At 70.8% G+C, this 55,589-nt stretch carries 55 protein-coding genes and 2 pseudogenes (1 of these 57 only partly in view); 32 read left to right on the forward strand and 25 right to left on the reverse strand.

The annotated features are described in order from the left end of the window. Window positions 1-134: 134 nt before the first annotated feature. Window positions 135-209: a 50S ribosomal protein bL37 gene (locus tag ACGFYU_RS31040; RefSeq protein ID WP_393830707.1), complete on the reverse strand. Its 75-nt coding sequence runs from the start codon at window positions 207-209 to the stop codon at window positions 135-137. A 17-nt stretch (window positions 210-226) separates the two neighbouring features. Continuing rightward, the gene (locus ACGFYU_RS31045; RefSeq protein WP_393830638.1) at window positions 227-1,033 is read right to left on the reverse strand and encodes an SDR family NAD(P)-dependent oxidoreductase; all 807 of its coding nucleotides are present in this window, start codon (window positions 1,031-1,033) and stop codon (window positions 227-229) included. 361 nt (window positions 1,034-1,394) lie between these two features. Here ACGFYU_RS31045 and ACGFYU_RS31050 point away from each other — a divergent pair. Further along, window positions 1,395-2,120 (forward strand): annotated as a pseudogene (locus tag ACGFYU_RS31050) (DNA-binding protein); the annotation flags it as partial. Window positions 2,121-2,132: 12 nt separating this feature from the next. Here ACGFYU_RS31050 and kdpB (ACGFYU_RS31055) read toward each other — a convergent pair. Both kdpB (ACGFYU_RS31055) and ACGFYU_RS31060 read right to left on the reverse strand, forming a co-directional pair. Continuing rightward, window positions 2,133-4,283 (reverse strand): potassium-transporting ATPase subunit KdpB, encoded by a 2,151-nt coding sequence (kdpB, locus tag ACGFYU_RS31055; protein WP_393830639.1) that lies wholly within the window; start codon window positions 4,281-4,283, stop codon window positions 2,133-2,135. Window positions 4,284-4,592: 309 nt separating this feature from the next. Then, a pseudogene (locus tag ACGFYU_RS31060) lies at window positions 4,593-5,945 on the reverse strand (amino acid permease). A gap of 248 nt (window positions 5,946-6,193) precedes the next feature. Between ACGFYU_RS31060 and kdpF (ACGFYU_RS31065) the strand changes: the two are divergent. The 8 genes from kdpF (ACGFYU_RS31065) to ACGFYU_RS31100 all read left to right on the forward strand — a co-directional run bounded on the left by kdpF (ACGFYU_RS31065) (window position 6,194) and on the right by ACGFYU_RS31100 (window position 15,302). Further along, window positions 6,194-6,283, forward strand: a complete 90-nt coding sequence (gene kdpF, locus ACGFYU_RS31065; RefSeq protein ID WP_393830640.1) for a K(+)-transporting ATPase subunit F — start codon at window positions 6,194-6,196, stop codon at window positions 6,281-6,283. Between the two features lie 82 nt (window positions 6,284-6,365). After that, window positions 6,366-7,127 carry a DUF4118 domain-containing protein gene (locus tag ACGFYU_RS31070; RefSeq protein WP_393830641.1) on the forward strand — a complete coding sequence of 254 codons (762 nt, stop codon included), beginning with the start codon at window positions 6,366-6,368 and terminating at the stop codon, window positions 7,125-7,127. A 237-nt stretch (window positions 7,128-7,364) separates the two neighbouring features. Next, entirely contained in the window at window positions 7,365-7,454 is a 90-nt protein-coding gene (gene kdpF / locus ACGFYU_RS31075) for a K(+)-transporting ATPase subunit F (RefSeq protein WP_393830642.1), read from the forward strand. Window positions 7,455-7,462: 8 nt separating this feature from the next. Beyond that, on the forward strand, window positions 7,463-9,127 hold the full coding sequence (gene kdpA / locus ACGFYU_RS31080) for a potassium-transporting ATPase subunit KdpA (RefSeq protein ID WP_393830643.1): 1,665 nt from the start codon (window positions 7,463-7,465) through the stop codon (window positions 9,125-9,127). Further along, entirely contained in the window at window positions 9,124-11,223 is a 2,100-nt protein-coding gene (kdpB, locus tag ACGFYU_RS31085; RefSeq protein ID WP_393830644.1) for a potassium-transporting ATPase subunit KdpB, read from the forward strand. The genes kdpA and kdpB (ACGFYU_RS31085) overlap by 4 nt, the downstream gene beginning before the upstream one ends. Before the next feature lie 8 nt (window positions 11,224-11,231). After that, a complete protein-coding gene (locus ACGFYU_RS31090; RefSeq protein WP_393830645.1) occupies window positions 11,232-11,909 on the forward strand; it encodes a potassium-transporting ATPase subunit C in 678 nt (225 codons plus the stop codon). Window positions 11,910-12,034: 125 nt separating this feature from the next. Continuing rightward, window positions 12,035-12,718, forward strand: coding sequence for a response regulator (locus ACGFYU_RS31095; RefSeq protein ID WP_393830646.1), 684 nt, complete (start codon window positions 12,035-12,037; stop codon window positions 12,716-12,718). Between the two features lie 40 nt (window positions 12,719-12,758). Beyond that, a complete protein-coding gene (locus ACGFYU_RS31100; RefSeq protein ID WP_393830647.1) occupies window positions 12,759-15,302 on the forward strand; it encodes an ATP-binding protein in 2,544 nt (847 codons plus the stop codon). A 645-nt stretch (window positions 15,303-15,947) separates the two neighbouring features. Here ACGFYU_RS31100 and ACGFYU_RS31105 read toward each other — a convergent pair. The 4 genes from ACGFYU_RS31105 to ACGFYU_RS31120 all read right to left on the reverse strand — a co-directional run bounded on the left by ACGFYU_RS31105 (window position 15,948) and on the right by ACGFYU_RS31120 (window position 19,771). Next, window positions 15,948-16,700 carry an ATP nucleotide 3'-pyrophosphokinase gene (locus ACGFYU_RS31105; RefSeq protein WP_393830708.1) on the reverse strand — a complete coding sequence of 251 codons (753 nt, stop codon included), beginning with the start codon at window positions 16,698-16,700 and terminating at the stop codon, window positions 15,948-15,950. 466 nt (window positions 16,701-17,166) lie between these two features. Continuing rightward, window positions 17,167-19,038 (reverse strand): DNA/RNA helicase domain-containing protein, encoded by a 1,872-nt coding sequence (locus ACGFYU_RS31110; RefSeq protein WP_393830648.1) that lies wholly within the window; start codon window positions 19,036-19,038, stop codon window positions 17,167-17,169. 128 nt (window positions 19,039-19,166) lie between these two features. Further along, on the reverse strand, window positions 19,167-19,454 hold the full coding sequence (locus tag ACGFYU_RS31115) for a hypothetical protein (RefSeq protein ID WP_393830649.1): 288 nt from the start codon (window positions 19,452-19,454) through the stop codon (window positions 19,167-19,169). Beyond that, a complete protein-coding gene (locus ACGFYU_RS31120; RefSeq protein ID WP_393830650.1) occupies window positions 19,451-19,771 on the reverse strand; it encodes a hypothetical protein in 321 nt (106 codons plus the stop codon). Before ACGFYU_RS31120 ends, ACGFYU_RS31115 begins: the two co-directional genes overlap by 4 nt. Before the next feature lie 201 nt (window positions 19,772-19,972). On the opposite strand from ACGFYU_RS31120, the gene ACGFYU_RS31125 reads away from it, so the two are divergent. The 6 genes from ACGFYU_RS31125 to ACGFYU_RS31150 all read left to right on the forward strand — a co-directional run bounded on the left by ACGFYU_RS31125 (window position 19,973) and on the right by ACGFYU_RS31150 (window position 29,698). Next, entirely contained in the window at window positions 19,973-20,815 is an 843-nt protein-coding gene (locus ACGFYU_RS31125) for a helix-turn-helix domain-containing protein (RefSeq protein WP_393830651.1), read from the forward strand. Beyond that, window positions 20,797-21,006, forward strand: coding sequence for a DUF397 domain-containing protein (locus ACGFYU_RS31130; RefSeq protein ID WP_393830652.1), 210 nt, complete (start codon window positions 20,797-20,799; stop codon window positions 21,004-21,006). Before ACGFYU_RS31125 ends, ACGFYU_RS31130 begins: the two co-directional genes overlap by 19 nt. A 409-nt stretch (window positions 21,007-21,415) precedes the next feature. Continuing rightward, complete coding sequence (locus tag ACGFYU_RS31135) at window positions 21,416-22,999, forward strand: TIGR02677 family protein (RefSeq protein ID WP_393830653.1); 1,584 nt, start codon at window positions 21,416-21,418, stop codon at window positions 22,997-22,999. Next, the gene (locus tag ACGFYU_RS31140) at window positions 22,996-24,240 is read left to right on the forward strand and encodes a TIGR02678 family protein (RefSeq protein ID WP_393830654.1); all 1,245 of its coding nucleotides are present in this window, start codon (window positions 22,996-22,998) and stop codon (window positions 24,238-24,240) included. Before ACGFYU_RS31135 ends, ACGFYU_RS31140 begins: the two co-directional genes overlap by 4 nt. After that, complete coding sequence (locus ACGFYU_RS31145; RefSeq protein WP_393830655.1) at window positions 24,237-28,397, forward strand: TIGR02680 family protein; 4,161 nt, start codon at window positions 24,237-24,239, stop codon at window positions 28,395-28,397. The genes ACGFYU_RS31140 and ACGFYU_RS31145 overlap by 4 nt, the downstream gene beginning before the upstream one ends. Beyond that, on the forward strand, window positions 28,394-29,698 hold the full coding sequence (locus ACGFYU_RS31150; RefSeq protein ID WP_393830656.1) for a TIGR02679 family protein: 1,305 nt from the start codon (window positions 28,394-28,396) through the stop codon (window positions 29,696-29,698). The genes ACGFYU_RS31145 and ACGFYU_RS31150 overlap by 4 nt, the downstream gene beginning before the upstream one ends. A gap of 229 nt (window positions 29,699-29,927) precedes the next feature. Here the strand turns inward: ACGFYU_RS31150 and ACGFYU_RS31155 are convergent, their stop codons facing one another. The 3 genes from ACGFYU_RS31155 to ACGFYU_RS31165 all read right to left on the reverse strand — a co-directional run bounded on the left by ACGFYU_RS31155 (window position 29,928) and on the right by ACGFYU_RS31165 (window position 33,608). After that, window positions 29,928-30,962, reverse strand: a complete 1,035-nt coding sequence (locus tag ACGFYU_RS31155; protein WP_393830657.1) for an ABC transporter ATP-binding protein — start codon at window positions 30,960-30,962, stop codon at window positions 29,928-29,930. Next, complete coding sequence (locus ACGFYU_RS31160; protein ID WP_393830658.1) at window positions 30,959-32,506, reverse strand: ABC transporter permease; 1,548 nt, start codon at window positions 32,504-32,506, stop codon at window positions 30,959-30,961. Before ACGFYU_RS31160 ends, ACGFYU_RS31155 begins: the two co-directional genes overlap by 4 nt. Before the next feature lie 82 nt (window positions 32,507-32,588). Then, window positions 32,589-33,608, reverse strand: a complete 1,020-nt coding sequence (locus ACGFYU_RS31165) for an iron ABC transporter substrate-binding protein (RefSeq protein WP_393830659.1) — start codon at window positions 33,606-33,608, stop codon at window positions 32,589-32,591. Between the two features lie 216 nt (window positions 33,609-33,824). Here ACGFYU_RS31165 and ACGFYU_RS31170 point away from each other — a divergent pair, with 216 nt between their 5' ends. The 4 genes from ACGFYU_RS31170 to ACGFYU_RS31185 all read left to right on the forward strand — a co-directional run bounded on the left by ACGFYU_RS31170 (window position 33,825) and on the right by ACGFYU_RS31185 (window position 39,751). Next, window positions 33,825-36,395: an AMP-binding protein gene (locus tag ACGFYU_RS31170; protein ID WP_393830660.1), complete on the forward strand. Its 2,571-nt coding sequence runs from the start codon at window positions 33,825-33,827 to the stop codon at window positions 36,393-36,395. Between the two features lie 17 nt (window positions 36,396-36,412). After that, complete coding sequence (locus ACGFYU_RS31175) at window positions 36,413-36,643, forward strand: hypothetical protein (protein WP_393830661.1); 231 nt, start codon at window positions 36,413-36,415, stop codon at window positions 36,641-36,643. A 487-nt stretch (window positions 36,644-37,130) separates the two neighbouring features. Then, complete coding sequence (locus tag ACGFYU_RS31180) at window positions 37,131-39,026, forward strand: potassium channel family protein (protein ID WP_393830709.1); 1,896 nt, start codon at window positions 37,131-37,133, stop codon at window positions 39,024-39,026. Between the two features lie 170 nt (window positions 39,027-39,196). After that, complete coding sequence (locus tag ACGFYU_RS31185) at window positions 39,197-39,751, forward strand: DM13 domain-containing protein (RefSeq protein WP_393830662.1); 555 nt, start codon at window positions 39,197-39,199, stop codon at window positions 39,749-39,751. A gap of 139 nt (window positions 39,752-39,890) precedes the next feature. Here the strand turns inward: ACGFYU_RS31185 and ACGFYU_RS31190 are convergent, their stop codons facing one another. Both ACGFYU_RS31190 and ACGFYU_RS31195 read right to left on the reverse strand, forming a co-directional pair. Next, window positions 39,891-40,742 (reverse strand): SLC13 family permease, encoded by an 852-nt coding sequence (locus tag ACGFYU_RS31190; RefSeq protein ID WP_393830663.1) that lies wholly within the window; start codon window positions 40,740-40,742, stop codon window positions 39,891-39,893. A 76-nt stretch (window positions 40,743-40,818) separates the two neighbouring features. After that, complete coding sequence (locus ACGFYU_RS31195; protein WP_393830664.1) at window positions 40,819-41,373, reverse strand: carboxymuconolactone decarboxylase family protein; 555 nt, start codon at window positions 41,371-41,373, stop codon at window positions 40,819-40,821. A gap of 106 nt (window positions 41,374-41,479) precedes the next feature. Between ACGFYU_RS31195 and ACGFYU_RS31200 the strand changes: the two genes are divergently transcribed. Beyond that, on the forward strand, window positions 41,480-42,067 hold the full coding sequence (locus ACGFYU_RS31200) for a TetR/AcrR family transcriptional regulator (protein WP_393830665.1): 588 nt from the start codon (window positions 41,480-41,482) through the stop codon (window positions 42,065-42,067). A 71-nt stretch (window positions 42,068-42,138) separates the two neighbouring features. Here ACGFYU_RS31200 and ACGFYU_RS31205 read toward each other — a convergent pair whose 3' ends face one another. Further along, window positions 42,139-42,639, reverse strand: a complete 501-nt coding sequence (locus ACGFYU_RS31205; RefSeq protein ID WP_393830666.1) for a hypothetical protein — start codon at window positions 42,637-42,639, stop codon at window positions 42,139-42,141. A gap of 173 nt (window positions 42,640-42,812) precedes the next feature. After that, window positions 42,813-43,079, reverse strand: coding sequence for a hypothetical protein (locus ACGFYU_RS31210; protein WP_393830667.1), 267 nt, complete (start codon window positions 43,077-43,079; stop codon window positions 42,813-42,815). Between ACGFYU_RS31210 and ACGFYU_RS31215 the strand changes: the two genes are divergently transcribed. After that, window positions 43,078-43,407, forward strand: a complete 330-nt coding sequence (locus ACGFYU_RS31215) for a TfoX/Sxy family protein (protein ID WP_393830668.1) — start codon at window positions 43,078-43,080, stop codon at window positions 43,405-43,407. The two genes, ACGFYU_RS31210 and ACGFYU_RS31215, sit on opposite strands and share 2 nt — an antisense overlap. A 44-nt stretch (window positions 43,408-43,451) precedes the next feature. On the opposite strand, the gene ACGFYU_RS31220 is transcribed toward ACGFYU_RS31215, so the two are convergent. Further along, complete coding sequence (locus tag ACGFYU_RS31220) at window positions 43,452-43,772, reverse strand: SRPBCC family protein (RefSeq protein WP_393830669.1); 321 nt, start codon at window positions 43,770-43,772, stop codon at window positions 43,452-43,454. Between the two features lie 11 nt (window positions 43,773-43,783). Here ACGFYU_RS31220 and ACGFYU_RS31225 point away from each other — a divergent pair, with 11 nt between their 5' ends. Then, the gene (locus ACGFYU_RS31225) at window positions 43,784-44,248 is read left to right on the forward strand and encodes an SRPBCC domain-containing protein (protein WP_393830670.1); all 465 of its coding nucleotides are present in this window, start codon (window positions 43,784-43,786) and stop codon (window positions 44,246-44,248) included. A 172-nt stretch (window positions 44,249-44,420) separates the two neighbouring features. On the opposite strand, the gene ACGFYU_RS31230 is transcribed toward ACGFYU_RS31225, so the two are convergent. The 8 genes from ACGFYU_RS31230 to rpmB all read right to left on the reverse strand — a co-directional run bounded on the left by ACGFYU_RS31230 (window position 44,421) and on the right by rpmB (window position 48,361). Continuing rightward, complete coding sequence (locus ACGFYU_RS31230) at window positions 44,421-44,819, reverse strand: PIN domain-containing protein (RefSeq protein WP_393830671.1); 399 nt, start codon at window positions 44,817-44,819, stop codon at window positions 44,421-44,423. Next, a complete protein-coding gene (locus ACGFYU_RS31235; RefSeq protein ID WP_393830672.1) occupies window positions 44,816-45,100 on the reverse strand; it encodes a hypothetical protein in 285 nt (94 codons plus the stop codon). Before ACGFYU_RS31235 ends, ACGFYU_RS31230 begins: the two co-directional genes overlap by 4 nt. A 276-nt stretch (window positions 45,101-45,376) precedes the next feature. Beyond that, the gene (locus ACGFYU_RS31240; protein ID WP_393830673.1) at window positions 45,377-45,505 is read right to left on the reverse strand and encodes a hypothetical protein; all 129 of its coding nucleotides are present in this window, start codon (window positions 45,503-45,505) and stop codon (window positions 45,377-45,379) included. A 246-nt stretch (window positions 45,506-45,751) separates the two neighbouring features. Further along, the gene (locus ACGFYU_RS31245) at window positions 45,752-45,997 is read right to left on the reverse strand and encodes a hypothetical protein (RefSeq protein ID WP_393830674.1); all 246 of its coding nucleotides are present in this window, start codon (window positions 45,995-45,997) and stop codon (window positions 45,752-45,754) included. 286 nt (window positions 45,998-46,283) lie between these two features. Beyond that, window positions 46,284-47,456, reverse strand: a complete 1,173-nt coding sequence (locus ACGFYU_RS31250; protein WP_393830675.1) for a GTP-binding protein — start codon at window positions 47,454-47,456, stop codon at window positions 46,284-46,286. Window positions 47,457-47,460: 4 nt separating this feature from the next. Continuing rightward, window positions 47,461-47,631, reverse strand: a complete 171-nt coding sequence (gene rpmF / locus ACGFYU_RS31255) for a 50S ribosomal protein L32 (protein ID WP_037929589.1) — start codon at window positions 47,629-47,631, stop codon at window positions 47,461-47,463. A gap of 188 nt (window positions 47,632-47,819) precedes the next feature. Further along, window positions 47,820-48,125: a 30S ribosomal protein S14 gene (rpsN, locus tag ACGFYU_RS31260; protein WP_393830676.1), complete on the reverse strand. Its 306-nt coding sequence runs from the start codon at window positions 48,123-48,125 to the stop codon at window positions 47,820-47,822. Next, window positions 48,125-48,361: a 50S ribosomal protein L28 gene (gene rpmB, locus ACGFYU_RS31265; RefSeq protein WP_249768188.1), complete on the reverse strand. Its 237-nt coding sequence runs from the start codon at window positions 48,359-48,361 to the stop codon at window positions 48,125-48,127. Before rpmB ends, rpsN begins: the two co-directional genes overlap by 1 nt. A gap of 66 nt (window positions 48,362-48,427) precedes the next feature. Between rpmB and rpmG the strand changes: the two genes are divergently transcribed. The 7 genes from rpmG (at window position 48,428) to ACGFYU_RS31300 (ending at window position 52,311) form a co-directional block, all read left to right on the forward strand. After that, a complete protein-coding gene (gene rpmG, locus ACGFYU_RS31270; protein ID WP_037929581.1) occupies window positions 48,428-48,592 on the forward strand; it encodes a 50S ribosomal protein L33 in 165 nt (54 codons plus the stop codon). A gap of 40 nt (window positions 48,593-48,632) precedes the next feature. Further along, a complete protein-coding gene (locus tag ACGFYU_RS31275; RefSeq protein ID WP_393830677.1) occupies window positions 48,633-48,878 on the forward strand; it encodes a type B 50S ribosomal protein L31 in 246 nt (81 codons plus the stop codon). Beyond that, window positions 48,878-50,029: a CobW family GTP-binding protein gene (locus ACGFYU_RS31280; RefSeq protein WP_393830678.1), complete on the forward strand. Its 1,152-nt coding sequence runs from the start codon at window positions 48,878-48,880 to the stop codon at window positions 50,027-50,029. The genes ACGFYU_RS31275 and ACGFYU_RS31280 overlap by 1 nt, the downstream gene beginning before the upstream one ends. Before the next feature lie 72 nt (window positions 50,030-50,101). Then, on the forward strand, window positions 50,102-50,338 hold the full coding sequence (gene rpsR / locus ACGFYU_RS31285; protein ID WP_393830679.1) for a 30S ribosomal protein S18: 237 nt from the start codon (window positions 50,102-50,104) through the stop codon (window positions 50,336-50,338). 68 nt (window positions 50,339-50,406) lie between these two features. Continuing rightward, complete coding sequence (locus ACGFYU_RS31290; RefSeq protein WP_393830680.1) at window positions 50,407-51,189, forward strand: metal ABC transporter solute-binding protein, Zn/Mn family; 783 nt, start codon at window positions 50,407-50,409, stop codon at window positions 51,187-51,189. After that, entirely contained in the window at window positions 51,189-52,073 is an 885-nt protein-coding gene (locus tag ACGFYU_RS31295; RefSeq protein ID WP_393830681.1) for a metal ABC transporter ATP-binding protein, read from the forward strand. The genes ACGFYU_RS31290 and ACGFYU_RS31295 overlap by 1 nt, the downstream gene beginning before the upstream one ends. Window positions 52,074-52,185: 112 nt before the next feature. Further along, complete coding sequence (locus ACGFYU_RS31300) at window positions 52,186-52,311, forward strand: hypothetical protein (RefSeq protein ID WP_393830682.1); 126 nt, start codon at window positions 52,186-52,188, stop codon at window positions 52,309-52,311. On the opposite strand, the gene ACGFYU_RS31305 is transcribed toward ACGFYU_RS31300, so the two are convergent. Next, window positions 52,304-52,933, reverse strand: a complete 630-nt coding sequence (locus ACGFYU_RS31305; RefSeq protein ID WP_393830683.1) for a GNAT family N-acetyltransferase — start codon at window positions 52,931-52,933, stop codon at window positions 52,304-52,306. The genes ACGFYU_RS31300 and ACGFYU_RS31305 overlap by 8 nt on opposite strands. Window positions 52,934-53,056: 123 nt before the next feature. Here ACGFYU_RS31305 and ACGFYU_RS31310 point away from each other — a divergent pair, with 123 nt between their 5' ends. The 3 genes in view from ACGFYU_RS31310 to ACGFYU_RS31320 are tightly spaced (at most 59 nt apart) and all read left to right on the forward strand, a layout consistent with a single transcriptional unit that may run on beyond the window. After that, window positions 53,057-54,331, forward strand: coding sequence for an ATP-grasp domain-containing protein (locus tag ACGFYU_RS31310; protein WP_393830684.1), 1,275 nt, complete (start codon window positions 53,057-53,059; stop codon window positions 54,329-54,331). A 59-nt stretch (window positions 54,332-54,390) separates the two neighbouring features. Continuing rightward, the gene (locus ACGFYU_RS31315; protein ID WP_393830710.1) at window positions 54,391-55,209 is read left to right on the forward strand and encodes a Rossmann-like domain-containing protein; all 819 of its coding nucleotides are present in this window, start codon (window positions 54,391-54,393) and stop codon (window positions 55,207-55,209) included. A gap of 14 nt (window positions 55,210-55,223) precedes the next feature. Further along, window positions 55,224-55,589: the beginning of a PLP-dependent cysteine synthase family protein gene (locus ACGFYU_RS31320; protein WP_393830685.1), read on the forward strand. Its footprint extends 747 nt past the window's final position; 366 of the gene's 1,113 nt are visible here — the first part of the coding sequence; the start codon lies at window positions 55,224-55,226; its stop codon lies off the right edge, out of view.

The raw sequence follows: 55,589 nt of genomic DNA on the forward strand, positions 1-55,589 counted from the left end.
GCCCGGGGGGGGAACCCGGGGGGGGGGGCCGGCCTGCCTCCGGCCGGCTCTGTTATTGCGGGGGGGGGGGGGGGCGGGTTGGGGGGGGGGGGGGGCCCGGGGCGGGGGGCCCCCCCCGCGGGGAGGGGAGTGGCTTACTGGCCGGGCTTGCGGCCGTGGTTGGCGCCCTTCTTGCGGCGGGCCCTCTTCTTGCGTGCGCGCTTGGACACGGAGGTACGGGGTCCCTTCAGACGGTGTGGCCGACGAGGAGGTCGGCGAGCTTGTTGAGGCGCTTGACGGTGCGGTCCTCGGTGGCGGCCGCGGCGGGGGCGACGCGCTCGGAGCGGTCGTAGTAGGCGCCGTTGACGATCTCGACCGCCGGGTCGCAGAGGCGTACGACGTGCGCCGCGCCCTCGGCGGCCGGCGCGCCCTCGTGCCCGTAGAGCGGGAGCAGGCCGGTCTCGCAGACGCCCGGGTGGACGGACACGGCTGTCACGCGCGGGTCGGCGGCGAAGACGGTGAGCGCCAGCTGCGATTGCGCGTACGCGGCGAGGCGGGCGTAACGCCGGATGCGCTGCGGGTCGTTCCACTGGATCGCGCCGGTGCGGTGCAGCGAGGAGGAGACGTTGACGACCCGGCCGCCGGGGTTGCTGGTCAGGGCCGGCTCCAGCAGGTTGGTGAGGAGGTAGTGGGCGAGGAAATTGACCTGGAAGGCGATTTCGTTGCCGTCGGCGGTGAGGGTGTGGCGCTCGGGGGCGGCCATGGCGGCGTTGTTGACCAACGCGTGCAGGTGCGGGTGGTTGCGTACGACCGCGTGGGCCATGTTCTCGACCTCCGTCAGGCGGGAGAAGTCGGCGGCGAGCGGGTACAGGAGGGCGCTGTCGATGCCCGCGGTGGCGATCAGCCGGTCGGCGGCGGCCTGGGCCTCCTCGGGCGTGCGGCCGTGGAGGAGGACGGTGGCGCCGCTCTCGGCGAGCATGCGGGCGGCCTCGAAACCGATGCCGGAGGTGGCTCCGGTGACGAGGACGGTACGGCCGGACAGGGTGGAAGGCATGTCGGATTCCTGGATGCAGGCATGACGGGTACGCCCAGCACCCGGCGCGGAGCGCGGGGCGTGAGCTCAGGTCATGCGGGAAAGGGTGGAAAGACTCCTACGTCGCTGCTGCCACGGGCTTCAGCGAGCCGGTGGCAGGTACGTGGAGCGGATGACGCGCGGCCGGTTTCAGATGGCCGGGCGGGCAGCGGGCACTGTCGGCCGCACCTGATGAGGTGGCCGGTCTTCGTAGCGCGGACCGCTGTTCATGGACCCATCCCAGCGCATCGGCACGGGTCCGGGCAAGATGCCGGGCCCGGCTTTGACGGGCTTCTGACGTGTGGGGATGGGGAGTCGTCAGGAGGGCATCAAGGCCGGCGGCCGCGTCATCAACGCCACCGGCGCGGTCGTCACCGGCCTGGTCCTGGTGATCGTGCTCGCCACGAAGTTCACCCAGGGTGCCTGGCTCGCGGTGCTCGCCGCGATCCTGCTGTGGCTGATGATGCGCGGGATCCGCCGCCACTACGACCACACCGCCGCCGAGCTCGCCGTCACCGACCCCCGGGCCGAACGGCAGCCGCCCTCGCGCGTACTGGCCATCGTCCTGGTCTCCACCGTGCACAAGCCGACGATGCGCGCCCTGGCCTATGCCCGTGCCTTCCGGCCCGCCCACTTGGAGGCGCTCACGGTCGCCGTCGACAAGGAGGGGCTGGCCCACCTCCAGAAGCAGTGGGAGGACTTCGGGATCGACGTACCGCTGAAGGTCCTCGACTCCCCGTACCGCGAGATCACCAAGCCCGTCGTCGAGTACGTACGCTCCATCCGGCGCGCGGGACCACGGGACGTCGTCGCCGTGTTCATCCCCGAGTACGTAGTCGGCCACTGGTGGGAGAACCTCCTCCACAACCAGTCCGCGCTGTGGCTCAAGAGCCGGCTGCTGTTCACCCCCGGCGTCATGGTGACGAGTGTGCCCTGGCAGCTGACCTCCGCCGCCGTCGCCGACCACCCGGCCGCTCGTGCCCCCGGCGCCGTCCGCCGTGGTGAACCGACCACCCCCCACGAACACGCCGCCGCCCGCGTCACTCCCGGGAACACTCCGCGGGACTGACCGGCGGAGAGGTCATCCGAGGCCGGGGACGGCGGACACCACGAGGTCGATGAGCTTGATTCCGACGAAGGGCAGGACCAGGCCGCCCAGCCCGTAGACGGCGAGGTTGCGGCGCAGCAGGTCGTGCGCGGAGGCAGGGGTGTAGCGGACGCCGCGGAGGGCCAGCGGGATCAGGGCCACGATGATCAGGGCGTTGAAGATGATAGCCGAGGTGATGGCCGAGGTGGGGCTGTGCAGTCCCATGATGTTGAGCGCGCCGAGTCCCGGGTACGCGGAGGTGAACATGGCCGGGATGATCGCGAAGTACTTCGCCACGTCATTGGTGATGGAGAAGGTGGTCAAGGCCCCCCGCGTGATGAGGAGCTGCTTGCCGATCCGCACGATCTCGATGAGCTTGGTGGGGTTGGAATCCAAGTCGACCATGTTCCCGGCCTCCTTGGCGGCCGAGGTACCGGTGTTCATCGCCACGCCCACGTCGGCCTGCGCCAGGGCGGGCGCGTCGTTCGTGCCGTCGCCCGTCATCGCGACGAGCTTGCCGCCCTCCTGCTCCCGCTTGATCAGGGCGAGCTTGTCCTCGGGGGTGGCCTCGGCGAGGTACTCGTCGACTCCTGCCTCGGCGGCGATGGCGGCCGCGGTCAGCGGATTGTCGCCGGTCACCATGACCGTACGGATGCCCATGCTGCGCAGCTCGGCGAAGCGTTCGGCGATGCCCTCCTTGACCACGTCCTTGAGGTGGATGATCCCGAGGACCCGCGGACCTTCCCAGTCGTGTACGGCGACCAGCAGAGGTGTCCCGCCCGAACGGGACACCTGCGCGGCCCAGTCGGCGGCCTCGGGCGGTGCGCCTCCGCCCCGCATCGTCACCCAGTCGCAGACCTCCTGCACGGCGCCCTTGCGGATGGCGCAACCGGCGCCGTTGTCCCAGCTCAGGTTGATCCCGCTCATCCGGGTCTTGGCGCTGAACTCCACGAAGCGCGGGTTGCTCAGCTCGTGCTCCGCGGGAGGCGTCAGACCGTAACCCTGGGCGAGGGCGACGACGGAGCGGCCCTCGGGGGTCTCGTCGGCGAGCGAGGACAGCTGAGCCGCGTCCGCGAGCTTCCCGTGATCGACGCCGGGCAGCGGGATGAAGCTCTCGGCCTCCCGGCTGCCGGTGGTGATGGTGCCGGTCTTGTCCAGCAGCAGGGTGTTCACATCGCCCGCCGCCTCCACCGCCCGGCCGCTCATGGCCAGGACGTTGCGCTGGACGAGGCGGTCCATGCCGGCGATGCCGATGGCCGAGAGCAGGGCGCCGATGGTGGTGGGGATGAGGGTGACGAGCAGGGCGACCAGTACGGCCGTGGACTGGGCGGCGCGCGCGTGCGCGGCCATCGGCTGAATGGTGACCACGACCAGTACGAAGATCACCGTCATGGCGGCCAGCAGGATGTTCAGCGCGATCTCGTTCGGGGTCTTCTGCCGGCTGGCGCCCTCGACCAGGGCGATCATCCGGTCGATGAAGCTGTGTCCGGGGCGCGAGGTGACCCGTATGACGACGGAGTCGGACAGGACGGTCGTACCGCCCGTGACCCCGGACCGGTCGCCGCCCGACTCGCGCAATACGGGGGCGGATTCGCCGGTGACGGCGGACTCGTCGATCATGGCGGCGCCGTCCACGACATCGCCGTCGGCCGGGATCATCTCGCCCGCCTTGACCAGGACGAAGTCGAAGGGCTGGAGCTCGGCCGGGCTGACGGCCTCCGTCTCGGCGCGCCGCAAGTTCGTCCCGTACGTCCAGTGCTGCAAGCGCAGGGCCACCGTGTCCGTACGGGCCTTGCGCAGCGACTCCGCCTGCGCCCGGCCGCGGCCCTCGGCGACGGCCTCGGCCAGATTGGCGAAGAGCACGGTCAGCCAGAGCCAGACGCTGATCACCCAGGCGAAGACCGACGGGCTCAGGAGCGCGGAAAGCGTGGTGAGGACGGAGCCGACGGCGACGACGAACAGCACGGGTTTGCGCACCAGTTCGCGCGGATGGAGCTTGCGCACCGCCTCGCGCGCCGAGGCCGCGAGCTGCTCGGGCTCAAGCATGTTCGCGGGGCCGGGACGTTTGCGGGGCGGCCGCGTCACAGGTGACTGCGGCGGGGTCCCGAGACCTGGAGGAGTGTGCTGCGCGGCAGCGGAAGACATGAAGTGGCCTTCTGGTGGAGATCGGCAGAGTGCGGCCCGGGCCGCATGCGTGGCGGCCCGCGGGCGTGAAGAATGGGCGAGCCGTAGAGGGGCCCGCCTCCGGGGACCTGTCGGCATGGCCCCCTCAGGCCGTCGTCATGCGGATGGGTCCGGTCCCCAGTGGCGGGACGGGCAGGAATCTATCTCCCGCTCTGCGTAATTCCCCGAATACCCAGGGGAATTAGTGGATCCTTGACGTCCGCGTATGGAAGGCCGTCAAGGCCGCGTCAGCGCGGTGTCAAAAACGCACGGTGTCAAAAATGCGCGGCGTCAAAAGCGCACGTCGTCGGTGATGCGGAAACGCAGCCGGCAGATCACCGCGTCGGTGTCCCGGCGCACGGCGTGCGCGACGACCGAGCCGCGCTGGTTCTGCAGGAGGCGCTGCCACAGGTGGGCGGGTTCGGTCTCCGGGATCAGTACGGTGACCTGGGACTCCGGGTTCGCGACGGCGAGTTCGCGTACATAGCCGGAGACCGGGCGGCCCAGGGCGCGGGTCGGCGAGGTGACCTCGACGAGTTCGACTCCCGGGTTCCAGAGCTCCCAGTCGCGGCGCAGCGCCTCGGCGGCCTGTCGGTCCTCGGGAGCGGGGTGGGTGACGGTGACGGCCAGGACCTCGTCGCCCAGGGAGCGGGCTGCCGTCAGCGCCTTGGAGGTCAGCTTCGACAGTCCGGAGATGGGTACGACGACCAGCGAGCGGGCCTTTGTCGGAGGCTGGGGGATCCGGCCGAACTCAAGGCGCTCGCCGATCCGGGCGTAGGCGCGCTGGATCTTCTCGAAGCCGAGGACGAGCAGGGGCAGGGCAACCACGATGAGCCAGGCGCCCTCGGTGAACTTCGCGGCGAGCGCCAGCAGCACCATCGTCGCGAACTGGACGACGTAGAAGGCCGCGTTGTGCCCGAAGGAGGCGTCCGCGAGCTGCGCGAGGACGGTCACTCCCTCCACCGGCTGGAGGTGGAATCGGCCGATCAGCACCGACAGCCCGATCAGCATCACACCGAGCAGGGCGCCGAGCGCGACCTCCGTCCGCTGCGCGCGGCGCGCGGCCGGCGCGCGGAAGGACGGCACGGCGTTCGCGACGGCCTCGACGCCGGTCAGGGCGGAACAGCCGGCCGCGAAGGCCTTCAGCAGGAGCAGTGCGCCGACCGTCGTGGCGCCCTCACCGAGCGCGGAGGCGTGTCCGGCCGCGGATGCGGTGCTGTCAGCGCGGCGACGCCGGCGGTGATCGACACCGCGACGTTCAGCACGTAGTCGAGGATCAGCGAGGCGGCCGCCACCAGACTCGTACGCCGGCCGAGGTGCTTCTTCCCGGACGGCGTACGAACCTCCGCCGTCGGGGAAGGCGGCGATGACCTGCCGGTACGAGGCCACCAGCACCGCAAGCAGCACGGCGATCGCGACGGTGACCGGGAGGGTGAACCCGAGCCCGTGCGCACCCGCACCCGCCAGTACCAGCACGACGGCCTCGGGCCCGTACGCGACCGAGGCCATGGCGTCCAGCGACAGCGCGGCCAGGCCCTGGAGCGCGGTCAGCTTGTGCCGGTCACCGGCTCCCGTATCAGGGGGCTGTTCCGCGCCGGGCCCGTGTGCCGCCATGGTGTCCGGTTTACCTGCGTGAATGGCCATGAAGCCGGTCCCTCCGATCGAGCGAGGACGAGGGACAGCGTCCGGTCCGGCGTGCGGCGTCGCCAGCCGTCCTGGCGACATCCATACGCGTGCGGCCCCGCTCTTCACGCATCTTCATACGGACGGCCGCAGAGCCCGTATCAAGTGCGTCAAAAGGGCATGAGGGTCCGGTACGGAGGAGGGCGATGGGGGCAATGTGGAGGTGAGTGGGATACGGCCCACCCGTGAGGCACAGGGAGTCAGGATCAATGGACGCTGAGAACGTGGTCGGGCTGCTCATCGCCATCGCTCTGCTCGGCTATCTCATCGCGGCCCTGATCAAGCCCGAGAGGTTTTGAATCGGGCGCAGCTTGAATCGGGCGCAGGCTGAATCTGGTTCAGTCCGAATCGAGATCATCGTGTCCGGACCGGAGGCATCACATGTCCGGGTATCGCCTGCACGACCGCATCGCCCTGATCGCGGCCCTCGCGGCCCCCTTCCTGGTGGCGCTCGCGCTCGTGCCCTTCCGCACGACCCTGTCGGCGACGAACACGGCCCTGGTCCTGGTGGTCGCCGTGGTCGCGGTCGCCGCGCTCGGCACCCGCACGGCCGGGGCCCTCGCCGCGCTCTCGGCGGCCGCCTGGTTCGACTTCCTGCTGACCAGGCCGTACGGGCGTTTCACGATCTCCGACGCGAACGACATCCAGACGGCTGTCCTCCTGCTGGTCGTCGGCTTGATCGTCTCTCAGCTCGCGGTCCGAGCACGCCGGCTCCAGCGCTCAGTGATTACTGGCGCCTCCGATCTGTCGCGGCTGGAGGGCACCGCCCGGCTCGTCGAACGCGGTGGTTCCCCCGAGGCTGTCGTCGAGCACGTGCGACAGGACCTCGTCAATCTGCTGGGCCTGCGCGCATGCCGCTTCGCGTACGGATCGCTCCTCGGACGCCTGCCCCGCCTGGAGCACGACGGCAACGTGTGGAGCGGCCACGACACCGGGCAGGCCGAAGCCGCGTACTGGCCCGACGAGTGGCCGGAGGGCGAGACCGAGCTCCGCGCCGTCGGAGGCGGGCACTACTACGGGCGCTTCCTGCTGGAGCCGGCCCCCGGCCCCCTGCCGTCCCTGCAAGCCCGTCTGGTGGCGGTCGCCCTGGCGGCACAGGCCGGTGCAGCCCTCGATACGTCCGGCCTGTCGCACCGCGACTGACTCGTCGCAGGGTGTCACCGTAAGGGTGGCGTCAAGAGTTCCGCTGTGCCCGTAAGGAGTCCGTCAAGGGGTCTTAACGCGCGGCTGGGCTCGCGGTTAGCTCTTCCTCGGCCGGTCTGGCCGAAATCCATTTCATCACTTCATCCAGGAGCTCACGGTGGCCGATCTGGCCTTCGTCGTCACCACGGTCGCGGTCTTCGCGCTGGTGGCTCTTATCGCACGGGGGGTGACCAAGCTGTGAGCATCGAGAACATCATCGGCCTCGCGGTGGCCGTCTCCCTGCTGGGTTACCTCATCCTCGCCCTTGTGTACCCGGAGAGGTTCTGAGCACTGATATGAGCCCCGAATTCGCTGGTGTGCTCCAGCTCCTCGCGCTGATCGCCGCGCTCGCACTGGCCTACCGCCCGCTCGGCGACTACATGGCTCGGGTCTACTCCTCCGAGAAGCACTACAAGCCGGAGAAGTGGATCTACAAGGCCATCGGCGCCAACCCGTCGGCCGAGATGCGCTGGCCCGCCTACCTGCGCGGCGTCCTCGCCTTCTCCGCGGTGAGCGTCCTCTTCCTCTACCTGCTCCAGCGCGTGCAGGGCAGCCTGCCCGGCTCGCTCGGCTTCGTGTCGATCGACCCGGACCAGGCCTTCAACACCGCCGCCTCCTTCGTGTCCAACACGAACTGGCAGTCGTACTACGGCGAACAGGCCATGGGCCACGTCGTACAGACCGGCGGCCTGGCCGTCCAGAACTTCGTCTCGGCGGCCGTGGGCATGGCCGTCGCGGTCGCCCTCGTACGGGGCTTCGCGCGCTCCCGGACCGGCGAGCTGGGCAACTTCTGGTCGGACCTGGTGCGCGGCACCGTCCGCATCCTGCTCCCGATCGCGGTGATCGGCGCCCTGGTCCTCGTAGCATGCGGTGTCATCCAGAACTTCGCCGGCATCCACGAGGTCGGCCAGTTCATGGGCGGAACGCAGCAGTGGAACGGCGGCGTGGTTGCGTCGCAGGAGGCCATCAAGGAACTCGGCACGAACGGTGGCGGTTACTTCAACGCCAACTCCGCGCACCCCTTCGAGAACCCGACCCCGTTCACGAACCTCTTCGAGATCTTCCTGATCCTCGTCATCCCCTTCTCCCTCACCCGCACCTTCGGCCGCATGGTCGGCTCCATCCGCCAGGGCTACGCGATCCTCGCCACGATGGCCACCATCTGGGTCGTCTTCGTCGCCCTGATGATGTGGACCGAGTTCTCCCACCACGGCCCGGCCCTCCAGGCCGCGGGCGGTGCGATGGAAGGCAAGGAGACCCGTTTCGGGATCGGTGCCTCCTCCATCTTCTCGGTCTCCACGACCCTGACCTCGACCGGTGCGGTGGACTCCTTCCACTCCTCGTTCACCGGTCTGGGCGGCGGTATCCAGCTGCTGGGCATGCAGCTGGGCGAGATCGCTCCCGGCGGTGTCGGCTCCGGCCTCTACGGCATGCTGATCATGGCGATCATCGCGGTGTTCATCGCGGGCCTCATGGTCGGCCGCACTCCCGAGTACCTGGGCAAGAAGATCGGCACTCGCCAGATCAAGCTGGCCGCCTGCTACATCCTCATCACTCCGGCGCTGGTGCTGTGCTTCACCGCCGCGGCGATGGCGCTGCCCACCCCGGTCACCTCGATGGCGAACCCCGGCGCGCACGGCTTCTCCGAGATCCTGTACGCCTACACCTCCGGCGCCAACAACAACGGATCGGCTTTCGCGGGCCTGAACGCCGACACGCAGTGGTTCAACAGCACGATCGGCATCGCGATGCTGCTTGGCCGCTTCCTGCCGATGGTGTTCGTCCTGGCGCTGGCCGGCTCGCTCGCCGAGCAGACCCCGGTTCCGGAGACGGCGGGCACCCTGCGCACCGACAAGCCGCTCTACGCGGGCCTGCTCGTCGGCACGATCATCATCATCACCGGTCTGACCTACTTCCCGGCGCTGGCGCTGGGTCCGCTTGCCGAAGGGCTCGCCTCATGAGCACCATCACGCCAACCCGTGCTCCGCACGACGATCTGCCCACCGGGCACAAGCCCCCGGCAGGGCGCGTCGGCGGCGGCCTCTTCGACCCCAAGGCCCTGCTGAAGTCCTTCCCGGACGCGGTGAAGAAGCTCGACCCGCGCGTCATGATCAAGTCGCCGGTCATGTTCGTGGTCCTCGTCGGGTCGGTGGTCACCACCGTCCTGGCGATCAAGGACCCGACGGACTGGTTCGGCTGGGCGATCACCGTGTGGCTGTGGCTGACCACGATCTTCGCGAACCTCGCGGAGGCGGTGGCCGAGGGCCGCGGCAAGGCCCAGGCCGACACCCTGCGCAAGGCCAAGACCGACACGGTCGCCCGTCGGCTGAACGGCGCCGTCGAGGAGCAAGTCCCCGGCACCGACCTCAAGATCGGTGACCTGGTGGTCTGCGAGGCCGGGGACATCATCCCGGGCGACGGTGACGTCGTCGAAGGCGTCGCGTCCGTGGACGAGTCGGCGATCACGGGTGAATCGGCCCCGGTCATCCGGGAGTCGGGCGGTGACCGCAGTGCGGTCACCGGCGGTACGAAGGTGCTGTCGGACCGGGTCGTCATCAAGATCACGACGAAGCCGGGCGAAACCTTCATCGACCGCATGATCGCCCTGGTCGAGGGCGCGGCCCGGCAGAAGACCCCGAACGAGATCGCCCTCAACATCCTCCTGGCGTCCCTCACGATCGTCTTCCTGCTGGCCGTCGTCACCCTCCAGCCGTTCGCCATCTACGCGGACGCCAAGCAGTCGATGATCGTGCTCACCGCACTGCTGGTCTGCCTGATCCCGACCACGATCGGTGCGCTGCTGTCGGCGATCGGCATCGCCGGCATGGACCGGCTGGTCCAGCGCAACGTGCTCGCGATGTCCGGCCGCGCGGTCGAAGCGGCGGGCGACGTCTCGACCCTTCTCCTGGACAAGACCGGCACGATCACGCTCGGCAACCGCCAGGCCTCTGAGTTCGTGCCCGTCAAGGGCACCACGGCTGCCGAACTCGCCGACGCCGCCCAGCTGTCGTCCCTGGCCGACGAAACCCCCGAAGGCCGCTCCATCGTGGTCCTCGCGAAGGAGAAGTACGGTCTGCGCGAACGCCACCAGGGCGAACTGGCGCACGCCGAGTGGATCGCCTTCACCGCCCAGACCCGCATGTCGGGTGTCGACGTGGACGGGAAGAAGACCCGTAAGGGCGCCGCAGGTTCGGTCATCACCTGGGTGAAGGAGCAGGGCGGCCGGGTCTCCGAGGACGCGGACCTGCTCGCGAACCGGATCTCCGAGGCCGGCGGTACGCCGCTCCTCGTGGCCGTCGAGGACGAGAAGGGCGCCCGGATCCTGGGTGTCATCCACCTCAAGGACGTGGTCAAGGAGGGGATGCGCGAGCGGTTCGACGAGCTGCGCCGCATGGGCATCAAGACCATCATGATCACGGGCGACAACCCGCTGACCGCGAAGGCGATCGCGGAGGAGGCCGGAGTCGACGACTTCCTCGCCGAGGCCACCCCCGAGGACAAGATGGCCCTCATCAAGCGGGAGCAGGCGGGCGGCAAGCTCGTCGCGATGACGGGCGACGGCACCAACGACGCCCCGGCCCTCGCCCAGGCGGATGTCGGCGTGGCGATGAACACAGGCACCTCGGCCGCCAAGGAGGCCGGGAACATGGTGGACCTGGACTCCAACCCCACCAAGCTCATCGAGATCGTGGAGATCGGCAAGCAGCTCCTCATCACCCGGGGCGCCTTGACCACCTTCTCCATCGCCAACGACGTCGCGAAGTACTTCGCGATCATCCCGGCCATGTTCGCGGTGGTCTACCCGGGCCTGGACAAGCTCAACATCATGGGCCTGGCCTCTCCCGAGTCGGCCATCCTCTCCGCGGTCATCTTCAACGCGCTGATCATCATCGCCCTCGTGCCGCTCGCCCTGAAGGGCGTCCAGTACAAGCCGACCAGCGCCGACAAGATGCTCCGCCGCAACATCGGGATCTACGGAATCGGCGGCCTGATCGCCCCGTTCATCGGCATCAAGCTCATCGACATGCTCATCTCCCTCATCCCCGGAATCGGCTGATACCCGCCATGAACAACTCTGTCGGCAACACCGCACGGCTGATCGGCGCGGGCCTGCGCGCGCTGCTGGTCCTGACGGTCCTGTGCGGGGTCGTCTACCCGCTCGCCGTCACCGGCATCGCCCAGGTGGCGTTCAGCGACAACGCCAACGGCTCCGAGATCAAGGACAAGAGCGGACAGGTCGTCGGCTCCGAGCTCATCGGCCAGACCTACAACCTCCCCAAGCAGAACCCCGACGATGCGCAGGAGGCGGCCAAGCCGGACCTGAAGTGGTTCCAGCCCCGCCCCTCCAACGGTCTCGGCTCGAACAGCGTCAACCAGCAGTACTCGCTGATCCTGTCCGGCGCCACCAACAAGGCCGCCGACAACCCCGAGCTGGTCAAGCTGGTCGAGGACGCCAAGGCCGCCGTGATCGCGGACAACTCCACGGCCTCGTACAAGGTGAAGCCCGAGGACGTTCCGGCCGACGCCGTCACCTCCTCCGGCTCCGGTCTCGACCCGAGCATCTCCCCGGAGTACGCCAAGCTCCAGGTCCACCGGGTCGCCGAGCAGAACAAGCTCGACGTCAAGCAGGTCGAGAAGCTCGTGGAGAAGAACACCGAGGGTCGCACGCTCGGCTTCATGGGCGAGCCCCGCGTCAACGTCCTCAAGCTCAACATCGCGATCAAGGCCCTGGCCAAGAGCTGATGATCGCCGCCGTGCGGATCAGGAGTCGGTGGGGCGCGAAGTTCCCCCAGCTACCGCTGGGTCGGACCTACGACGTCCCGCCGGCTCCGGAGCCCCGCCCGTTACGAAAGGAAGGCTCCACACCGATGACACGCGTGCTCGTGGTGGAGGACGATCCGCAGCTCGTACGCGCGCTGAAGATCAATCTCCAGGCGCGGAAGTTCGACGTACAAGAGGCCGGAGACGGTGCCATGGCGATCAGGCTCGCGGCCGACCGCAAGCCGGACGCCATCATTCTCGATCTCGGCCTGCCGGACATGGACGGCGTGGAGGTGATCAAGAGCGTGCGCGGCTGGAGCCACGTCCCGATCCTGGTCCTCTCCGCCCGGCACACCTCCGAGGAGAAGATCCGCGCACTGGACGCGGGCGCGGACGACTACGTGACCAAGCCGTTCAGCATGGACGAGTTGCTGGCCCGCCTCCGTGCCGCCACCCGCCGGCGGGAGGCGCCCGATGCCCCGGCCGGGGTCTCGGAGATCGCGACCGACGAGTTCACCATCGACCTGGCCGCCAGGAAGGTCGTGCGCGGGGAGCGCCGGGTGCGTCTGACGCCCACGGAGTGGCACCTGCTGGAACTGCTGATCGCCAAGCCCGGTCACCTCGTCTCCCAGCGCAAGCTGCTTCTGGAGGTTTGGGGGCCGACATACTCGGAGCACACCAACTACCTTCGGGTCTACATGGCCCAACTGCGACGCAAACTGGAAGCGGACCCCTCTCACCCCCGGTACCTGATCACCGAGCCGGGGATGGGTTACCGCTTCGAGCCCTGACAGACACAGCACATCGAGTAGAACGAGAAGTCGGCATCACATGAGACGCGGAAAGCTCCGGATCTACCTCGGCTCGGCACCGGGCGTCGGGAAGACGTACGCGATGCTGTCCGAGGCACACCGAAGGGTCGAGCGGGGCACCGACTGCGTCGTCGGCTTCGTGGAGCACCACCACCGGCCGCGCACCGAAGTGATGCTGCACGGCCTGGAGATGATCCCGCGCCGCGAGCTCGAGTACCGGGACACCACGTTCACGGAGATGGACGTGGATGCCGTTCTCACACGTCGGCCCGCCGTCGTCCTCGTGGACGAGCTCGCGCACACCAACATCCCCGGCTCGCGCAACGCCAAGCGCTGGCAGGACGTTGAGGAACTCCTCCAGGCCGGCATCAACGTAGTGACCACCGTCAACATCCAGCACCTGGAGTCCCTCGGCGACGTGGTGGAGACCATCACCGGTGTCCGCCAGCGCGAGACCGTTCCGGACGAAGTGGTGCGGCGCGCGGACCAGATCGAGCTCGTCGACATGTCGCCGCAGGCCCTGCGCAGGCGCATGGCACACGGCAACATCTACAAACCCGACAAGGTCGACGCCGCCCTCTCCAACTACTTCCGCCCCGGGAACCTCACCGCCCTCCGAGAACTGGCTCTGCTCTGGGTCGCCGACCGCGTGGACGAGTACCTCCAGGAGTACCGGGGCGAGCACAACATCCGCTCCACCTGGCAGGCGCGCGAACGGATCGTCGTGGGCCTCACCGGCGGACCCGAGGGCCGCACCCTCATCCGCCGCGCCGCCCGGCTCGCGGAGAAGGGATCGGGCGGAGAGGTCCTCGCCGTCTACATCGCGGCGAGCGACGGCCTCTCCTCGGCGTCCCCCAAGGAACTGGCCGTCCAGCGCACCCTGGTCGAGGACCTCGGCGGCACCTTCCACCACGTCATCGGCGACGACGTCCCGCACGCCCTGCTGGAGTTCGCCCGGGGCGTCAACGCCACCCAGATCGTCCTCGGCGTCAGCCGCCGCAAGCCCTGGCAGTACGTCTTCGGGCGTGGAGTCAGTGCCACCGTGGCCGTCGAGTCCGGCCCCGACCTCGACGTCCACATGGTCACCCACGACGCCGCGGCCAGGGGGCGCAGCCTGCCGACCGCGCGCGGCGCCCGGCTGGGCCGTTCCCGCCTCATCTGGGGCTGGGTGACCGGCGTCGTGGGCCCTGCCCTGCTCACGCTGCTGCTCAGTCAAGTCCTTCCCGAGCTCGGGCTCGCGAACGACATGCTGCTGTTCCTCACCTTCACCGTCGCCGCCGCGCTGCTCGGCGGGCTGCTGCCCGCCCTTGCCTCGGCCGCCTTCGGCTCCCTGCTGCTGAACTTCTTCTTCACACCCCCGCTCCACCAGCTCACCATCTCCGACCCGCGCAACATCGTCGCCATCTCGATCTTCGTCGCGGTGGCCGTGTCCGTGGCCTCCGTCGTGGACCTGGCCGCCCGCCGCACCCACCAAGCCGCCCGGCTCCGCGCCGAGTCCGAGATCCTCTCCTTCCTCGCCGGCAGCATCCTGCGCGGCGAGAACTCCCTCGACGCCCTGCTGGAACGGCTGCGGGAGACCTTCTCGATGCAGTCCGTGGTCCTGTTGGAGCGTGCCGGCGAAGTCGAGCCCTGGACCACGGCCGCCTTCGTCGGTACCCACCCGGTCGCCCGTCCCGAGGACGCCGACGTGGACATGCCGATCGGCGAGAACATGGCCCTGGCCCTCTCCGGACGGGTGCTTCCCGCCGAGGACCGGCGCGTCCTGGGCGCCTTCGCCGCCCAGGCCGCCGTCGTACTCGACCGCCAACGCCTGGTCGACGAAGCCGGCAAGGCCCGCGAACTCGCCGAGGGCAACCGGATCCGTACGGCCCTGCTCGCCGCCGTCAGCCACGACCTGCGCACCCCGCTCGCCGGCATCAAGGCCTCCGTCACCTCGCTCCGCGCCGATGACGTCGAATGGTCCGAGGCGGACAAGGCCGAACTCCTCGAAGGCATCGAAGAAGGCGCCGACCGCCTGGCAGCGCTCATCGGCAACCTCCTCGACATGTCCCGCCTGAACACCGGCTCCGTCGTCCCGCTCATCCGCGAAACCGACCTCGACGAGGTCGTCCCGATGGCGCTGGGCGGCGTACCCGACGGCAGCGTCGAACTCGACATCCCCGAGACCCTGCCCATGATCGCTGTCGACCGAGGCCTCCTCGAACGCGTCGTGGCCAACGTCGTGGAGAACGCAGTCAAGTACAGCCCGGACGGGCAGCCCGTACTGGTATCCGCGAGCTCACTGCACGACCGGGTCGAGCTCCGTGTCGTCGACCGCGGCCCCGGTGTCCCCGACGAGGCCAAGGACCGCATCTTCGAACCCTTCCAGCGACACGGCGACGCCCCGCGCGGCGCGGGAGTCGGCCTCGGGCTCGCGGTCGCCCGCGGTTTCACCGAGGCCATAGGTGGCACTCTCACCGCCGAGGACACCCCCGGCGGCGGACTCACCATGGTCCTCACCCTGCCGATAGCCGGAGACACCCCTCACCTTCCCCCGGAGCTTCCGGCCTCGGCAGTCACCTGAGGGTGACCGGAGCGGTTGCAGGCACTGTCCCTGACCTGGGCCGGTTCGGAGGGTGGGCAGGCACAGGACCCTCAGCCAGGTCGGCACAGTCTTCCGGAGAGGCCGGCAGACAGCGTCAGCGTGCTGCACATACCGCCCGCTCTGCACGTAACGCACACCGGCGGCCTGTCCAAAATGCGCCTTGCGGGCCGCTGACCTGTGGTTTTCTTCTACATGTTTTTGGTAGATCTTATTCCGATGACGCACCACGTGGAGTGCGTGGCGATCCTTGAACCGGTGCGGGAAGGCGTCTGACCTGCGGTTTTGTGCGGGTCGCTGCCCGCTTCACCTGTTTCTGCCCGTCCAACGGGTGAAGCGCGCGATTGGTCGGCTACACGCGCCTGACCTGCGGATTCGTTAAGGGGCGCCAGCGGTGGCGCGAGCCGTGGCTGTACGCCCCTCAAATTCTCGACGCTCGTGTGACGCTCATCCTGAAGGTCCATCACATGGGGCGGGCGCGGTTCGACATACCCCGTTGGCTCGGCTGAGTGCGTTGTGACCGCGCATGTTCCACACCCTGTGCCGGCCGGGGCACCCTCCGCCTTGGAAGCCCCGCGCTCGATGAGGGCAAGCGGTCTTCCCGCCTTTGGGTCGCGGACTCGGAACTCAGCCCATCGCCGGGACGGGGAGCGGGGCCGGCCTGGTCAGCCGGTCGGCACCCGGCGGCACGGGCACCGCGGCGAACACGGCATCCTGCTGGGCCTGGAGCTCCGCCTTCCGGGTCGGGGTGGTGGAGGGCAGACGCTGCTCCTCGTACAGGAGGTGGGTCACCTCCTGGGCGTGCTTGCTGGCGGGGGTGTGGAACTGGACCTCGAAGAGCTGCCCGGAGCCGGGGGCACGCCAGCCGGTGTTGAGGCCCTTGTAGCCGCTGGTCCGGCCCCAGGTGTTGGACCACTTCGTGCTGTCGTTGCCCCAGGCGGACAGGAGGGCGGAGGCCGCGGACACCCCGTCGGTGTAGGTGCCGTCCGGCCACTGGAGGGTATAGCGGACGGCGTCGCCCAGGCTGCGAAGGACGGCGTCCACGTTCTGTTCGGGGTGCTCCTTCAGGGAGGTGGCGACCTTCCGCTTGAGGGAGTCCGGAGTCTTGAGCCGGTGGTCGAAGCCGACAAGCTCCGCGCCCGACGCCAGCGCGGCGACGCGCACATCGACGCTGATCGACCGCTCGGCCCGCTGCGCCTGGTCGGCGTAGGCGTCGACCTTGGCGTTGTCGGCGGCGCTCAGGGCGAGCCCGCCCTCTCCCTTCCAGCCGTCGTCGGCGGACGTCGCGGCCGCGGAGGGCCCGGCACCGAGGGCGAGCGCGGTGGCGAACGCCGCCACAAGAACGCTCCGGCCGATCGTGGGGGTGGTGGTCGTACCGATGGTCATGGGCTCGCCTTCACGCACGGGGTTGATCTTGCGCAAGGCATAACCCGCCACCGCCCATCCGGTTACGTCTTCCTGACCGAAGCCACATCAGGACCCACCGCTTTTCCTCCATACAGGGGCCACCCGACGTGCCCGCACAGGAACCCGGTCCGGACGGACGAGCTCGTCCACCGGGTGCCCGCACTCGGAGACCCGGACGCCAGCCGCAACCGGCTCGTGCTCGCGGGCCGTGAACTGGTGCTCGTCCAGCGGGAATCGGCCCTGAAGGCCGACGATCACGAGGCCACCGTCAGGACGGTTTCGGCTTGGATGTGGCCCTGCGCGGCTCGCGTGTGTGCGCTGCCCGCCTCGGGCAGATGCCGCGCGTCCCACCAGATCGCCCACACCCCGCCAACGACCCGGAACCGAACCGTTTCGGATCAGCCCCTGCCGCACCCCGCGAGAGCATTCGTCGTACGTGTTACGCGGGCGGAATCAACGAGCGCAGCTTCTCCCGGGTCTCGGGATCGGTCGAGTAGACGACCGTGCCGACCATGCCCCGGGTCAGCAGCACCTTGTAGGTGTTGCGGACGAGACGGTCGATGTCGTCGTCGTGGGCGGCCTTGGTGAAGGCCGGGTCCTTCGACGCCGTACGGTCCACCACCCACCGGTCGGTACGCCACACCAGGTCCGGGCCGATGATCACGCCCGACCAGTCGTACTCGAAACCCTGCGCGGTGTACACGCAGCCCACTTGTCCGAAGCCGGCCGGATCGGTGGCCCACAGGGATGAGGGCGGGGCACCGAGCCGAGACCGGTCCCCGGCCAGGTTCCAGGGCCGCGCCCAGTCGCCGATGGAGACGTCGGCGGGCAGCTCGGACATGTCCAGGGTGATGTCCGTCGTCCACTTCCAGCAGTAGCCGGCCGCCATCCGCGCACCGTAGTCGTCCTGCTCCAGGCGGGAGACGAGGAACGCCTCCATCTCCTGCGGGCTGTCGGCGGCCCGCAGCTCCACCTTGCCGTCCGGCTCCCAGACGACCGGCCCGTCGCCCTCCAACCCGAGGAGGGCGGCCACCCATTTCACGTACGCGTCGCTGCCGCCGCAGCGGAACTGGCTGTCCAGCTCCACCACCACGCAGTCGAGGCCCTGCTCGGCGGCGGCCCGCTCGATCTCCTCCCGGGTCCCCATTTCGCCGGGGCGCACCACCTGGTGCTGGTCCAGCAGGAACACCGGCACCCGGGCCGCGTCGATCAGCTCCGCCACCTGCGGGCGGCCGGTGCGCAGAGCCGCCCTGGTGTACCGGTCCGCGGAGGTCTTGCGCAGGCGGTGGGCTTCGTCGCAGATCAGCACGTCGAGATCGTTCGGCTCGGCGTCCATGAAGCTGTTGAAGTACTTGAACAGCTTCTGCACCTCGGGCTTGCGGAACCCGGCGACCTTGCGCATCGTCTTGGTGAACGACGCCGATCCGGTCGCGTGCAGGGCGGGCACCCCACGCCGGTACAGCTCGCCGAGGACCGACAGGGCGATCACGCTCTTGCCCGAACCCGGACCGCCGGCCACCACGATCACCTGCTTGTGGTTGCCCCGCTTCGCCTTGCGGACCGCGGACAGCACCAGCTCGTAGGCCACCCGCTGCTCGTCGAGCAGCACGAACTGCTCACGGTCACGGATCTCGGCCGCGGCCACCTTCATCAACTGCTTGGAGGGCCGCACCTTGCCCTGGAGCAGCAGGTCGGCCGCCTGCGCCCCGGACTTCGGCGCGAGCCGCGCGCGGAGGAAGTCGATGAACGCGCCGCGCTGCTCCCCGGTGTACATGCGGCCCCGGACGTCCTCCGGGGTGCTGCGCAGCGAACCGACGCCGAACTCGGTCGCGTTGTGCAGGAACGCCACCCCGGCCAGGGACTCCGGGATCCGCTCCAGTGCCCCGTTGAAGGAGAGCAGGTAGCCGCAGTAGCCGCGCACCTGCTCGATCGGGTTGAGCACCGGGCGTTCCCCGTACGCCGGGACCCCGCACAGCAGCGGTTCGTCTTCCAGCGAGTGGGCCTCGCTCCACTGCTTGAGCTCCACGACCACGTACGAGGGCTCCCCGGTGCGGGGGTGTACGCCGGCCAGCAGGGCGTCGGCGCGCTTGCTGGTCAGCGGTAGGGTGTACTCGATGAGTACCTCGACGTCGCCGAGCCCTGCGTCGAGCAGGGCGTTCGTGAGGGCGGGGAGGCTCCGCTCCCAGGACCGGACCTCGGCATCCGCGGGTCGGCGGCCGTGTGCGTGCACGAAGTTCTCGGAAAGGTGCAGCGCCAGCGACCCTTCGAGGATGCGGGCGGCCACGGATGCCGCGGACTCACGGAACAGCAAGAAATGCCCCCAGGCAGCACGAAGTGACTCGTGCGGGTGGGGGCATGTCCTCCAGAGGTCCGCGGAAGCGGAACGGAAGCCCGGCGGGCCGCTGAGATGATCCCGGTCATTCTAGGACAGCGTGTGGATCACGCAGAAGGGCCGGGGCGGTTCTCGGTCAGGTCGGGAGGCGTGTACGAGGGCGCGGCGCAGAGCCGTTGCCTGCTCCGGGCGTTCACCGCCCGCAGGTGCGCGAGCAGGAACTCTTCCGGGCTGACGGTCCGGACCGCTGCCGGGTCGGCGTCCCAGTACCTGCCGCCGTTGACCGGGAAGAGCCGCAGGTGCGGCCCCTCGTGGCCCAGGACGACGCCGAACCGGTCGAGGGTGGTGTCCCGGACGATGTCCCCGACCGCCGGGAGGCGTCGCCCGTCCGTCACCGGGTGAGCCCCTTCGCGATGACCTCCGCGAGGGCGTGCGCCACCGGGGCGGAGACGACCCCGAGGTGGACGAGCGCGTAGCGGGTCTCGGCCGCGCTGGTGGAGCTGTGTTCCTGTCCGTCGCCGTCGCTGTTGTCATCGTCCGGCCAGGGGGTGCGGACGTCCATGGCCGGGATCTGGATGCCGGCCCGGGTGAGGGCGGCGGCGAGCGCATCGCGGGCGGCGAAAGCCTCCTTGATCTTGGCGGTGGGCGGTAGCGGGGTGGCCGTGGCTGACGTGGCGTCGCCGTGCTTGGGCGGCTGGGGAGTTGAGGTCATGGTGGCGCCCTCTCCTTGTGGGGGGTTTCGACTGGTTCCCTCACCCGGGGGCGCAGGGCTGCGTTACCGTGCGTAGTCCGGGCGCTACGAGCATGGGTCCGGGCAGGGCCGCCCACGCTGTGGGAGGCGGAGTGCTTCCCCGCCCCACGGCGCCGGTTCCACACCTTCCACACCGACTGCTTCGTCCCGGAGGGGAGCGCCATGCCGCAGCGACGAGTGATCACCGGCCGCAGCCAGGAGCCGCGCCAGCGGTTCGCGGAGGAACTGCGGACCCTCCGGACGGGCAGCGGGGCGAGTCTGCGTCAGCTCGGCGAACGGCTGGGCTGGGACTGGTCCTTGTTCGGGAAGATGGAGAAGGGCGAGACGCTGGGCGGTCCCGAGGTCGTCCAGGCGCTGGATACGCACTACGGGACGCCGGGGCTGCTGCTGGCCCTGTGGGAGCTGGCGACGGGCGATCAGACGCAGTTCCGCGAGCGGTACCGGCGGTACATGAAGCTGGAGGCGGAGGCGGTGAGCCTGTGGCACTTCGCGGTGAGCGTGCTGCCGGGGCTGTTGCAGACGCCGGGGTACGCGAGGGAGGTGCTGGCTGCGGGCGGCCTCAAGGAGCCGGAGCTGACGCAGCAGGTGGAGGCACGGATGGGGCGCCGGGAGCTGCTGGAAGGGAAGGACGCCCCGCCGTTTCGGACGATCTTGTCGGAGGCGGTGCTACGGACGCCGCTGCGGGATGCAGAGGAGTGGCGTGAGCAGTTGGAATATCTGGCGGAAGCCGCGGACCGGCCGGATGTCACTGTTCATGTGCTCCCGCAGAGCGCAGGGTTGCACAGTCTGATGGGGGCCGACATGTGGTACCTCCTCATGCCGGATGGTCGGACGGTCGTATACACCGAAAACGGGTATCAGGGCGAACTCATCGAGGAACCTGGCCCGGTTGTACGTTTGCAGAAGGCGTACGATTCGGTGCGCGACCTGGCGCTACCACCAGCAGAGTCGCGCAAGTTCATCCTGCGGATGTTGGAGGAAGCAACGTGCGATCCGTCGACCTGAGTGCCGCCTCCTGGCGTAAGAGCAGCTACAGCAACCAGGACGGTGGGGCGTGTGTCGAGGTCTCCGATGACTTCATCGCTGTTGTTCCCGTGCGGGACAGCAAGAATCCGCACGGTCCGGCACTCGTGATTCCGGCAAGCGGCTGGTCTGCCTTCGTTTCGGCTGTCAAGGATGGGCATTTGACCGCCTGAGGCAAGGCCGAAGGGCCCCGCGATCCGGAAGGACCGCGGGGCAGTTCGGTGTCTCGGGCGGGCTACTTCTTCGCCGCGCGCCCACGGGTGGCGGCGGCCGGGCGCGCAGGTCGTCGTCGGTGAGGCCGTGCTTGCCCTGTTCCGTCTGCCGGTCGCCGCGGAAGAGCGCGGTCGGGGACGCCCCGACGGTCGAGTCGACCTCCGGCGAGGTTCGTATGCGTTCGTGCACGTCACCTCCGGGCCGGCCGTCGGCCCGCAGCCGCACCAAGCGCCGGAACGCGCCCAGGACGAATCCCACCCTCGGCGGGGCCGGGCGTGCACGGCGGTGACATGGTCATGAACGGTGTGAATCGGTCAAGTGCTTTCGTCCGTGCCGATCATGGTCGCGGTGCGGGGAGAATGGCGGACGATGGACACGACCTCCTCCCGGCCGGACAGCCCGGCGGACCGCTACGGGCCCTTCGCGCACCTCAGCGCACCGAACGTGCTGCTCTACCGCGCCGTGATGCGGACGTTCCTCGTCGCCAAGGAGCGGTTCGCCGTGCACCTGCGGCCCGAGGAGGTGCACAGCGGGCTCGTGGGCGGCGTACGGCCGGCCGAGCTGGAGGGGGTCGTCGGCGCCCTGGACAAGCTCGTGGCGTGGGGGAACCTGCGGGCCGATCCGGACACCGGACGGGTCACCGCCGTCGAGGACTTCTACCGCAAGCGCTTCATCTACCAGCTCACGCGGGAGGGCGAGGCCGCCGAGCAGGCCCTGTCCGCGTACGACGAGGCGCTGGGGCGGCGGGGCGCGCTGCAGGCCGTCGCGCTGCACGACATCGTCACGCAGCTGCGCGCCCTCCTGGTGCTGGCGGCCGAGGAGGCGCCGGATCCGGCCAAGGCCCATCTCGCGCTCGACGCCCTCGCCAGCCGCTTCGCCGCGCTCGCCGACAATGCGCGGGCCTTCATGGGGTCCTTGCAGCGGACCATCGACCTCCACGACGTGGGGGAGGAGGTCTTCCTCGCCTATAAGGACCAGCTCATCCAGTACCTGGAACGCTTCATCCAGGACCTGATCACCCTCGGCGGCCGCATCGCCCGGCTGATCCTGGAGCTGGAGGGCGACGGCCGGATCCAGCCCCTGCTGCAGGCCGCCGCCGCCCGCGAGGCCGCCGACGCCACCCCGCAGGAGGCCGCGCACGCCGAGCAGGCCGCGTACGAGCGGTGGGCCGGCCGGTGGGCCGGGCTCGGTGCCTGGTTCCTCAGCCGGGACGGCCGGGAGTCGCAGGCCCGGCTGCTGAGAGGGAGAGCGCTGGGCGCTATCCCGCAGCTGCTCGCCGTCGTGCGGTCGCTGAACGAGCGCCGGGCCGGGCGCTCCGACCGGTCCGCCGACTTCCGCACCCTCGCCCAGTGGTTCGCCGAGGCACCCGACGACGACGCCAGGCACCGGCTGTGGCGGACCGCCTTCGGGCTCTATCCGGCACGGCACCTCTCGGTGGACGCCGAGACGCTGGCCGCCAGGCTCGCGCACCCGGATCCCGCGTCCACCCCATGGGCCGACGCCGCGCCGCTGCACATCAGCCCCCAGCTGCGCCGTACCGGCAGCTACGAGCGGCGCGGCAAGCCCCGCAAGGTGGAGGACCGGCAGGAGGCGCGCCGGCTGCTCGCCGAGACGGCGGCCAAGCAGGCCGCCGAGATCGCCGCCGCCCGGGCCCGGCTCGCCACCGGCGGCATCACGAGGCTGTCCGGGCTCGGCGAGCTCGATCCCGTCAGCTTCCGGATGTTCCTCCAGCTGCTCGGCGACGCACTGGCCACCTGGCGGCCCGGTATGACGCACACCGTGGCCACCAGCAACGACGGATCCATGGAGATCCGGCTCACCGCCGGGGCCGACGGGACCACCGCCGAGGTCCGCACACCGGACGGGGTGTTCCGCGGCCCCGACCACACCATCGAGATCACCGACCTCACCGACCTCACCGGGGGCCGCGTCGAAGGGAGCGAGGGAGCGTGACCACTCCGCTCGCCGAAGTGCTGGACGGGCAGCACGCCGCCGAACTGCGCAAGGCCGCCCGAGCCCTCCTCAAACACCCCTTGCTGCTCGCGCACGGCGCGCAGGCCGACGAGTTCCGTCTCGTCCGGCGGCACGCCTCCGAGCTGCGGGAATGGTTCGACCGCAACACCGGCTGGTCCCTCCAGGCCGACGCCGACACGGCCAGGCTCGGCAAGACCCCGGCGCGCCTCGACGACGTCACCCACCCGGCCCGCGACGCCACGCGGAGCGCCGCTCCGTTCACGCGCCGCCGCTACGTCCTGCTGTGCCTCGCCCTCGCCGCCCTCGAACGCGGCGAGGCACAGATCGCGCTGGGCCGGCTCGCCGACCAGGTGGTCCTGGACGCCGCCGACCCCCGGCTCGCCGCCGCCGGGATCCACTTCACCCTGGACCGCAGGGAGGAGCGCCTCGACCTGGCGGCCGTCGTGCGGCTCCTGCTCGGCCTCGGAGTCCTGCGCCGGGTCGCCGGCGACGAGGACGCGTACGTCAGCGGAGCCGGCGACGTCCTGTACGACGTCGAACGGCGCGTCCTCGCCGGACTGCTCGCCACCCGCAGGGGCCCTTCGACCGTCCGGGCCGAGTCGATGGAGGACCGGCTGGCCGAACTCACCGCCGAGACGGCCCTCGACAGCGACGAACTGCGCTTTCGCGCGATGCGCCGGGCACTGACCCGCCGCCTGCTCGACGACCCCGTGCTCTACTACGACGAACTCACCGACGCCGAACTGGCCTACCTCACCCGTCAGCGCGGCTTCCTCACCACGCGGATCACCGAACTGACCGGGCTGGTACCCGAGGTCCGGGCCGAGGGCATCGCCATGGTCGACCCCGACGACGACCTGACCGACATCCGCATGCCGGAATCGGGGACCCACGGCCACGTCACCCTCCTGCTCGCCGAACACCTGGCGGCGGCCGGGGGCTTCGTCACCACGGCAGCTCTGGAGCACCGGGTGGCCGACCTGGCCTCGGAGCACGGCGGCTTCTGGTCCAAGTCCGCGCGGGAGCCGGGCGCCGAGCGTGAACTCGTGGAACAGGCACTCGCCCGGCTCTGCGCCCTCGGCCTGGTCTCCCGTACCCCCGGCGGCGTCCTGCCCCGCCCGGCACTCGCCCGGTACGCCGTCGGACCGACGGTCGTCATCGGACCCGGCACGGCGGGCTCCGCCGCGGTGCCCGCACAGCGAAAGGCCAACCGACGTTGAACCCCCGTACCGGGCTCCCGGCCCCCGCGCGCTCCCGCTGGCAGCCCCTGCGGATGGGGCTCGTCGACCTCTTCCACTACGACGTGGAGGAGTTCCACTTCCGCGACGGCCGGCTCCTGCTCCGCGGGAACAACGGCACCGGCAAATCGAAGGTGCTCGCCCTGACCCTGCCCTTCCTCCTCGACGGGGACCTCAGCGCCCGCCGTGTCGAGCCGGACGGCGACGCGGGCAAGCGGATGGAGTGGAACCTCCTCCTGGGCGGTGAGCACCCCCACTCCGAACGGCTCGGCTACACCTGGGTGGAGTTCGGCCGCCGCGACGAGGCCGACGGGGCAGAGCACTTCCGTACGCTCGTCTGCGGACTCAAAGCCGTCAGCGGACGCGGGATCGCCCGCCACTGGTGGGCGGTGACCGCGCAGCGGATCGACCACGCACCGGCCGAGCTGCGCTCACCGGGATCCCTCAGCCTCCTCGACGCCACCGGCACGGTCCTGTCCCGGGACCGGCTCATCGAGGCGGTATCCGGGGAGGGGATGGTCTACGACCAGGCCAAGGCGTACCGCCGCGCCGTCGACGAGGCGCTGTTCGGGCTCGGCGAGCAGCGCTACGCGGCCCTGGTGGACCTCCTCATCCAGCTGCGCCAGCCCCAGCTGTCCAAACGTCCGAACGAGGCCGCCCTCTCCCGCGCCCTCACCGAGGCGCTGCCGCCCATGGACCAGGCCGTCATCGCGGACGTCGCGGAAGCCTTCCGCTCCCTGGACGAGGAGAAGGAGGAACTGCGGGCCGCCGGGGCGGCCGAGCGCGCGGCCTCCGCCTTCCTCGACCACTACCGGCGCTATGCGCGCATCGCCTCAAGGCGTCGGGCACGCCTGCCGAGGACCGAGCACTCCAGGTACGAGCAGCTCCTGCGTGACCTCGCCGTGGCACAGGCGGAGAAGAGCGAGGCCGAAGACGAACGCGAGGCGGCCGCCGGCCGGATCGGCGAGCTGGCCGACAGGCAGGCGAGGCTGGAGGCGACGGACGCCGCCCTGCGCGAGGGCCCGGAGATGCGCAGCGCCCGTGAACTGGAGCGGGCGGCCCAGACTTCGGAGCGGTCCGCGCAGGCCCACGACCGGGCACGCGAGGACCAGGAGGAGGCCGATGCCCTGCACGCGCGGGCCCTCACCCGTCTCGGGAGCGCCGAGAACCGGCTCCGGGCGGCACACGAGCGGGCCGGGCAGACGCTGATCAGCGCACGGGAAGCAGCCGTTGCAGCCCGGCTGGAGCTGCCCGGGGACGAGTCACTGGCGCCTGCCGAGCTGAAGGCCGCCGTGACGGAGGCCGCCGACCGCCGCCGCCGAAGCCTCGCGCACATGGAGGACCTGGCGGACCGGGCCGACGAGGCCGAGGCCGAGCGCCGGAGCGCGGTACGGCGGCTCGACGAGGCGGAGGCCGACCTGGTGCTGGCCGCCGAGGCCCGGGACGCCGCCGAGGAGGCGGTGACGGCCGAGGGGCGCGCCCTGGTCGACGCCGTGCGTGAGCACATGGGCCGCTGCACGGAACTCGCCTACCCCGACCCGACGGGGCTGCTGGACGAGCTCCAGGAATGGGCCCGGCACCAGGACGGCCCCAACCCGGCCCGGCGGCACGCCTCGCTGGCCCACGGTGTCACGGCCGGAGCGCTCGCCGAGCGGATGGCGCAGGTGGCGCAGCAGCGGGCGGGCCTGGCGGCCCGCACCTGCGAGGCCGAGGAAGAGCTCGGGGCCCTGGAGGCAGGTGGCGGACGCGGACCTGCGGCGCCGCCCACCCGGACGCCCGGCCTTCGCGACCGGATGGCCGGTGCCCCTCTGTGGCGGCTGATCGACTTCCGGGAGCAGGTCGGCGACCGTGACCGAGCCGGGCTGGAAGCGGCCCTGGAGGCGGCCGGACTGCTGGACGCGTGGGTGCGTCCCGACGGCGAGGTGCTCGCAGCGGACGGCCACGACGTTCTCCTCGACCCGGCGAGGGGGCCGGTCGACGGACCGTCGCTCGCCGATGTCCTGTGCCCGGCAGTGGACCCCGGCGATGCCCGGTCCGCCGCCGTGGGCGAAGCGGCGGTGTCCCGCCTGCTCGCGGCGATCGGTCTCGGTGCGGCCGGCGACGGCACGGCTGCGGACACGAGAGCACCCGATGCCGTGCGAGGGAGCATGAAGCGGGCGGCGGACACCTGGGCCGCGGTGGACGGAACCTACCGCGTGGGCGCTCTCACCGGCCGCTGGGCCAAGCAGGCCGCCGAGTACATCGGCGAGGGCGCCCGGGAGGCCGCGCGCCGCCTCCGCGCCGAAGCGCTGCGCGCCGATCTGGATCTCCTGCGAAGGGAGTCGGTGTCCCTCACGGACGAGGCACAGGGGCTCGCGGACCGCCGCCGTACGCTCGATGCCGAACTCGCCTCCCTGCCGGACGAGACCGCGCTGACCCGGTCCCATGCCCGTGCCGCGGCCGCCGCCGAGACCGGCCGCCGGGCCGGGCTCCGGCGTGAGGAGCGGGCCGCGGAGGTGCTGGCCGCGGCGGAGCAGGCCGAGCTGGCGACCGCCGGCCTCCACGAGGCCGCGGCCGATCTGGGGCTGCCCGCGGACCGGTCCGCCCTGGCCGGCGTACGGCAGGCGCTCGGCGAACTCGCCGCCGTACTGGCCGCCCTCTGGCCCGCGCTGCGCGAGCGCTCGGAGGCGTCCGAGCAGGTGGAGGGGGAACGGGAGGAAGCCGCCCGCGCTGCGGCGCGCTCCGCCGCACTCGGCCTTCGTACTCAGGAGACCGCACGGGAGGCGGCAGCCGCCGACGAGCGGCTTGCCACCCTGCGCTCGACCGTGGGAACCGCCGTGGCCGAGCTGGAGCGCAGGCTCGCCGAGACCGCCCGGGCCCTGCGCGCCTGTGCGGCCGAGCAGAGCCTGTCCCAGGACCGGCGCACGCAGGCGGACGGTCGGGCCAACCGGGCTCAGGGACGGATCGAGCAGCTGGAGAAGGACGTCACCGGTGCCGCCGCCACGCGCTTCGAAGCGATCGCCGGGCTCCAGCGGTTCGCGACCACCGGCCTCATCACGGTCGCGCTCCCCGAGCTCGCCGTACCCGCGACGGGAGACGGACCGTGGGCGGCCACCCCGGCCATCGCGCTGTCTCGTGCCCTGGAGTCGGAACTCGCGGCCACCGACGACTCGGACGGGGCCTGGGAGCGGGTGCAGCGGCGCCTGAGCGAGGAGCTCAAGACCCTCCAGGACGCGCTGTCCCGCCACGGCCACACGGCCTCCGCCCGGATGGTCGAGGACGGCATGGTCGTCGACATCGTGTACCAGGGCCGGGAGCGCGCCGTACCCGAACTCGCCGAGGCACTGGCCGTAGAGGTCGGCGAACTGACCCGCATCCTCTCCGCGCACGAACGCGAGATCCTGGAGACCCACCTCATCACCGAGGTCGCGGGCACACTCCAGGAACTCATCGGGGCCGTGGAGCGCAAGGTACTGGCCATGAACGCCGAGCTGGAGGAACGGCCCACTTCCACCGGTATGACGTTGCGCCTCGTGTGGCGGGCCTCCCGCAAAGCTCCGGCGGGCCTTGCCCAGGCCCGGGGCCGGCTGCTCCAGACGGCCGATGCCTGGACTCCCGAGGACCGGGCCGCGGTCGGGGAGTTCCTGCAGACCCAGATCGCCCGCCAGCAGACCGAGGACGCGGCGGGCAGCTGGCCGGACCACCTCACGGCTGCCCTGGACTACCGCTCGTGGCACGAGTTCGCCGTCGAACGCCAGCAGCACGGCCGCTGGGTGCCCGCCACCGGACCCGCTTCGGGGGGCGAGCGCGTACTCGCGGTCTCCGTACCCCTGTTCGCCGCCGCCTCCTCGCATTACGCGAGCGCGGGAAGCCCCCACGCACCTCGGCTCGTCACCCTCGACGAGGCGTTCGCGGGAGTCGACGACGACTCCCGCGCCAAGTGCCTGGGGCTCCTCCACGCCTTCGACCTGGACGTGGTCATGACCAGCGAGCGGGAGTGGGCCTGCTATCCGCAGGTTCCGGGCATCGCCATCGCCCAGCTCTCCCGTGTCGACGAGGTGGCCGCCGTACTCGTCACCCGCTGGGAGTGGGACGGCACGGCCCGCACGCGCCGCGAGGACCCGGTGCGCCCGGCGGACCCGGAGCCACTGTGGGCGTGAGCGGTCCGCCGGTGGACGAAGCACGCCTGCGCCGTCTCCTCGGCGGCGCCGACCTGGCCTGGCTGGTGGAGCGGGTACGCCGGCGGCTGGAGCGCGGGCAGCCCCTCACCGGAGCGGTCTCGCTGGCGGCACCGAGCCCGGCCGAGCGGGCAGCGGCGGAGAGGCTGCTGGGCCGGACACCCGGTGCCGGCAGGGCGCTGACGGTCCGGCTCGACGCCGTGGACGCCGTGCTGGTCAGATCAGGTGTCAGCCCGGAAGGCCTGGAAGCGGCGGTGACGGCGCTCACCGGTCGGGTCGTTCCACTCGACGAGGTCCGCCGGAGTGAGGAGCATGCCTGGGAGGAGGCGTACACCTCTCTCGCCCTGCTGGCCGAAGACGTTCCGCAGCACGCTGCCTGGGCCGCCCGTGTCCGCGACGACGGCCTCGTACGCCGTCTCGCCCGCACACCTGCCGCCGCCCGTCTGATCCTGGAGCAGACCGTTCGCGTGCTGCGGGAACTGCCCGTCGAACCGGCACGGTCGCTGTCCGTGTTCGCCGCGGATGTTCTGGGGAGTGCCCACGCACTCGACGACGGCACGCCGGTGGCCACCCTCGCCCTTTCCGGCGCCCGCGCTCTGACCGGCCATCCCGAGGGAGCGGGAGCGGCGTGGCGGCGGGCCGCTTGGGCTTCGGCCGGCCTGCTCCGGGACGATGTCTCCTCGACGGTGCTCACTCTGGGCCTCCGCGGGACTGCGGCCCTGGACTGGATGGCAGACGGGGGCGAGCCGTGTGTCCTCACCCTCCGGCAGCTCGCCCGCCGTCCGCCGCGCACGGCACCGCCCGTGGTCCACATCTGCGAGAATCCCGCGGTCCTTTCGGCCGTGGCGGACGTCCACGGACCGGACGCCCGACCGCTGGTCTGTGTCCAGGGCCAGCCGTCGGCCGCCGCTCTCACGCTGTTGAACCACCTGCACGCGACGGGTACGGAGTTCCGCTACCACGGCGACTTCGACTGGGGCGGTCTGCGTATCGCGGCGGTGCTGATGCGGCACGTGCCGTGGAGACCCTGGCGCTACACGGCAGCCGACTACCGGGAGGCGGTGGCCGCGAGTGGGGCCGGTTCCCGCCCGCTCTCCGGCACACCGGCCCCATCGCCGTGGGACCCGGATCTGGCGCTCGCCCTGGCAGAACACGGGATGCGCATAGAGGAGGAGGCGGTTCTCGATCTGCTGCTGGCAGACCTTGGGCAGGGAGCAGATGCATCCGGCCGTGACGCTCGTTTGACGCTCGGGCCCCGAAACAGCCCGCAAGCGGCGCCGTGATCCGCCTCTGACCAGCAGTTTCTCCGGTTCCTGCCCCTCGCGACATGTAAACGATGACCCACCATGTCGAGTGCGTCGCGATCCTTGAGCCCGCCGAAAAGGGCGCCTGACCTGCGGTTCGTCGAGTGTGCGTGATGTGTGCTGTGGGCGTTACGGGCGATATCTTGACGCAAATCCGACGCACGTGACGCATGTTTGACGCACGCTCGCCCCGTTTCCTGACGAGGCGTCATGGGTGCAGGGTGGCCTCGCCTGTGACCCGGATGCCGGTGCGCTGGCCCGGCCGAACGGCGACGGATCCGCCGACCCGGATGCCGACCGGCTCCGCAAGGCCGTCGACGGCCACTGTGACCATGGCGTCGTGGCCGTAGAACGCCACCTCGGTCACCGTCCCCTGTACCTCCCCGGACCGGTCGCTGAGGTGCAGCTGTTCCGGGCGCAGCAGGACCGTCCCCTCGCGCTGATCCGCGGCGGGTGCCGCCAGGGTGAGCTGCCCGAGCGGGGTGGACGCGGTGCGGTGGTCGGCGGTCGCGGGGACGAGCACGGCGTCGCCGACGAAGCGGGCCACCCAGGGGTCGGCGGGCCTGCGGTAGACATCCTGCGGGGTGTCGCACTGGGCGATCCTGCCGTTGCGTACGACCGCCACGAGGTCCGCAGTGGACAGGGCTTCCTGCTGGTCGTGTGTGACGAGGAGGGCAGTGGCTCCGGTGGCGCGCAGGGCGGCCCGTACATCTGCACGGACTCCTGCGCGCAGGGCGCTGTCGAGAGCGTTGAACGGCTCGTCGAGCAGGACCAGGGCGGGCTCCGGCGCCAGGGCGCGCGCGAGGGCGATGCGTTGCTGCTGGCCTCCGGAGAGCTCGTGCGGCATGCGGTCGCCGTACCCGCCGAGCCCGACGAGGTCGAGCATCTCCTCCGTACGTGACCGCCGCTCGGCCCGGTCGCGTGGGGACAGCCCGAAGGCCACGTTGCGGGCCACGTTCAAGTGCGGGAAGAGCGCCCCTTCCTGGGGGACGATGCCGATGCGGCGCCGTTCCGGGGGCAGGTGCACTCCCGGACCGGCCAGTGTGCGGCCGCCGAGGCAGACGGTGCCGGCGTCCGCGCGCAGGAAACCGGCGATGATCCGGAGCAGCGTCGTCTTTCCGCAGCCGGAGGGGCCCAGTACGGCCGCCAGGGTGCCGCCGGGGACGGTCAGGTCGAGCCGGTCGAGGACGGCGGAGTCAGGGCCGTACGCCTTCGACACTCCGCTGATCTGAAGGTCGGTCATGTGCGGTGCCTCCCGAGGAGGTAGGAGGGGATGGCGGCCAGCAGGATCAGCGCGGCGGCATACGGTGCGGCGGCGGCGAAGGAGCCGGTGCCGGTCTCCGTCCAGAGCCTGGTGGCGAGCGTGTCCATGGCGGTGGGGCGCAGCATCAGCGTCGCCGGGAGCTCCTTCATGCAGACGACGAAGGTCAGGGCCGCCCCGGCCGCGACCCCGGGCGCGGCGAGCGGCACGGTGACTTCGCGCAGCACGCGCAGGGGACTGCGGCCCAGCGAGCGCGCGACGTCCTCCAACACCGGCGGGGACTGCAGCACCGCGGCGCGCGTGGCGGCCACCGAGACGGGCAGGAACAGCACGGCGTACGCGCAGACCAACAGGGGGAGCTCCTGGTACAGCGGTTCGGCGTAGCGGACCGCGAAGAAGACCAGTGACAGTGCGACGGTGATTCCCGGCAGGGCGTGCCCGGCGTAGGCGGACTGTTCCAGCAAGTGCGCCGTCCGGCCGCGGTACCGGGCGGCGATCACGCCGACGGGCAGAGCGAGGCAGGTGGTGAGCGCCGCGCCCGCAGCGGCCACGCCGAGGGTCGTGCCGGCGGTATCGAGGAGCGTGGCCGGGTCCCATGTGGCGGAGTTCCCGACGGCGAGCCAGTAGGCGAGGGTGGCCAGCGGCATGAGCACGGCGACGGCCGTGACCGCCGCGCACCAGGCCAGCGCGGGCGCCTGCCACCGGCCGAGCGGCGCCGCAACGGAGGGTCGCGCGGTGCCGGTTCCGGTCCGGGAGTGTCCGGCGCGGCCGCGGGTCCGCGACTCGACGGCGACGAGGGCGATGGTCATCACGACGAGGACCACACTGAGCGCGGCCGCGGGGGTGCGGTCGAAACTGGCCCGGTAGGAGGTGTAGATGCCGCGGGTGAAGGTGTCGTACCGCATCAGCGACACGGCGCCGAAGTCGGAGAACACGTACAGCGCGACCAGCACCGCGCCTCCCGCGGCCGCCGGACGGAGCTGGGGCAGCGTGACCCGCACGAACGTTCGCAGCGGTCCGACCCCCAGTGAACGGGAGACCTCTTCCTGGGCCGGATCGGAGCCGCGCAGCGCCGCGGTCACGGGGAGGTACACGTACGGAAAGCTCACCAGGGTCAGGGCGACCGCCGCCCCGGTGAACCCCGCCAGATCGGGGAAGGCGGACAGCCAGGTGAAGGCTGCGACGTAGCTGGGCACGGCCAGGGGCAAAGTCGCCAGCACGGACCAGAGCCGCGCCCCGGGCAGCGTGGTGCGCACGGTGAGCCACGCCAGGGACATGCCCAGCACGAGCGACGCCGAGACGACGACGGCGGCCAGCCCGAGGCTGCGGCCGAGGAGCAGGAAGGTCCGCTCGTCGGCGACGACGCCCCAGGCGAATCCGGGGCCCCGTTCCAGGGAGCGCACGGCGAGGTAGGCGAGCGGCAGCAGGGCGAACACCGCGGCGAGCGCGGCGAGGACGAGCAGGAGGGCCGGAGGTCGCCTCGAGGCCCTCGGACGGCTCGTACGCGGCCGTGCGGCCGGAAGCAACCTCCCGGCCGGACGCGCCGCGGTTTCTACCGCCCCGGGGGAACTGGCCGGGGCAGCGGGATCGCTGGGGTGCGGCACCGACTCAGACCATCCCGACGTCCTGGAGCATCTTCAGAGTCTCCTGAAGCGATTCCAGCTTGCCGAGGTCGATCTTGGGGGCGTTGAGGGAGTCCAGCGGCGGCAGGTCCTTGACGGTGCTGGTCACGCCGGCGGCCAGGGGGTACTCCTTGGTGTCGTCGGCGAAGTACTTCTGCGCCTTCTCCGACAGCAGGAAGTCGACGGCCTTCTGTGCCACGGGGGCCTGGTCGCTGCCCTTGATGATGCCGACTCCGGCCGTGTTGACGAGCGCGCCGGGATCGCCGCCGGGCAGGAAGTGGATCTTTGCCTTGACCTTGTTCTCGCCCTTCTCGGCGACCTGCTCGTACCAGTAGTAGTGGTTGATCAGGCCGAGCGAGACCTCACCCTTGCCGACTCCGTCGAGGACCTTGAGGTTGTTGTCGTAGACCTTGGGATCGTTGGCCTTGAGGCCCTTGAGCCAGGTGCGGGTCGCGTCGTCGCCCTCGAGGACGCGCATGCCGGTGACGAAGGCCTGGAAGGAGGCGTTGGTGGGTACGTACCCGATCTTGCCCTTCCACTCCGGCTTGACCAGGTCGTGGACACTGTCGGGCGCCTTGGCGACCTGGTCGGGGTTGTACGCCAGAACGCGTACCCGCCCGGAGGTTCCCACCCAGTCGCCGGCGTGACCGCGGAACGCCGGGTCCACCTTGTCGAGTGACTGCTGAGGCAGCTGCTGCAGAAGGCCCTTGGTGGAAAGGGCACCAAGAGCTCCTGCGTCCTGGGAGAAGAAGAGGCCGGCCCTGGTCTTCCCGCCCTCTTCCTGGATCTGGGCGGCGAGTTCGGCGCTTTCCCCGTAGCGGACGGCGACGGAGGTGCCGACGGCCTGCTCCAATTCGTCCAGCAGGGGCTTGACCAGTTTCTCGTTGCGGCCGGAGTAGATCACAAGCCCGGCGTCCTCCTCGTCGGTGCCACAGCTCGCCAGAGCGGGTACGAGGAGCGCTGCCGCGGTGAGCGCGGCCAGGCGGTGGACCAGAGGGCGTCGCATGAAATGCCTTCCTGCACGTGCAGCAGAAACCTGTGAACGCACTATAGGTAAGGTAAAGCTAACCTAAAGGTCAAGTGGTGGCCTGCAACGTTTTGGTCGCGCCGGGCCGGTGGAGGGGTCGAGCCGCCGGGTGAAATCCTTGTGGATCTTTCATGGTGTGGACGTGACCGCACTGTGACTATTCATAGAGGTAAGCCTTTCCTAAGATGCGCTCTCGTGACAGCCCGCTCCGCCCTCGTTCCCGGCCTCAACACCGTCCCGTTCGCCCGTGAGCTCGCCGCCCACGGCGACCGCCCGGCACTCATCACGGCAGACGGCCGGCTGACCTACCGCGAGCTGGCCGCGCTGGTGGACGCCATGGCGTGCCGCCTCGGGCGTGAACGCCGCCTGGTCCTGCTGGCGGGCGCCAACACGGTCGAAGCCCTCGTCATCCACCTCGCCGCCCTCACCGCCGGACACCCCGTGCTGCTCGCGCCGGCCGACCACCCCGAGGCAGTGCAGGGGCTCGTCGATGCTTACGACCCGGACATCGTGGCCCGCCCCGTCGGCACGCAGTGGGTGCTAGACGAGCGGCGCCCCGTCACCGCCCACAGCCTTCACCCCGACCTCGCCCTGCTGCTGAGTACGTCCGGCTCGACCGGATCGCCCAAGCTGGTCCGGCTGTCGCACGGCAATCTGCAGGCCAACGCCGAGTCCATCGCCCAGTACCTGGACATCCGCGACACCGACCGCGCCGCCACGACGCTGCCCCTGCACTACTGCTACGGCCTTTCCGTCGTCCACAGCCACCTGCTGAGCGGCGCCGGGCTGATCCTCACCGACCTGTCGGTCGCGGACCCGTGCTTCTGGGAGCTGTTCCGCGCAGGCCGCGGCAGCACCTTCGCCGGCGTCCCGTACACCTTCGACCTGCTCGACCGCGTCGGTTTCTCCACCATGGAGCTGCCCCACCTGCGGTACGTCACCCAGGCCGGTGGACGCCTCGCGCCCGAACGGGTCGGCCGCTATGCCGCCCTCGGACGCGCCGCCGGCTGGGAGCTGTTCGCCATGTACGGCCAGACCGAGGCCACCGCGCGCATGGCCTACCTGCCGCCGGCCCTGGCCGAGACCCATTCGCAGGCCGTGGGGATCCCCGTCCCCGGTGGCTCCTTCCGTCTGGACCCGGTGGACGGCTGGCCCGCGGGGGACACCGGCGAGCTGGTCTACAGCGGCCCCAACGTCATGCTCGGCTACGCCCACACGCCAGAGGACCTCGCACACGGCCGGGCCGTGCGGGAGCTGCACACCGGTGACATCGCCCGCCGGACTCCCGAGGGACTGTACGAAATCGTCGGCCGGCGCAGCCGGTTCGCGAAGGTCATCGGCCTGCGGATCGACCCGGCACAGGTCGAGGCGATGCTCGAACGGCACGGGGTCAGCGCCCTGTGCGCCGGCGACGACGAAGCCCTCACGGTCGCCGCCGTCGGCTCCGACGGCGACGAGCGCCGGATCCGCTCACTCGTGACGGGCGCGTGCGGCCTGCCGCCCCGCGCCGTCCGGGTCCGTATGCTCGCCGACCTGCCCCGGCTGGCCGGTGGCAAGCCCGACTACCAGGCGGTTCGCGCCTTGGGGCAACAGGCCGGCAGCGAGGCGCCCGATACCGGGCCGAGCGGCACGGGCAACAGCACCGAGGACCTCTGCCGGCTCTACGCGCGGGTGCTCGACCGGCCCGACGTCACGCCCGACAGCACCTTCGTCAGCCTCGGCGGCGACTCGCTCTCGTACGTCGAGATGTCCTTGCACATCGAAGAACGCCTCGGTCACCTGCCGCCCGGCTGGCATACGACGGCGATCCGCGATTTCGCCCCGGGGCGCAGAGACCCGTCCGTGAAGAAGCGACCTCTGGAGACCAGCGTCGCCCTGCGGGCCATGGCGATCTTCTGCATCGTCGGCTCGCACATCCACGTCTTCGGCATCAAGGGCGGGGCCCACATTCTCCTCGCCGTCGCCGGATACAACTTCGCGCGTTTCCAGCTCGTCGACGTCGCGCGGGGCGAACGCATCCGGCGGGCGGGCACCAGCATCGCGCGAACCGCCCTGCCGGCGCTGAGTTGGATCGGCCTGATGCTCCTGCTCACCGACGACTACAGCTGGGCCAACCTTGTCCTGCTGGAGAGCGTGCTCGGGCCGCCCGAACTCAAGACGGGCATGCAGTTCTGGTTCATCGAGGCGCTGGTCTTCATTCTGATCGCGGCCGTCGCCCTCTTGGCGCTCCCGCTCTTCGACCGGGCGGAGCGACGCTTCCCCTACGGCCTGCCCGTGACTCTCGCGGCCTTTGGCCTGCTCACCCGCTACGACCTGCTGGGTCTTCCGGACCGGGACCACATGCCGGACGCCGTCACCGTCTTCTGGCTGTTCGCGCTCGGCTGGGCGGCGGCAAAGGCCGCCTCCGCACGTCAGCGCCTCCTGGTGACCGCCGCGGCACTGGTCACCATGCCCGGCTTCTTCCCCGGCGACCCCGGCCGTGAGGCGATCATCGTCGCCGGATTCGCCCTCCTCGTCTGGGTACCGGCCATGCCCAGCCGCGAAGGCATCAACCGTGTGGCCGGCCTCCTGGCTTCCAGCTCGCTCTACGTCTACCTGACCCATTGGCAGGTCTTCCCGCTCATCGAGGGCTTCTCCAGGCACCTCGCGTTCCTTGCGTCGCTGGTCTTCGGCGTTGCCTGCGCCACGGCGGCAGCCCGGCTGATGAGGGTGCGCACGTCGCTGCCCTCCCCGAGAGGATGGCGGTTCACCTCGGTTCCTCGGTGACCTGACGGGCTGATCGTGTGACCACTGCGGCGGCAGCCGGATTCGTCGTCGTACAACCCGCCCACCTCAGCTCCCGGACCCGCGTCGGCGCAGCCGCGGGCGCCGCACACAGCAGCGCCTACGACCCCGCCCACGCCTACTCCTTCGGCCTGCAACGCGTCCTCGACGCCTTCGCCGCCCTGATCGGCCGAATCGGAGACGCGAAGGCATCGACTTCACCGCACCGGCACGATGTCATTGCCCCGTGAGCGGGAGGGACCCCGAAGGTGGTTCCGGCGGCGACGAGGGCTCAGCCGGCGTGGTCCTTGAGCTGCCCGGTGTCGAGGACGCAGGGCCCACCACGGCCCAGGGGAAGACGCCGCTCACTGGCCGCTGTTCCAGTCCTCAGCGGTACCGGCCGGCCCAGAACCAGAGGTGTTCACACAGGCTCCCTACGAGCGACGGGGCCGCCGCCGAACGTCGGGCAGGCGGCAGCCACCCCTCATACATTTGCCACAAAGGACGGGAGGGCTGGGCAGCTCCGGCCGATTCCACCAAACGGCTCTGCCTCGGATACGCCGAAACGCGATCGCGTGCATCCGGCAGTGCTGCCGGCGTCAAAGACATGATCAAGCGCGCGGGCATGACGACGACGCCGTAGAGGCGGTGGGGTGCGCGGGAGCGGATCCGGCACGGCATCCTGTGATCGTGTCCTCGATATCTGCGCACTCTCAACACGCCCGCACAGCAGGCCGGATGGTCGTGTGCGGCGACGACGGCCTGGCCCACCGCCTGGCCGCCGAGCTCCGCGATGTGTACCGGGAGCAGGTGACGCTCGTGGTACCGGCGGCCGGCGAGCCGCAGCCGGGTGGAGGGAACCGGCCGAGCCCGGGGCGCGGGCTGTTGGGGCGTATGCCGACGCCGAGGACACGCGCGGCGGTCGCGGGGGAGCACGGCCCGCGCGAGCTCCACCGGATGGAGGCGGCGGAGCCGGATGAGGAGGTGCTGGCCGCTGCGGGGGTGGCCGGGGCCTCCGCGCTGGCGCTCGTGTACGAGGACGACGACACGAACGTGCGGGCCGCGCTGATGGCCCGGCGGCTCAACCCCCGCCTTCGTCTGGTGATCCGCCTGTACAACCGGAAGCTCGGCCAGTACCTGGAGGACCTCCTCGACCAGGCTGCGATCGTCGCCGAACCCGGGATCGACCTGCGTGAGCTGGACTCGTCCACCACCGTGTTGTCGGACGCCGACACGGCCGCCCCCGCACTGGCGGCCAGCGCCGTCGCCGGCACCAGCAAGGTGATCCAGGCGGACGGACTGTTGCTGCGGGCGGTGGAGCGCACTCCTCCGGGACGGGGTGAGGTGGCCGATCCGGGGCTGTGCACGCTGGCGCTGCTGTCGGCCACGTCCAGCGATCCGGCCGGCAGCGAGGGGTCCGAGCTCAGTGGGGACCGGGCGCCGCAGTTGCTGCCCGACGACCGGGCCGTGGCCGCCGCGACCGGGCGCGGCATCGTGGCCTTGGAGGCGGTCTCCCACGCCGCGCCGATGACCTCGGGGGCCAGGCTGGCCGCGGCATCACTGCCGATGGCCTCCCTCTTCTCGCGGCGGCTGCGGTGGTCGCTGGCCGGCATCGTCGCGGCCGTGGCAGCGCTCGCCACGGCGTCCTGGCTGACCACGGGGGACCATCCGCTGCACGCCGCGTACATCACCCTGCTCGACATCTTCTCGATCAACGACCCCGCTGTGGGAGAGCCGCCCGAGCGGAAGACGTTGCAGATCCTGGCCGGGTTCGTGGGCCTGCTCCTGCTGCCGGTCCTTGTGGCAGCCGCGCTGGAGGGCCTCGGTGCGTTCCGTACGGCGACGGTCCTGCGCCGCCCGCCGCGCAGCCTCTCCGGGCATGTGGTGCTGCTCGGGCTGGGCAAGATCGGGGCGCGAGTGCTGGCGCGGCTGCGGGAGCTGGAGATCCCGGTGGTGTGCGTGGAGTCCGACCCCGAGGCCCGCGGCTTCGCCCTGGCCCGCCGCCTGCGCGTGCCCGTGGTCCTCGGGGACGTCACCGAGGAAGGCGTGCTGGAGGCTGCCCACATCCACCGGGCACGCACGCTGCTCGCCCTGACCAGCTCGGACATCACCAATCTGGAAGCGTCCCTGTACGCCCGGTCGGTGAAGGCCGACCTCCGGGTGGTGCTTCGGCTGTACGACGACGACTTCGCCACCGCCGTCTACCGCACGCTGCGTGCCGCACACCCGGCGGCCCTCACCCGCAGCCGCAGCGTCACGCACCTTGCCGCGCCCGCGTTCGCGGGGGCGATGATGGGCCGACAGGTGCTCGGCGCGATTCCGGTGGAGCGCAAGGTGCTGCTGTTCGCGGCGGTGGAGGTGGCGGGCCATCCGCAGCTGGAGGGCCGCACCGTCGCCGAATCCTTCCGTCCCGGCGCCTGGCGTGTCATCGCGCTGGACACGGCCGCTCCGCAGGACCGTCGCCCCGACCTCGCGACCGCCCTCGCCGACGGCGGCGGGCAGCGGCCGGGGTTGGTGTGGGAGCTGCACCCTGGCTATCTCCTCCGGCCGGATGACCGCGTCGTCCTGGCTGCCACCCGACGAGGCTTGGCGGAATTGCTCGGGCGTGGTCCTGCCCGGACGGCCGGAGTCTGAGTTGCACGCCCTTGGTGCGTCGGCCCTGGCGACCGCGGCCGCGGTGTGGACCACTACCCGCCGGCGCCCAGTCCGTAAGGGAATCGTCACCACGACTGGTCTGGCAGCCCTGGCGATCACCCCGTTGAATGCATGTGACGGATGAGTCGTGTCACGGTGAAGGAGCGGCAGTGCAAGACAGGAAACGACGCAGATGGCCTATCGCAGGTGCACTGATCACGGCCCTGGCGGTGCTGGGCGTCGGGCTGTACTTGTTCCAGCCGTGGAAGCTCTGGCAGAACGACACGGTCAACGAGGCTCTGCCGACCGCCCCCGCCGTTCCGGGGCCCAGCTCCTCGTCGACGGCGGCCCCCACGAATTCCCCTCCCGGTCCGCAGACCCTCTCCCAGGGCGCCCTCATCAGCCACGAGCACGCCACCACGGGCACCGTGAAGCTCATCCGGCTCCCCGACGGCTCCCGCACGCTCCGGCTGGAGAACCTCGACACCAGCAATGGCCCGGACCTGCGCGTCTGGCTGACCGACGCCCCCGTGAAGGAGGGCAAGGAGGGCTGGGACGTCTTCGACGACGGCAAGTACGTCAGCCTGGGCAAGCTCAAGGGCAACAAGGGCGACCAGAACTACGAGATCCCGGCCGACGTGAACGTCGCCGACTACACCAGCGTCACCATCTGGTGCGACCGCTTCAACGTGTCCTTCGGAGCGGCGGCCCTGCAGGCAGCGTGACCCACGCCGGCCCGTGACTGATGCCGTGCCCGCAGTCACCCTTGTGCCCGTGTCACCCTGGTCGTCGCGTCAGGGGCGCGCGTACATCCGGATCGGGATCGGGGGAAGACGTGGCGGACCGGGAGACACCGGGGAGCCCTCACGCGAAGGCGAAGTACCGCAGCCACAGGTACAGGGGCGAGACGGCGATGGTGACGGCGGCGACGACGAGGCCGTATCTGGTGAACTGCCAGAAGCTGATGGGCTGGCGGTTGTGTTCGGCGATGCCGAGGACGACGACGTTGGCGGAGGCGCCGATGGCGGTGGCGTTGCCGCCGAGGTCGGCGCCGAGGGCCAGGGCCCACCACAGGACGTGGTCGGGGTCGCCGCCCATGTCGGTGACGAGCTGGCTGGTGATGGGGGCCATGGTGGCGACGTAGGGGATGTTGTCGACTATCCCGGAGAGTACGGCCGAGCCGCCGAGCAGCAGCATGGAGCCGCCGAGTTCGTCGCCGCCGATGGCGTCCGCGAGGGAGCCGGCGAGGGTTCCGATGACGCCGGTCTCGATGAGGGCGCCGACCATGACGAAGAGCCCGGCGAAGAAGGCGAGGGTGGGCCACTCCACCTCGCCGAGGACCTCGCCGGTTTCGACCTTGGAGATCGCGATGAGGAGGCCGGCGCCGAGGAGGGCGACGACGCTGGGCTCGTAGTGGAGTACGGGATGCAGCACGAACCCGGCGACGACCAGCGCGAGGACGCCCAGGCCCTGCGCAAGGCGCCGCGGGTCGGTGATGGCCTCGCGTTCGCGCAGCTCCATCAGCTCGGCGGCGCGCTTCTCGTCGTAGACGAAGGCGCGAGCGAACAGCACCCGGCACAGGGCCAGCAGGACGACGGTCAGGACTGCGCACAGCGGCGCGAGGTGGACGAGGGAGTCGTTGAAGGTGAGTCCGGCCCGGCTGGCGATGATGGCCGCCGAGCCGGCCACGGCCTCGGTCAGCGGCAAGATCGCCATCGCCGACTGAGCTCCGTCGCCGCTACGGAGACCGGCGCGGGGCCCGCTTCGCAAGAAGTGGCCCCGCGGCCTGGCATCAGCCGGCGACAGCGGCGAAGGGCGTGACGAGCGGCCACTCGACGTCGACGTCCAGTGCTTCGTTGACGTAGTTGGTGAAGATGTTGCGGACCGTGTTGGCGATCGTCTCGACGATCTCCTCGTCGGTCAGGCCCGCGTCGCGGGCGGCGGCGAAGACGTCGTCGCCTATCCGCCCCCGGGTCTCGGTGACCGCAACGGCGAGCCGCAGTACGGCGGCGGCCTTCGGGTCGGCGCTCGTTCCCCGCCGGGCGGCCTCGATCTCCTCGTCGGAGAGTTTGGCGACGTTCCGGGACACCATGGTGTGGGCGGACAGGCAGTAGCTGCAGCCGTTGAGCTCGGCGACGGCGAGAGCGATGCGCTCCTGTATGGCGGCGGAGAGGACGCCCTCCTGCAGGGCGCCGAACAGGCCGAGGAAGCCCTTGAGGGATGCCGGGCTGTTGGCCATGGCCCTGGCCATGTTGGGGGTGACGCCCAACGTCCGCCGGGTGGCTTCGAGTTGTTCGGCGGCAGCACCGGTCGCGGTGGCCGGGTCGATGAGGTGCACGCGGGACATCGAGGCTCCTTGGAGTCGGATCGAACAGATCTGTCTGTTCGGTTTGATCAAGGTAGGAGCGCCCATCTGTGTTGTCAAACAGATCTGTTCGTTCGATACTGCTGCCATGGGCCACAAGTCAGGAGTTCCGTCGGTACGCGAACGGCTGCTCGCCACAGCGGACGAGCTGTTCTACGCCGAGGGCATCCGCGCGGTCGGCATCGACCGCGTCATCGCGGAGAGCCGCGTCGCGAAGTCATCGATGTACGTCCACTTCCGTACCAAGGAAGACCTGGTGGAGGCGTACCTCCGTGGCCGCACCGACACTTGGCGCGAACATGTGGCACGGGAGGCCGACGTGCGGGCTCAGGAGCCGGCCGCCCGGGTCCTGGCCGTCTTCGACGTCTTCCACGAGGCGATCTCCCAGCCCGGCTTCCGTGGCTGCCCCTTCACCAACGCCGCAGCCGAATACCCCCATCACGAGGGCATTCAGGCCGTCATCGCCTACGACCGCGCCTGGCTGCCGACCCTGTTCACCCGCCTCCTGCAACCGCTCGACGCGGGGGAGAACGGCGAACTGGTCGCCGCCTTGGTCCAACTGTGCGACGGCGCCATCGCGGCCGCCCACCTCGACCGATCGCCTGCCAGTGCCCTGACGGCCAAGGCGACGGCCGAACTCCTGCTGGCCGCCCGGCTGCCGCAACGTTCAGCCTGACGGCAAGCGTGAAGGCGCGACACCTCCGATGCCTCCGGTTGGCGCGCCCTTCTCGGGAAGCGGGGGCTGCCTCAGCCGCGCAGCTGGAAGTCCAGGAGTGCCGCCTTCTGTCCTTGGACGGTGGTGGGCGTGCTTTCCACCTGGCCTGTGGCTCCGCTGTACTGCCCGGTTCCGCCGATGACCGCGAAGGTCACCTTCTTCTCCAGGTTCGCGAACTCCTCACCGCCGCTGAAGACCAGGTTGCCCTTGGCCAGCCGGACGGTGCAGTCCAGGAGGAAGCTGCCGTCCTTCAGTAGCTGAATCCGGGTCAGCGAGTCTCCGACGGGCTTCCCCGATTGCTGGTCCACGGCGGGCTCTTCGAACAGCAGGACCTTACCGGGCGTCATGGCGTTCATGTCGCCGAAGACGGGGTCCTTCTCCAGCAGGACGACCTTCAGCGACTCGGCCTTGCCGGCAGCCTGTCCGGCTGCCGCTGAAGCGGTGGCGGGTCCGAGACCGACCAGCGTCAGAGCGAATGCGGCTCCCAGAGTCGGTGCGAACCTCCGCCTCCGGCCCGTTCGAGTGGGGTGCATGCGTACTTCCTCTCCGTCCCCGTACGGCTGGGGACTGCCTCACCCGGGCAACCCCACCGGGTCCTCCGCCACTGCGCGGACGCGTGGCGCGAGCGCCGGGGCGCCGTGACTCGCGGCGTCCACCCATGCACCACGTTAAGTCCCCCGATCGGTCCTCGCCCGGTGGGCCGCGCTCAGGCGCTCAGGTACCGGCTCTGTGCGAGCGTGAGAGCCGTGCGCGCGGTCTGCTCGAAGGGTTCGAGGGTTCCGGAGGCGCGGCACAGTACGTGGGCGCCTTCCAGAAGGGTGATGAGCATGGCGGCCAGGTCATTGGCCTCGTGCGGTGAGAGACCGGCGGCGGTGAGCCGTTCGGCGAGCTGCCCGATCCACGAGTCGAACGCGGCGGCCGCACCCTCTCCCGCGCGGCGCGCCGTCGGGCCGTGCGGGAGAGTGGGATCCATGACGTACGACGAAGGCCTGGCCCAGCGGATCAGGGAGCGGCTCGGCGAGCGGTCGGGTCTCACCGAGAAGCGGATGTTCGGCGGCCTGGCCTTTCTGCTGGGTGGCAACATGACGGTGGGCGTGGTCGGTGACGAGCTCATCGCCCGGGTGGGGCCCGAGCGCACCGAGGAAGCCCTGGCCCGCCCGGAGGCCCGCCCGATGGACTTCACCGGCAAGCCGATGCGCGGCTGGGTGACCGTCGGCGGCCCCGCGCTCGCGCAGGACGAGGTCATCGACCACTGGATCGACACAGCGGTGGGTTTCGCGAGCTCGCTCCCGCCCAAGTGACGGCACTCCGAGGTCACGTGACCCGGCCCGCGCCTGGACCGCACTCAAGTGTTCCGCTCCAGGAGGGCCTTGAGGCGGGCCAGGTCCTTGCTCTGGGCGCGGCGCATGGCGACCGCCATTGCGGGGGCGGCCAGCGAGGCGAAGCCGCGGGGTTCGCCGCGGTTGCGCAGGGTCATGCGGGTGTGATCGCCGTGCTCCCCGTACGGCTCCCAGGTGTACGTGGTCTCCATGGGGAAGGGGCCCGAGCTGGTCTGCATCACCAGCCTCCGGCCGGGCTCGTACGCGGTGACCTCGTACGTGTAGGCGAGGCGTCGGCCGAGGAATCGGGCGGTGAACGCGATGCGGGACCCGACCGCGACGGGCACGAGAACCCCTCATGACGACCCCCTCGACGCCCACCGACACGGTCACCCTGGAACGGCACATCGCGGCCCGCCCCGAGACTGTCTTCGGCTTCTTCACCGACCGTGAGAAGTGGCTGTCCTGGATGGGCGCCGACGGCACCTTCTCCTTCGAACCCGGCGGCTCCTACCGCACGCGCGTCACCGGAGAGAACGTCGCCTCCGGCCGCTTCCTCACTGTCGACCCGCCCAAGCGGATCGTCTTCACCTGGGGTTGGGAGAACGCGGCCATGCCCGTCCCGCCGGGCTCCAGCACAGTGGAGATCACCCTGGAGCCCGTCGCCGACGGCACTGTGCTGCGCCTGGTGCACACCGGACTCCCATCCCCCGAGGCGTGCGCCGCGCACGCCGAGGGCTGGCAGCACTACGTCGACCGCCTCACGGTCCGCGCCGAAGGCGGCGACCCGGGCCCCGACGCCTGGATGGAGCAGCCCTCCTGATCCCCGCCGGTCCCGCGACGCCGCCGCGCCGCGGTGGCCGCGAGGGCGGGGACGCGTAGGGGCTGGATCGCAATCTCGAGGAGGTCAGCGAGAGGAGAACGGTCCAGGCCGTTGGGATGACCCCGTTCGGTGCTGGAACTGATGTACGGCGTAGTGCCAGGGGCGGTGCCCGTCAGACCTTCTCGGCGGTGACGCGTAGGTGGTCGGCGGTGAGCATGCCGATGTCCTCGACGTCGGAGGTCAGGATCGTGACTCGGCCCGGGTGAGCCAGGGCGGTGGCGCAGAGCATGGCGTCGATGGCGTACTTGTGGCCGTGCAGTCCGGCCGCGCGCAGCAGGGCAGCGGCGGACTGGGCGAGGGCCTGGGTGACCGGCTCGACCCGCAGCCGGGACAGCGTCCACTTCAGGGCGGCGTCGTTGATTCGGGGATGGATCACCTCGACGAGCACCGCGGCCGAGGTGATCACCGGAAGGTCGGCGTCGCGGGCGGCGGTGAGCCACTCGTGGACCTCGCGGTCGCGCTGAACGGCCTTGACCAGGCCCTCGCTGTCCAGGATGAGGGCGCCGCTCACGCGGCCACCCCGGTTCCGGAGGAGGAGCCGCCGGTGAGCTTGGCGCGCTTGGCGGCCACAGCCTCCGGGTCGGCGGGGCCGTTGGTCTCGTCGAAGTCGGCGATCAGCTCGTCCAGGTTGTCACGCTCGATCTGCCTTTGCGCGGCCCTCTCCAGGTACGCGGACACACCCCGCTTACCGACCCGCTCGCGGATTGCTTGCAGGGTGCCGGCGGTCAGGGAGACGGAGATGCCGCTGCTGGGGCCGTCGCCGGGAGGGAACTCGGTGTCTTCGTCAGCCATGACACGAGTATGGCATTTCAAATGCCATACGGCGAGATCCTTTGTGGCGGCGGGCCTCGGAGCCCCTCTTGACGCTCGTGACGCTCAATTGACGCTCGTTCTGACGTGGTGTCAGGGCTGTGATCGTGCAGGTAGCGCTGGGTGCCGAGCTCCGTTGCCGCGGTCTGACTTTGCCGAGACTTGAAGGAAATGGGGTCACTTCCCCCGTCGCTGGTTGCGGCGGCGGGCGGGCTGTCAGGTGTGGCATCCGGGCCCGGAAGACCGCAGAGTGGGCGCTCAGTAGCTGGGTCCGTAGGGGCTCAAGCCGTGGATGAACGGCTTGAGGTCCTCGGCACCCGGCTTGCGGCTGGAGAGGGGTTCGAGGACCGACAGACAGGCTTCGATCGGTGACGTGCAGGCGCGCATGCACCTGTGCTTGCTGGGTGACCTGGACCAGGTTCCCGGCCTTCCGCTAGGCCTCGGCGAGACGTGCGATCGCCTGCGGCAGCTCCCCTTCGGCGCGTCCGATCGGGGTGAAGGGGTCGACGTCGTCACTGACCCGGCTGACGAGGTGGTGGGCCTGGACGGCGTATCCGCCGGCGAGCCGGTAGCCGAAGTCCTCGGCGAGTGCTTCCAGGCCGAGGCGGATGAGCCGGTGGTGCAGGTCTTCGACTACGCGGCCGCCGCCGACGCACTGGCGAGTTCGGGGAACCGGGCTTCCCAGGCGGCCCGCGCAGGGCAGGGCGGGAACAGGGTCCGCCAGTGGCTCCGCAGCACGTCGGCATCGGGGTGGGCGTGCAGGTCCTCGGGCGTTTGTGCCTCGCGGATCACCCGTTCGTACATCAGCAGCACATCGGCGTCGTCGGCCAGGCCGTATGCGTAGTGCGGGCCCCGGTCCAGGTGCCGGGGCAGGATCACGCGGCCCTCCACCGGCCCGCTCAGTCCCCCGAGCGACCCCGGCAGGGTGTACGGCCGAAGCTGTGCGTACCTGCTGCTCGTGTCGCCGACATGCCCGAATCCGGGGCCTTGCGGCATGCACGACCTGCGAGCGCGGCACATTCCGTGTCCCCGGCGGAGTGCTCAGCAAGGTTCCGCAGCCGGCGAGATCGCGACGGTCTCGCTGGCCTGGCCTGGCCTCGGTCGCTGGGGCCGTGCGCGACCTCGGTCGAGGGCGCAGGGGGGACCCCCATCCCGGCCCGGAGTCTCAGGCCGCCTCGGCGGCGTGCTCGTGGAGGTCGCAGGTGTCGTCGTTTCCGTACGTCTCCCAGGCGGGGAACTCGTCGTCATGCGGTACGGGTTCGCCCGGCGCGAGCAGGCAGGCGTCCAGTGCCGCGAGGAGGGCTTCGTGGCGCAGGCCGGCGCCGATGAAGACCAGCTCCTGGCCCTGTGCGGTGCCGGGTCCGCGGGTGCCGGAGGGTTCGAAGCGGGCGACGGCGCCGGCCTGGGACCACAGTCCGGTCACACGGGGGCGGCTGGCGAGCCAGAAGAAGCCCTTGGAGCGCAGGATCCGCCCGAACGTGCCGCTGTCGAGGCCCTTGGTGACGAACGTCCACAGCCTGCCGGGGTGGAAGGCCGCGTCGGCGCGGAACACGACCGAGGAGATTCCGTACTCCTCGGTCTCGGGGACGTGGTCGCCGTTGAGTTCCTGGACCCAGCCCGGCGCCTGCTGTGCCTTCTCGACGTCGAACAGGCCGGTGCCCAGGATGTGTTCGAGGGCTACGTGTCCGCGTACGGCGGGCACGACGCGGGCGGCCGGGTTCAGCCGGGTCAGCGCGGCCCGCAGGCGTGCGGCCCGGTCCGGATTCACCAGGTCCAGCTTGTTGAGGATGATGACATCGGCGAACTCGACCTGGTCCACGAGCAGGTCGCTGATGGTGCGTTCGTCGTCCTCGTAGGCGGCGAGGCCGCGCGCGGCCAGTTCGTCGCCGCCTTCGAGTTCCCGCAGGAAGTTCGCGGCGTCGACGACGGTGACCATGGTGTCGAGGCGGGCGAGGTCCCCGAGGGTGGCGCCGTCGTCCCGGGGGAAGGAGAAGGTCGCGGCGACCGGCATGGGCTCGGAGATGCCGCTGGACTCGATGAGCAGGTAGTCGAAGCGGTCCTCGCGGGCGAGCCGGTCTACCTCCTCCAGCAGGTCGTCGCGCAGGGTGCAGCAGATGCACCCGTTGGTCATCTCGACCAGTCGCTCCTCGGTACGCGAGAGCGCCGCCTCGCCACCGCGCACGAGCGCCGCGTCGATGTTGACCTCGCTCATGTCATTGACGATCACCGCGACGCGCAGGCCCTCGCGGTTGCCCAGGACGTGGTTGAGCAGGGTCGTCTTTCCCGCGCCGAGGAAACCGGACAGGACGGTCACCGGCAGGCGGTCGTACGAGGTCACGGGATCAGCCCTCGGGGTGGATGAGGCCGCGCTCGTACGCCTTCACCAGGCGCTGCGGGACCTGGTAGACGGAACCGTCGACGGTGACCGGCACCAGCTGGGGAGTCGTCGCCTTCCACTGGGCGCGGCGGTGACGGGTGTTGCTGCGGGACATCTTCCGCTTGGGGACGGCCATGGTGAAGTTCCTCGGTTCGGTTGGCTGATGTTGTTCCGCCGTGATGGCACGGCTGATTGGTGAGTCCGCGTGCGGCACCCCGCGGAGCCCCCCTTGCTTGCCCGTAGGGGTGCCGCACGCGGACCGACGCACCCTAACCTCTAACGGTAATCATTTTCAATAGAGGGGTTATGTGCGGCTGGGTTCGCCTACCAGGACGACTTGGTCACGCCGGGCAGGAATCCCGCGTGGGCCTGCTGCCGCGTCCGTACGCGGGAGAGTCCGAACTTGCGCAGGTAGCCGCGGGGGCGGCCGTCCGCGCTGTCGCGGTTGCGTACGCGGGTGGCGCTGGCGTTGCGTGGCTGTCGGCGCAGTTCGGCGAGAGCGGCGTCGCGTTCGGCCGCACTGGAAGACGGCCGGCGGATGATCTCCTTGAGCTCGGTCCGGCGAGCGGCGTACCGCTGGACGATCTCCTTGCGCTTCTCGTTCTGCGCGATCTTGCTCTTCTTCGCCATCAGACCTTCACCCCTCGGGCTCGGATCCGGGCGACGGCGGCCTCGATGCCTATTGCGTCCACCGTCTTGATCGCCTTGGCGCTCAGGGTCAGGCGTACGTTGCGGCCCTCGCTGGGCAGCCAGTAGCGCTTGTGCTGGATGTTCGGGTCGAAGCGGCGCGAGGTGCGCCGGTGCGAGTGGGAGATGTTGTTGCCGAATCCCGGCTTGGCGCCGGTCAGTTGACAGTGGGCCGACATGGATCTGTCGCCTCTCTCAGTGGGTGGGCGTGTTGGTAATGGAAACCATTGTCATATACTAGCGGCATGGCACGCAACGAGATCCGCCCGATCATCAAGCTCCGCTCCACGGCGGGCACCGGGTTCACCTATGTCACCCGCAAGAACCGGCGCAACGACCCCGACCGGCTGGTGCTGCGCAAGTACGACCCCGTCGCCCGGCGCCACGTCGACTTCCGCGAAGAGCGCTGACCGCCCCGCAACCCCGACCCACCACCGAAAGGTTCCTGCCATGAAGCCCGGAATCCACCCCGCCTACGGCCCCGTCGTCTTCCGCGACACCGCCTCCGGCACCGCTTTCCTCACCCGCTCCACGATGACCAGCGACAAGACCGTCGACTGGGAGGACGGCAACACCTACCCGGTGGTCGACGTGGAGATCTCCTCCGCCAGCCACCCCTTCTACACCGGCACCGCACGCGTCATGGACACCGCCGGCCGCGTCGAGAAGTTCGAGCGCCGCTACGGAGCCCGCTGATGGACCGTGAACACCAGCTCCCCGTCGTGATCGTCGCCGGGATGCACTCCGAAGCCCGGCGGGAGGTCGTCGAGCAGCTCCTGCGGACCGTTCCCGGGAGTGTGGCGCTGCACCACGACCTGTCGGCCGCGCCCGACGGCACCGTGCACCGCCTGATCCGCGACGCCTCCGGCACCCTCTCCCGCGGTGAGACCCTGCTGGTCAACGACTGCGCGTGCTGCGCACTGCGCGAGGACCTCGTCCCCGAACTGGAGCGGATGGCGGACAGCGGCCTGACCCGGCTCGCCGTGGTCGAGCTGTGGGACTCGGTCGAGCCGAAGGCCATGGCGGAGGTCGTCGCCGGGCATGGCGCGGACCGTCTGGTGCTGACGAACGTGATCACCGCCGTGGACCCCGCGCTCGTCCTGCCCTGCCTCGCCAACGGCGACGACCTGGCCGAAGCCGGCCTCGCCGCCGCCCCCACCGACCAGCGGACCGTCGGCGACACCTGGGCCCGCCAGCTGGAATACGCCCCCGTACTCGCGCTCGTCGACAGCGAGGAAGCCGACGATGAGGACCGGGCGCTGCTCGTTCAACTGCACCCCACCGCACGGCGCGTGGCGGCCGCTTCCGTCGAACTCGCGCGGGCAGCGTTCGCCGGTTTCGACGTCGAGGCCGCGGCAGCGGCCCAGCACCCGGCGTGTGCGCTGCTGCCGCAGGAGGCGGACGAGGCCGGCGTGACCACGCTGGTATGGCACCGCCGGCGGCCCTTCCACCCCGAGCGCCTGTACGAGGCGCTGGAGGACCTGTGCTGTGCCGCCGCCCGCAGCCGTGGCCGGTTCTGGCTCGCCGACCGCCCCGACACCCTGCTGGCCTGGGACGCCGCGGGCGGCGCGCTGTGTGTGGAGAGCGCCGGCCCGTGGCTGGCGTCACTGCCCGACGCCGCCTGGGAGATGGTCCCGCCGATGCGGCGGGCCGCCGCGGCCCTGGACTGGCACCCCGACCACGGCGACTGCTGCCAGCACCTCGTCTTCACCTCACCCGGTCTCGACCGGGACGGGCTGGAACAGCTCCTCGATTCCTGCCTGCTGACGGAGGCGGAGTACCTGTCGGGGCGCGAGGCCTGGAAGGACCTGCCAGCCGCCTTCGACTCCCTCCTCGACGCCGCCTGACCCCCGTCTCCACCACCTGTTCACGGCCTGCCGAGGCCGTCATCGAAACGTTTCGTGCAAGGAGAAGCCGCCATGGCCCGACGCCCCGCCACTCACAAGCCCGTCAAGTCCAAGCCCAACCCGCTCGACGCGGCCGGGGTCACGTACATCGACTACAAGGACACCGACCTGCTGCGTAAGTTCATCTCCGACCGCGGGAAGATCCGCAGCCGCCGCGTCACCCGGGTGACCGCCCAGCAGCAGCGGGCCCTCGCCGCCGCCATCAAGAACGCGCGCGAGATGGCCCTGCTGCCGTACGCCGGTCGCTGAACCGGCAAGCGGATCCGGGGGCGGCCGGCCCGGGTCTCCACTGGAGGGTCCGGCCGCGCGGGAGGAACGTGTACGGGGACCTCGTCCGGCAGGTCGGGGGTGGGCGTGTCGCCGTCGTGTCGATCATCAGCGATCCCGCACAGGATCCGCACTCCTACGAGGCCAGTACGCGCACCCAGCTGCAACTCTCCCGTGCCCAGGTGGTCGTCGAGAACGGCGGCGGCTACGGCGAGTTCGTCGGCCGGATGCTACGCAGCTCCGACAACTCCTCGGCCGAGCTGATCGATGCCGTCCAGGTCTCGGGTAGGGAGCCCGATGCCACAGGCGAGTTCAACGAGTACGTCTGGTACGACCTGCCGACGATGGGTCGCCTCGCCGACCGGATCGCCCAGGCCCTCGGCAGGGTCTCACCCGCCGACGCCGACGCCTTCCGGAAGAACGCGCAGGTCTTCAAGGACGAGCTGGCCGGGCTGGAGGCGCGGACGGACCGGATCGAGGCTCGCCGCGCCGGTACCCCCGTAGCGGTCACCGAGCCCGTCCCGCTCTACCTGACCGAGGCCTGCGGCCTGGTGAACAAGACGCCCGCGGCCTTCAGCGAGGCCGTCGAGGAGGGCGACGAGGTCCCACCCAGGGTTCTGCAAGAGACGCTCGACCTGTTCACCGGCCGGCACGTGCAGGCCCTGGTCTGCAACGAGCAGACCAGCGGACCGCAAACGGAGAAGGTCAGCAAGGCCGCCGAGGACAACCGGATTCCCGTGGTGCCGGTGACGGAGACCCTTCCACAGGGCACGGACTACCTCCGCTGGATGACGGACAACATCACCGCCCTCGACCGTGCTCCGGAGCGGTGATGGAGCACACCGGCTCCCTCGCGCGCCAGCCGCTCCCGGCAGAGGTGGCCGGTGGCGTCGACGACGCCCCGCCGGTGATCAGTCTTCGCGGGGCCGCACTGGCCTACGGCGACCGCATGCTGTGGCGGGACCTGGACCTCGAGGTCCGGCCCGGAGAGTTCCTGGCCGTGCTGGGACCCAACGGGTCGGGCAAGACCAGCCTGCTGCGTGTCCTGCTGGGCCGGCAGCCGCTCACCGCGGGATACGTCTCGGTCCTCGGCCGCCCGCCGCACCGCGCGGGCGGGCTCATGGGCTACGTCCCGCAGCAGAAGTCGCTGCCCGCGCACACGCTGCTGCGCGCCCGGGACCTCGTACGGCTCGGCCTCGAAGGGCGCCGGTGGGGGCTGCCGCTCGGCCGGCGGGCCGCCCGTCGGAGGGTTGAGGAACTGCTCGACGCTGTTGGCGCGCTGCCGTACGCCGACGTCCCGGTCGGCCTGCTCTCTGGCGGGGAGCAGCAACGGGTGCGGGTCGCGCAGGCGCTGGCCACGGATCCGCGGGTCCTGCTGTGCGACGAGCCGCTGCTCTCCCTCGACCTCCAGCACCAGCGCACGGTGACGGACCTGGTGGCCCGGCGGCGCCGGGCCGCAGGCACTGCCGTGGTCTTCGTGACCCACGAGATCAATCCGGTCCTGGGGCCGGCGGACCGGGTGCTCTACCTGGCCGGGGGCGGGTTCCGCATCGGCCCGCCGGAGCAGGTGATGACGACCGCCGTGCTGTCCGAGCTGTACGGGATCCAGGTGGACGTCGTACGCGTCCGGGGCCGGATCGTGGTCGTCGGCGCACCCGACGCGGCGGCGCCCGCCCACCACCTCGGCGCCCGGCCGAACGGGGGCGGACCGCCATGAGGGCAGCGACAGCCCTGGTCGCGCCGGTCGCCGGCGACGGCGCGGATCCGGGCATCTGGCAGCAGAGTGGGCCAGCTTGCCAGCGGCCGCGCCGACGACGGCGAGGGGATGCATGAACGTCAGCAGCATCGCGGTCGTCGGCAACTCCGCCCGTCTGGTCAACCACACACCGCACCTGCCCCGGGTTGAGGAGGACGCGCTCAGGCCGGCGCCGCTGGAGGAGCGACGGGTCACATGACCCCGGCCGGCTCGCGGTCGGGTCCGGTCGGTCCCGTCACCGGCCCGGGGCCGGCTTCCGGTACCGGGAGCGGGATCTCGAAGTGGACGGTCCCGAATCCGCCGTGCTCGCCGGTGGTGCGGGCGTCGAAGACCTCGGTGGCCATGCTGCGCCAGAAGCCTTCCGCGCCGGGGATGTCGACGTTGGTGTGCAGGTAGATGCGCTCGTAGCCGGGCACGGACGCGGCGAACGCGCAGGCGGTGTGCACCATGGCGCGGGCCAGCCCGTGGCGCCGGTGCTCGGGGCGTACGTACACGCGGAGCAGCTGGGCGGTCCGTCCGGAGGGGTAGCGCTCGACGAGGCTGAGCGGGTGCGGGGGGTGGGCGGGGCCGCGGGAGGTGAGTGCGGTGGTGCCGACCACTTCGCCGTCGTCGCCTACGGCCACGACGAGGGTGTGCCGCGGATGCCGCAGGTACGTGCCGTCGAGGTCGATGACGTCGGGGTGCCAGGCGGGCACGTAGCCGTAGTCGAACTCCCGGTAGAAGGTGTCCAGCATGACCCTCCGGGCACCGGGCACGTCCTCGCTTCTCGCGTGCCGCACCGTGTAGGGCCCGACCCTCTGACCTCGCGTCAGCTCTGTCATCACACTCCGCCTCTCATGCTCAGGGGGCTGCAGGCTATCGAAAAACTGTCGTATTGGAAATGAAAACGATTTCAGATAGCGTCTGCGTCGCACAGAACCGACGGCAGTCTGGGAGGAAGTCCGGTGGGACATCTGCTGGTGATCGAAAGCTGGGTGGGGTCGATGAGTCGGCTGCTGCCCAGGGCGATCCGCGAAGACGGGCACGAGTTCACCTTCGTCACCCGCGACCTGCACCACTACCTGCGGTCGGCCCCCGCGGGCGACGGGCCGCACCCGCTGCTCACGGCCCGCAACATCGTCACGGCGGACACGAACGACACGGGCGCTCTGCTGGAGCGGGTTGAGGGCCTGCACGCCGTCCTCGGCTTCGACGGGGTGGTCTCCTCGTGCGACTACTACCTGCCGGCCGTCGCGCAGACCGCCCGGCGGCTCGGCCTGCCCGGGCCTGCCCCGGAGGCCGTCGAGGCGGCGTGCCGGAAGGACCTGACGCGCCGTGTGCTCGCCGAAGCGGGAGTGCCCGGGCCCCGGTTCGCGCTGTGCGAGGGGGCCGGGGAGGCGGCGGCAGCGGCTCGTGAGATCGGCTACCCGCTCGTCGTGAAGCCGGTGGACCTGTGCGCGGGCATGCTGGTCCGCGCGGTGCGCGACGAGCGCGAACTGGAACTCGCCTGCCAGGCCCTCGCCGAGTTCCCGGTCAACGCCCGCGGCCAGGACCGGGCCCCCGTCATCCTGCTCGAAGAGCTGCTGCACGGGCCCGAAGTCAGCGTCGAGACCGTCTCCTTCGGCGGCGCCACCCAGGTCGTGGGCGTCACCGACAAGAGCATCGGCGGGGCGCCCGCCTTCATCGAGACCGGCCACATGTTTCCGGCCGGCATCGAGGAGGCCCTGGCGTCCGAGGCCGCCGAGACCGCGCTGCGGGCGGTCAAGGCACTGGGCCTGGACCAGGTGGTCTGCCACACCGAGATCAAACTGACGCCCGACGGGCCCCGGCTGGTCGAGGTCAACCCGCGCCCGGCCGGCAACCGCATCACCGAGCTGGTCCGCCACGTCACGGGCATCGACCTGGCCACCGCCTGCGTGGACGTGGCGCTGGGCCGCGTGCCCGACCTCGCACCGCGAGGGACCGGAGTGCGCAGCGCCGCCATCGCCTTCCTGCTGCCCGACACCGCCGGCACCCTCGCCCGTATCGAGGGGGAGGAGGACGTCCGCGCCCGGCCCGAGGTGCTGGAGCTCACCCTCGCGGAGCCCGGCCGCACCGTGCGGGCTGCCACCAGCAACAATGAGTACCTCGGGCATGTCATGACCGCCGACACCGAGGGCGGCGGCGCCCGCGCCGCTGCCGAGCGGCTGCTGGCCGGCCTGCGCCCTTGTTACGAGCACTCCGCGGCGGTGCCCGCGTGACGCCCCTGCTTGCCCAGCACACGCGCGGCGCGGAAGGGTCCGGGCACGGAGACCCCGTCATCCGGACCGTCGACCAGCTTCTCGACGCCGTCCGCGCCGGGGCGTACGGCCCCGACCCCGCCCACGAACGGATCTCGCTCGCGTTCACCACAGCCCAGGCCGTCCGGCACCACGGGCGCAGCAGCGGCTACCGCAACGAAGTGCTGAGCCTGCGCCTCGACGCGGCCGTCGGGTCCTGCGCCGTGGAGCCCGGGACGCTGCCCGGGGGCGCCCTCGACGACTGCGTGGGCGCCACCGTCGCCGACCTGCTCCGCCATGCGCTCCTGCCGGTGCGTATCGCGGCCCTCGATGCCTACCTGGCCCATGTACGCCCGCACGTACCGGGCAACGGCGCCCGCCCGTATCCGCTGCCGGCCGGCAGTTCGCTGAGCCGTTCCAAGGCCCGGGCCCGTGCCGTCGTCGACCTGCTGCCCGATGCGGCCCCGGGGCCCGGCGAGCGCCGCCCGGTCCTGGTGGTCGGGGTGGTGAACTCGCTGCTGGAGCAGTTGCGTTCGCGGGGACTGGACTATCTGCCGTGCGACCTCAAGGGCGGCGCCACCGAGTGGGGCGAGCCCGTGCTGACCGACACGGACGCGCAGTTGGAGCGCTGCGGTGCCGTCCTGGCCTCCGGTATGACCCTCGGCAACGGCACCTTTCAGGGCCTGCTCGACCACGCGGCCCGGACCGGCAAGCCGCTCGTGATGTTCGCCCAGACCGGCAGCGCCGTCCTTCCCCGTTTCCTCGGAGCAGGTGTGAGTGCCGTGTCCGCCGAGCCGTACCCGTTCTTCTGGCTCGACGGCGGTCCGGGAGTCATCCACCGCTACGGAGGCCGTCCGTGACCCTCGCTCCCCCCATGCCCAGGTCCGACGCCGCTGCCTCCAACCCCGATCTGCTGCCCCTGCTGGGGCGCACCCCGCTCGCCCGTATCCGCACCGACCTTCCCCACCCCCATCCCGGCTTCTGGGCCAAGCTCGAATGCCTCAGCGCCGGCGGGATGAAGGCCCGCGCGGCGATGTCCATGCTGACCGGTGCCCGCAGACGCGGTGAGCTGCGCCCCGGCGCGCCGGTCGTGGAGTCCACCTCCGGGACGATGGGCATCGGGCTGGCCTTCGCCGGGCAGGTGCTCGGTCATCCCGTCGTCCTCGTCGGCGACAGCGAACTCGAACCGTCCATGCGGCAGTTGCTGCGCACGTACGGCGCCCGCCTGGAGCTCGTCGAC

Origin of the sequence: Streptomyces sp. NPDC048337 (assembly GCF_043201175.1) — a bacterium.
In the GTDB taxonomy this organism is placed as follows: Bacteria; Actinomycetota; Actinomycetes; order Streptomycetales; family Streptomycetaceae; genus Streptomyces.

Bases quoted from the DNA above. Each gene is read 5' to 3' on its own strand.
- ACGFYU_RS31045 (WP_393830638.1), bottom strand. From the start codon at position 1,033: ATGCCTTCCACCCTGTCCGGCCGTACCGTCCTCGTCACCGGAGCCACC.
- kdpB (WP_393830639.1), bottom strand. From the start codon at position 4,283: ATGTCTTCCGCTGCCGCGCAGCACACTCCTCCAGGTCTCGGGACCCCG.
- kdpF (WP_393830640.1), top strand. From the start codon at position 6,194: ATGGACGCTGAGAACGTGGTCGGGCTGCTCATCGCCATCGCTCTGCTC.
- ACGFYU_RS31070 (WP_393830641.1), top strand. From the start codon at position 6,366: ATGTCCGGGTATCGCCTGCACGACCGCATCGCCCTGATCGCGGCCCTC.
- kdpA (WP_393830643.1), top strand. From the start codon at position 7,463: ATGAGCCCCGAATTCGCTGGTGTGCTCCAGCTCCTCGCGCTGATCGCC.
- kdpB (WP_393830644.1), top strand. From the start codon at position 9,124: ATGAGCACCATCACGCCAACCCGTGCTCCGCACGACGATCTGCCCACC.
- ACGFYU_RS31090 (WP_393830645.1), top strand. From the start codon at position 11,232: ATGAACAACTCTGTCGGCAACACCGCACGGCTGATCGGCGCGGGCCTG.
- ACGFYU_RS31095 (WP_393830646.1), top strand. From the start codon at position 12,035: ATGACACGCGTGCTCGTGGTGGAGGACGATCCGCAGCTCGTACGCGCG.
- ACGFYU_RS31100 (WP_393830647.1), top strand. From the start codon at position 12,759: ATGAGACGCGGAAAGCTCCGGATCTACCTCGGCTCGGCACCGGGCGTC.
- ACGFYU_RS31120 (WP_393830650.1), bottom strand. From the start codon at position 19,771: ATGACCTCAACTCCCCAGCCGCCCAAGCACGGCGACGCCACGTCAGCC.
- ACGFYU_RS31125 (WP_393830651.1), top strand. From the start codon at position 19,973: ATGCCGCAGCGACGAGTGATCACCGGCCGCAGCCAGGAGCCGCGCCAG.
- ACGFYU_RS31135 (WP_393830653.1), top strand. From the start codon at position 21,416: ATGGACACGACCTCCTCCCGGCCGGACAGCCCGGCGGACCGCTACGGG.
- ACGFYU_RS31155 (WP_393830657.1), bottom strand. From the start codon at position 30,962: ATGACCGACCTTCAGATCAGCGGAGTGTCGAAGGCGTACGGCCCTGAC.
- ACGFYU_RS31165 (WP_393830659.1), bottom strand. From the start codon at position 33,608: ATGCGACGCCCTCTGGTCCACCGCCTGGCCGCGCTCACCGCGGCAGCG.
- ACGFYU_RS31180 (WP_393830709.1), top strand. From the start codon at position 37,131: ATGGTCGTGTGCGGCGACGACGGCCTGGCCCACCGCCTGGCCGCCGAG.
- ACGFYU_RS31190 (WP_393830663.1), bottom strand. From the start codon at position 40,742: ATGGCGATCTTGCCGCTGACCGAGGCCGTGGCCGGCTCGGCGGCCATC.
- ACGFYU_RS31195 (WP_393830664.1), bottom strand. From the start codon at position 41,373: ATGTCCCGCGTGCACCTCATCGACCCGGCCACCGCGACCGGTGCTGCC.
- ACGFYU_RS31200 (WP_393830665.1), top strand. From the start codon at position 41,480: ATGGGCCACAAGTCAGGAGTTCCGTCGGTACGCGAACGGCTGCTCGCC.
- ACGFYU_RS31205 (WP_393830666.1), bottom strand. From the start codon at position 42,639: ATGCACCCCACTCGAACGGGCCGGAGGCGGAGGTTCGCACCGACTCTG.
- ACGFYU_RS31215 (WP_393830668.1), top strand. From the start codon at position 43,078: ATGACGTACGACGAAGGCCTGGCCCAGCGGATCAGGGAGCGGCTCGGC.
- ACGFYU_RS31210 (WP_393830667.1), bottom strand. From the start codon at position 43,079: ATGGATCCCACTCTCCCGCACGGCCCGACGGCGCGCCGCGCGGGAGAG.
- ACGFYU_RS31225 (WP_393830670.1), top strand. From the start codon at position 43,784: ATGACGACCCCCTCGACGCCCACCGACACGGTCACCCTGGAACGGCAC.
- ACGFYU_RS31235 (WP_393830672.1), bottom strand. From the start codon at position 45,100: ATGGCTGACGAAGACACCGAGTTCCCTCCCGGCGACGGCCCCAGCAGC.
- ACGFYU_RS31240 (WP_393830673.1), bottom strand. From the start codon at position 45,505: ATGCGCGCCTGCACGTCACCGATCGAAGCCTGTCTGTCGGTCCTCGAA.
- rpmF (WP_037929589.1), bottom strand. From the start codon at position 47,631: ATGGCCGTCCCCAAGCGGAAGATGTCCCGCAGCAACACCCGTCACCGC.
- rpsN (WP_393830676.1), bottom strand. From the start codon at position 48,125: ATGGCGAAGAAGAGCAAGATCGCGCAGAACGAGAAGCGCAAGGAGATC.
- rpmB (WP_249768188.1), bottom strand. From the start codon at position 48,361: ATGTCGGCCCACTGTCAACTGACCGGCGCCAAGCCGGGATTCGGCAAC.
- rpmG (WP_037929581.1), top strand. From the start codon at position 48,428: ATGGCACGCAACGAGATCCGCCCGATCATCAAGCTCCGCTCCACGGCG.
- ACGFYU_RS31275 (WP_393830677.1), top strand. From the start codon at position 48,633: ATGAAGCCCGGAATCCACCCCGCCTACGGCCCCGTCGTCTTCCGCGAC.
- ACGFYU_RS31280 (WP_393830678.1), top strand. From the start codon at position 48,878: ATGGACCGTGAACACCAGCTCCCCGTCGTGATCGTCGCCGGGATGCAC.
- rpsR (WP_393830679.1), top strand. From the start codon at position 50,102: ATGGCCCGACGCCCCGCCACTCACAAGCCCGTCAAGTCCAAGCCCAAC.
- ACGFYU_RS31295 (WP_393830681.1), top strand. From the start codon at position 51,189: ATGGAGCACACCGGCTCCCTCGCGCGCCAGCCGCTCCCGGCAGAGGTG.
- ACGFYU_RS31300 (WP_393830682.1), top strand. From the start codon at position 52,186: ATGAACGTCAGCAGCATCGCGGTCGTCGGCAACTCCGCCCGTCTGGTC.
- ACGFYU_RS31305 (WP_393830683.1), bottom strand. From the start codon at position 52,933: ATGACAGAGCTGACGCGAGGTCAGAGGGTCGGGCCCTACACGGTGCGG.